This is a genomic window from Streptomyces mabaensis (assembly GCF_053763515.1).
In genome coordinates this window covers 1-55,807 of sequence record NZ_JBSOPZ010000004.1, presented here as the reverse complement: position 1 = coordinate 55,807, position 55,807 = coordinate 1, and the positions used below count along the sequence as shown (strand labels likewise).

Here is a 55,807-nt window from a genome sequence, read left to right as displayed (position 1 = left end):
AGAGTGGCGACATCGCGTCGATGAGTGTTCTCGGTGCCCTGCTCCTGCGCCGCGGTGACCTCGACGGCGCCGAGCCCCATCTGCGTGCCGCTACCGCGGAGGGCGACCGGGCCGCCGCCAACAACCTGGGCGTCCTCCTGCACCAGCGTGGTTACGCCGACGAGGCGGCCGGCTGGTGGCGCATCGCCGCAGTCGCCGGTTCCGCGGCCGCCGCGCACGCCCTGGGCCGTCACTACCGCGAGCGCGGCGACGAGCCCGCCGCCGAGTACTGGCTGCGCCAGTCCGCCGAGTCCGGCCACGCCCTGGGCGCGTACGCCCTCGCCGACCTGCTGGAGCACCGCGGTGACGTCGGCGCCGAGCGCTGGCTGCGCGCCGCCGCCGAGCAGGGCCACCGCGAAGCGGCGTACCGGCTCGCCCAGCACCTGCGCAGGGCCGGCGCGGAGCGGGCCGGCGAGGCCGAGCAGTGGTACCGCCAGGCCGCCGCGCGGGGGCACCGGCGTGCCGCGCTGCACCTCGGCGCGATCCTGGAGGGCCGCGGCGAGCTGAAGGAGGCGGGCCGCTGGTACCTGACCTCCGCCAAGGACGGCGAGACCCGCGCCGCCTGCGCCCTCGGCTTCCTGCTGCGCGACGCGGGGGACGAGGACAGCGCGGCCGTGTGGTGGCACCGGGCCGCCCAGGAGGGCGACGGAAACGCCGCCAACGCCCTGGGCGCGCTGCACGCCGCCCGCGGCGAGACGCAGACCGCCGAGCGCTGGTACCGGGCCGCGATGGACGCCGGCGACGACAACGGTGCGTACAACCTCGGGCTGCTCTGCGCCGCCCAGGACCGTACCGGGCCGGCCGAGCAGTGGTACCGCCGCGCCGCCTACGCGGGGCACCGGGAGGCCGCCAACGCGCTCGCCATCCTGCTGCTCCAGGGCGGGGACGCGGCCGGCGCCGAGCCGTGGTTCTCCAAGGCGGCGGAGGCGGGCAGCGTGGACGCCGCGTTCAACCTCGGCATCCTGTACGCGAGCCGCGACGACGACCGTTCGGCGCTGAAGTGGTACGAGCGGGCAGCCGCCGCCGGGCACACCGAGGCCGCCCTCCAGGTCGGCATCGCGCTGGTCAGAGACGGCGAGGAGCGGGCCGCCGAGCGGCATCTCCGGTGCGCGGCGGGCGGCGGCAGCGCCGAGGCCGCGTTCCGGCTCGGCTCGCTGCTGGACTCCCTCCAGCCGCCGGCCGAGCCGGTGGGGCTCGGGGAGCCGGTGACGGAGAAGTCCGAGTGCGAGGAGTGGTACGAGCGGGCCGCCGAGCAGGGCCACCGCCGCGCCCAGGTGCGGGTTGGCATGCTGGCCGCCGGCCGCGGCGACCTGGTCGAGGCCGCGCGCTGGTACCGCGAGGCCGCCGAGGCCGGCAGCCGCAACGGTGCGTTCAACCTTGGGCTGCTGCTCGCGCGCGAGGGCAGCGAGCCGGAGGCCGCATTGTGGTGGACCCGGGCGGCGCTGGCCGGGCACGGCCGGGCCGCGCTGCGGCTCGGGCTGCTCGCCGCGCGGCATGGCGATCTGGCGGAGGGGCAGCAGTGGTGTGCGCGGGCGGTCGAGCTCGGACCGCCGGAGGTCGCGGAGCGGGCCGCGCGGCTGCGTGAGGCGCTGCACCAGGAGCTGACGGCGTGAGCGCCTTATCGATTTGCGCTGGTCGGCGCCCCGGCGTAAGGTTGGGTTCACCGACGCGGGGTGGAGCAGCTCGGTAGCTCGCTGGGCTCATAACCCAGAGGTCGCAGGTTCAAATCCTGTCCCCGCTACTGAATGACGAAGGCCCGGATCCTCATGGATCCGGGCCTTCGTCGTACGCGTCGCCGCATACGGCGAAGGCCCCCGGCGCCTGTGCGTCGGGGGCCTTCGGAAGTTCGGGGTGTCTTCGGGAGCGGAGGGCCGCCGCCTCAGGCGGAGGCGCAGCCCGGGCAGATGCCGCGGTAGGTGACCTCGACGTCGGAGACCGTGAAGCCGAAGCGCTCCGAGTCGGGCAGGTCCGCCAGCGGGTTGCCCGCCGGGTGGACGTCGCGGATCGCGCCGCACTGGGCGCAGACCAGGTGCTGGTGCGGGCGGTGCGCGTTCGGGTCGTACCGCTTGGCGCGGCGGTCCGTGGACACCTCCAGGACCTCACCGAGGGTCACCAGCTCGCCCAGCGTGTTGTACACGGTCGCCCGGGAGATCTCGGGCAGCTTGGCCACGGCGCGCGCGTGCACCTCGTCGGCCGTCAGGTGGACATGGTCCCCGTCGAGGACCTCGGCCACGACACGCCGCTGTGCGGTCATGCGCCATCCGCGTCCGCGAAGTCGTTCCAGCAGGTCACTCATAGGGCCAGCCTAACAGCGGGGGGACCGGAGTCCCGAACGGGTGTGACTTTGGATGCTTACTTGACTTAGACAATGTCCATTGTAGGATCGGGACCGGCAAACGCCAAGGACAGGACTTTGCAGGTATGACGCAGGAGGCGCACGTGACGCAGGGACCGCTCACCACGGAGGCCGGGGCTCCGGTCGCCGACAACCAGAACAGCGAGACCGCTGGCGTCGGCGGTCCCGTGCTGGTCCAGGACCAGCTGCTGCTGGAGAAGCTCGCGCACTTCAACCGCGAGCGCATACCGGAGCGCATCGTGCACGCCCGCGGCGCCGGCGCGTACGGCACCTTCACGCTGACCCGCGACGTCTCGCAGTGGACGCGCGCCAAGTTCCTCTCCGAGGTCGGCAAGCAGACCGAGACGTTCCTGCGGTTCTCCACCGTCGCGGGCAACCTCGGCTCCGCCGACGCGGTGCGCGACCCCCGCGGCTTCGCGCTGAAGTTCTACACCGAAGAGGGCAACTACGACCTCGTCGGCAACAACACCCCGGTGTTCTTCATCAAGGACGCCATCAAGTTCCCCGACTTCATCCACACCCAGAAGCGCGACCCGTACACGGGCAGCCAGGAAGCCGACAACGTGTGGGACTTCTGGGGCCTCAGCCCCGAGTCCACCCACCAGGTCACCTGGCTCTTCGGTGACCGCGGCATCCCGGCGACGCTGCGCCACATGAACGGGTACGGCTCGCACACGTACCAGTGGAACAACGAGGCCGGCGAGGTCTTCTGGGTCAAGTACCACTTCAAGACCGACCAGGGCATCAAGAACCTCACCACCGACGAGGCGAACCGCCTCTCCGGCGTGGACCCCGACAGCCACCAGCGCGACCTGCGTGAGGCCATCGAGCGCGGCGACTTCCCGTCCTGGACCGTGCAGGTGCAGATCATGCCGGCGGCCGAGGCGGCCAACTACCGCTTCAACCCGTTCGACCTGACCAAGGTCTGGCCGCACGAGGACTACCCGCCGATCGAGATCGGCAAGCTGGAGCTCAACCGCAACCCGGAGAACATCTTCGCCGAGGTCGAGCAGTCCATCTTCTCGCCGGCGCACTTCGTGCCGGGCATCGGTCCCTCCCCGGACAAGATGCTGCAGGGCCGTCTCTTCGCGTACGGCGACGCCCACCGCTACCGCGTCGGCATCAACGCCGACCACCTGCCGGTGAACCGTCCGCACGCCACCGAGGCGCGCACCAACGCCCGCGACGGCTTCCTCTACGACGGCCGCCACAAGGGCGCGAAGAACTACGAGCCCAACAGCTTCGGCGGCCCGTTCCAGACGGACAAGCCGCTGTGGCAGCCGGTTCCGGTCACCGGCGGCACCGGTAACCACGAGGCCCCGAACCACTCCGAGGACAACGACTTCGTCCAGGCGGGCAACCTCTACCGCATGATGTCCGAGGACGAGAAGGGCCGTCTGGTCGACAACCTCGCCCAGTTCATCGCGAAGGTGTCGCGTGACGACATCGCCGAGCGCGCGGTCAACAACTTCCGTCAGGCCGACGGCGACTTCGGCAAGCGGCTGGAAGCCGCGGTCCAGGCCCTGCGCGGCTGACCGGATCGCTTGTCGTAGGTGACGGGCCGGATTCCCCTCGGGGGATCCGGCCCGCCCGCGTTCTCGCCCCGCGTCCGGCGGGGTCAGCCGGTCAGCGCGGCGCTGTGCCGCTTGCTGGGGGCCCAGCAGCGGATGATGTCGCGTACGGAGACGATGCCGACGGGCTCGTCCCGGTCGAGTACGACGAGATGCCGGAAGCCACCGTGCGCCATGGCGTCCGCTGCGTCCTCCAGAGTCCAGCCGGGTGCGGCGAAGACGACGTCGGTCGTGGTGTGAGAGCCCGCGGTCTCGCGGTCGGGGTCCTGGCCCAGGCCGACCGAGATGAGGATGTCGCGCTCGGTCAGAATGCCGAGCCCGCTGGTGTCGGTGTCGAGGACGACGGCTGCGCCGACCCGGCGGGCGGCCATCAGCCGGGCTGCCTGGCGGAGTGTATGGGCGGGTCCGATGGTGAGGACCACCGTACTCATGGCGTCACGGACGAGCATGAATGGAGCCACCTCCTTGGTGAATCCTTGCTTCCCCTTTGAGGTTTACCCTTTTAGAGAATGGATTCACAAGTTCACAAGTGGGGGGACTCTCAGAGTCGCACGGGTACGGAGGGTCAACAAGAGGCGCGCAGCCGGCCGCCGCGCGCCCCCGTCCGGAAAGTCTCCGTCAGTAACGCTGGTTCAGGTACCCCAGCAGATCGTCGTGCAGCAGACCGTTCGACGCCGCGGCGTTGCCGCCGCCCGGGCCCGGCTCCCCGTCGAGGCTGGTGAAGCGGCCCCCCGCCTCCTGCACGATGATCGCGTTCGCCGCCATGTCCCACAGTGACAGCTCGGGCTCCGCGCAGATGTCCACCGAGCCCTCGGCGACCATCATGTACGGCCAGAAATCGCCGTACCCCCGGGTCCGCCAGCAGTCCCGCGTCAGGTCGAGGAAGCCGTCCAGGCGCCCCTGGTCCTCCCAGCCGCTCAGCGAGGAGTACGCGAACGAGGCGTCCGCGATCCGGCCGACCTTGGAGACCTGCAGCCGGGTCGCCGAGGTGAGGCTGCGCCCGGTGTACGCGCCGCCGCCCTGCGCCGCCCACCAGCGCCGGCCCAGCGCCGGGGCGGACACCACGCCGACGACCGGCTGGTAGCCACCCTCTCCCTGCACCATCAACGAGATCAGCGTCGCCCACACGGGAACGCCCCGCACGTAGTTCTTCGTACCGTCGATCGGGTCGATGACCCAGCGCCTCGGGCCAGTGCCCTCGATGCCGTACTCCTCGCCGAGGATCGCGTCCCGGGGCCGCGCCCGCTGCAACTGGCCGCGGATCAGTTCCTCCGACGCCTTGTCCGCCTCGCTCACCGGTGTCATGTCCGGCTTGGTCTCGACCTTGAGATCCAGAGCCTTGAACCGGTCCATCGTCGCCGCGTCGGCAGCGTCGGCGAGTACATGGGCGAGGCGCAGGTCATCGTGAAAGTCGGGCATGTGAGAACTATTGACACGGCCCTGCCGTACGTCAACTCTGGCCGCAGGAGCAGCGGGAGGCGACCATGCCGACAGCGCGGGAATCCTTGCTCGACGCCGCCTTCGTGGCGCTCGCGGGCCGGCCCTGGCCAAGGGTGCGGATGGTCGACGTCGCGGCGGCGGCCGGAGTCTCGCGGCAGACGCTCTACAACGAGTTCGGCAGCAAGGACGGCCTGGCCCGGGCGCTGGTACGCCGGGAGACCGATGCCTATCTGCGCGGCGTCGACCAGGCCCTGAGCACCGGTGGCGCCGCCCCCTGGGACCGGCTCGCCGCGCTCGCCGAGTGGACCGTGCGGGCGGCCCGTGGCAACCCCCTCCTGCGGGCGCTGCTCACGGGCGGCTGGAGCGAGCGGCTGCCCGCCCCGCGGCCGGCCCCGCCGCATACGCAGGCCCTGGTCCCGGCGCAGCGCCGGGCGGACGCGGCGATGCTCTCGCCGGCCGAGCTGTCCGCGGCCGTGCGGGACCGGGCGGCAGCGGTGCTGGAGAAGCGGCTGGAGAAGCGGCGTACCGAGGAGGACGGCGACGAGCTGGCGCACCGGTGCGAACTGGCGGTGCGGCTCGCGCTCTCGTACGTGGTCGCGCCGGACGGCGAGGGCGTGGGCCGGCTGGTACGGGCGGCGCTGCGGGTCGACGGACCGGGCGTGGGTGGCGCGGCGGCCGGTGGGCCGGGCTTCGGTGGGACGGCCGTCAGTGGGCCGAGCCCGAGAGCTGGAGTCCGATGACGCCGACGATCACGAGCGTGATCGACACGAGCTTGAGGGTGGAGACCAGATCGCCGAGGAAGACCATCCCGTAGATGGCGGTGCCGGCCGCGCCGATGCCGGTCCACACCGCGTACGCCGGACCGACGTCGAGCTTCTTCAGAGCCAGGGTCAGCAGGCCGAAACTGCCCAGCGCGAAAGCGCAGAACGCGATGGTGGGCCACAGTCGCGTGAAACCGTGCGAGAGCTTGAGGCACACGGCGAAACCGGTCTCCAGCAAGCCGGCGACCACGACCAGCAGCCACGCCATGATGAGCCTCCCCGCATTCGGTGACCGCGTTGTCTGACTGCTTCGTCTCGCTTGGGTGCGATTATGCACTTACCAGCGGCGGAGCACGGCAAACGCCTCAAGGCGCCCTCTGGTCTCCTTCGCGTCTAGGGGCTGTCCGGTGGATCAGGGCCGGATAGGACGCGGCGTCTGGTGCGGTGCATCGCAAGGCGCCGGAGCGCCTTAATAGCGGAGCTATTGGGGCGTTTCGGCAACGCGGCGAGGTGCCGTGCCTGGGGGCACCTCCCAGCGGTAGCTGGGGGAGCGTCGTGGCCCCGGCCAAGATCCGCCGGACAGCCCCTAGTCCCCTTCGCGTCGCTCTCGGGTTGCCAGCAGCCGCCGCAGCGAGAAGAGCCGGGCCGGCTCCGCGTGGCCGTCGGCCACCCACGCGTCCAGCGCGCACTCCTCCTCGTCGTGACTGCATGCCCGCGGGCAGCCGTCCGTCCCCGGCACGAGATCGGGGAAGGCCAGGATGACCCGCGACGGGTCGACGTGGTGCAGGCCGAAGGAGCGGACGCCCGGGGTGTCGATCACCCACCCCAGCTCACCGGGCAGCGGCAGGGCCAGCGCCGAGGTCGTGGTGTGCCGGCCGCGGCCCGTGACCGCGTTGACGTGGCCCGTGGCCCGTCGCCGGTCCGCCGCCACCAGGGCGTTGACGAGGGTCGTCTTGCCGACGCCGGAGTGGCCGACGAAGGCGGTGATCCGGTCGGTGAGGCTCTCGCGGACCCGGTCCGCCGCCTCGCCGTTCTTCAGCTCGTCACGGTTGGTGACGACGTAGTTGACGCCGAGCGTCGCGTACGTCTCCAGCAGCTCGTCCGCCGGGGCGAGATCGGACTTGGTCAGCACCAGCAGGGGTTCGAGCCCGGCGTCGTACGCGGCGACCAGGCACCGGTCGATCAGGCGCGGGCGCGGCTCGGGGTCGGCCAGGGCCGTGACGATCGCCAGCTGGTCGGCGTTGGCGACGACCACCCGCTCGTACGGGTCGTCGTCGTCGGCGGTGCGCCGCAGGACGGACGAGCGCTCGTGGACCCGGACGATGCGCGCGAGCGTGTCCTTGTCGCCCGTCAGGTCGCCGACGATGCCGACCAGGTCGCCGACCACGACGCCCTTGCGGCCCAGCTCGCGGGCCTTCATCGCCATCACCGTACGGCCCTCGACGAGACAGGTCAGCCGGCCGCGGTCCACGGTCAGGACGAACCCTTCCAGGGCGTCCTCGTGCTTCGGGCGGATGCTGGTACGGGGCCGGTTGCCCTTGCGGTTCGGGCGGACCCGGATGTCGTCCTCGTCGGGGTTCTTGCCGTAGCGGCGCATCGCGTCAGGCTCCCGCGCCCGCGGCGGCGCCCGCATCCGCGCCGGTGCCCGCGAGCATGCCGGTCCACATCTCGGGGAAGTCGGGGAGCGTCTTGGCGGTCGTGGCGACGTTCTCGATCTCCACGCCCTTGACGGCCAGACCGATGATCGCACCCGCGGTGGCCATCCGGTGGTCGTCGTAGGTGTGGAAGACCCCGCCGTGCAGCGGGCGCGGACGGATGTGCAGTCCGTCCTCGGTCTCGGTGACATCCCCGCCGAGCTCGTTGATCTCCTTGGTGAGCGCGGCCAGCCGGTCGGTCTCGTGCAGGCGCAGATGGGCCACCCCGCGCAGTACGGACTCGGAGTCGGCCAGCGCCGCCACCGCCGCGATGCCCGGCGTCAGCTCGCCGACCTCGCTCAGGTCGACGTCGATTCCGTGGATCCGGCCGGTGCCGGTGAAGGTGAGCCCCTGGTCGGTCAGCTCGCAGCTGCCGCCCATGTCCGTGAAGATCTCGCGCAGCGCGTCACCGGGCTGGGTGGTCCGCCGGGGCCAGTCCGGGATGGTGACCCGGCCGCCGGTGATGAGCGCCGCCGCCAGGAACGGCTGGGCGTTGGAGAGGTCCGGTTCGACCACCAGGTCGCGGCCGAGCACGGCGCCGGCGGTGACGCGCCACACGTTCGGCTCGCCGCCCGACTCGGGGGTGTCCACCTGGGCGCCGACCACCCGCAGCATGTCCACGGTCATCCGGATGTGCGGCATGGAGGGCAGCGGGCCGCCCACGTGCCGTACCTCGACGCCCTGGTTGAAGCGCGGCGCGGACAGCAGCAGCGCGGAGACGAACTGGGAGGACGAGGAGGCGTCGATCTCCACCGTGCCGCCGTCCAGGGCGCCGCCACCGTGCACGGTCATCGGCAGCGCGCCGCGGCCGTCGTCGTCGATCCGGGCGCCGAGCACGCGCAGCGCGTCGATCACGCCGTGCAGCGGGCGTTCGTACGCGCGGGGGTCGCCGTCGAAGCGGACCGGGCCGTCGGCGAGCGCCGCGACCGGGGGGAGGAAGCGCATGACGGTACCGGCGTTGCCGACGTCGACCTGGGCCGGGCCGTGCAGTCCGGACGGGATGACCCGCCAGACCTCGCCGGTCTGGTCGGGGCCGGTGGCGGCGGAGGAGACGGAGGAACTGGAGGGCACGGTCTCCTCGATGCCGACACCCAGCGCGCGCAGCGCCTCTGCCATCAGCAGGGTGTCGCGCGAGCGCAGCGGGCGGCGCAGCCAGCCCGGCTCGGCGGCGAGCGCGGCGAGGACGAGACCGCGGTTGGTGACCGATTTCGATCCGGGCACGGTGACCGTGGCGTCGACGGCTCCGCTCGCGTGCGGAGCGGGCCAGAGGGCGGTGGGCGCGGGGGTCTCGGTCATGGCTCTCACTTTAGTGGCTCGGGGAGAGCGCCGATCTTGATCAAATACGGCGAAACCAGGGCGTAACCGAGAGGTGGTACGGGGCTGCGAGGTCACAGTCCGGGGTCGCCGTCCGGCCTCACAGTCCGAGCAGCCAGCGGCCGCCGCCCACCAGTGAGCAGAGCGAGACGGCGTGGAAGAGGAACAGCCACATCGCGGGCGCCACGTGGGTCAGCCGGGCCAGCTGGTCGGCGTCCGAGTCGGCGGCGCCTCCGTGGCGGCGCTTGGCCTGGAGCTCGAAGGCCGGCCGTACGCCGCCGAGCAGCAGGAACCACACCACTCCGTACGCGAACGCTGCCTGGACGGTGGCCGAGGTCAGCCAGGAGACCAGCAGGAACGCGCCGCCGGCCAGGACGACCGTCAGCACGCCGTACGCGTTGCGGATCATGACCAGCATGATCAGCAGCAGGGCCGTCGCCAGCCACAGGAGCAGGGTGATGTGGTTCGCGGCGAGCAGCCACGCGCCGCCGAGACCGAGCAGCGGAGGCGCCGTGTAGCCGGCCGCGGCCGTCAGGATCATGCCGAGCCCGGTCGGCTTGCCGCGGCTGACGGTGAGACCGCTGGTGTCCGAGTGCAGGCGTATGCCGTCCAGGCGGCGGCCGGTGAGCAGGGCGACGAGGCCGTGGCCGCCCTCGTGCGCGATGGTGACGGCGTTGCGGGAGAACCGCCAGACGCCGCGTGGCAGGACGGCGGCGAGGGCGGCCACTGCGGTGGCGACCACCAGCCACAGGTCGGGGTCGGACTGGACCCCGAAGACGCGGTCCCAGAGGTCACCCACTGCTGTGCTGTCCATCGGGCGGCCGGCTCCTTGTCGTCGAGTGGCGGGTTGGGCGGGGTGGTGGTCGGGTGACGGGCTGGAGTGGCAGTGTGGCACTCATGTGCGGACGGTATGCAGCGAGTCGTAGACCCGAGGACCTGGTTGGTGTCTTCGAGGTCGAGAAGTGGGAGCCGACGGAGACCCTCGCTCCCGACTGGAACGTGGCACCGACGAAGGACGTTTTCGCGATTCTCGAACGTCCTCTCAAGGACGCAGAGGACCGTCGTCCGGTTCGCCAGCTGCGGGCACTGAAGTGGGGTCTCGTCCCTTCTTGGTCCAAGTCGCCGGAGGGCGCGGCGCGGATGATCAACGCGCGTGCCGAGTCCCTGCACGAGAAGCCGTCCTTCCGGCGGCCTTTCGCCCAGCGGCGCTGCCTCATCCCGGCGGACGGGTATTTCGAGTGGGTCACCGGTGCGGACGAGCGGCAGCTGGAGGAGCAGGGCAGGAAGAAGCGGCCGCGCAAGCAGCCGTACTTCGTGACGCCCGCCGACGGATCCGTTCTGGCGATGGCCGGCCTGTACGAGTTCTGGCGCGACCGGACCCTGCCCGACGACCACCCCCGCGCCTGGTGGGTGACGTGCACCGTGGTCACGACCGAGGCGGAGAAGTCCCCGCTGGCGGTCGCTCCGGCGGACGGCCCCCGGGCGCTGGCGGACATCCACCCGAGGATGCCGCTGATGCTCACCCCGGAGCGCTGGGACGCCTGGCTGGACCCGGCCCGTACGGACGTGGACGGCCTGCGGGAGCTGCTGGCGCCGCCCCCGCCGGGGCTGATGCGCGCGTACCCGGTCTCGACGGACGTCAGCAACGTCCGTAACAACGGCCCGGAACTGGTCGAGGAACTGGCGGCGCCGGAGGTGGGCACGCTGTTCTGAGCGCGGCGTTCCGATCACTCAGGCGGCAGGATGGCTGTGTGAGCCGGATCGAGAGTGACGTAACTGTGGAGAGTGTGCAGACGCCCGCCGGCGAGGCCCGCATCACCTGGGTCCCCGCCGCCGCCCGCAAGGCGCGGCTGGTGCTCGCCGTCAGCCACGGGGCTGGCGGCGGCATCGCCGCCCGCGACCTCCAGGCGCTCGCCGCCGCGCTGCCCGCCCGCGGCGTGACCGTCGCGCTCGTCGAGCAGCCGTGGCGGGTGGCCGGCAAGAAGCTCGCTCCCGCACCGAAGACGCTGGACGTGGGATGGCGGGGGCTGTGGCCCGCGCTGGCGAAGCCCGGGCTGCCGGTCGTCGCGGGCGGCCGCAGCGCGGGGGCGCGCGTGGCCTGCCGTACGGCGCGCGAGCTGGGCGCCTGCGCCGTACTCGCGCTGAGCTTCCCGCTGCACCCGCCGGGCCGGCCGGAGAAGTCCCGGGCCGACGAGCTGACCGGCGCCGGGGTGCCGACGCTCGTCGTCCAGGGCGGGAACGACCCCTTCGGGCGGCCGGCCGAGTTCCCCGCGGGGCACGAGCCGCTGGAGGTCCCGTACGCGGATCACGGGTTCGCCGTACCCAAGCGGGCGGAGATCACCCAGCAGGAGGCCCTGGAGATCATCACCGACGGGGTGGGGAGCTGGCTGGACGGAATCCGGGAATGAGGAGCGCGTGACCCCTGTTGTGTGAGGCGTCGGTACGTATCAGGCACTTGCACGAGGAGAGGTAACGCATGGCATCGACCATCTGCCCCAGCCGTCCGCACGCCGCTGACCTGGAGTGGACGGTGTTGCCGGGGGCGAAGACCGCCCCTGTTCCGGCGGCGGGCGCACCGGATCGACAGGGACCCTCTCCGGAAGGTCGACTATTCTCCGATTCGAGTGGGTCCGCTCTCGGGTCCGCCACGGTGTTGGAGGAGGTGGGTCCTGTCACTGGGACCGACGACGGCCGCGCGGAGGAAACGACCGCGGAGCGCAACGCGCGCTTCGAGCGGGACGCCCTCGGCTACCTCGACCAGATGTACTCGGCCGCGCTGCGCATGACGCGCAATCCGGCCGATGCCGAGGATCTGGTGCAGGAGACGTATGCCAAGGCGTACGGGTCCTTCCACCAGTTCCGTGAGGGGACGAACCTCAAGGCGTGGCTGTACCGCATTCTGACCAACACCTTCATCAACTCGTACCGGAAGAAGCAGCGCGAACCGCAGCGCAGCGCCGCCGAGGAGATCGAGGACTGGCAGCTGGCGCGCGCCGAGTCGCACATGTCGACCGGACTGCGCTCCGCCGAGTCGCAGGCGCTGGACCATCTGCCGGATTCCGACGTGAAGGAAGCCCTGCAGGCGATCCCCGAGGAGTTCCGCATCGCGGTCTACCTCGCCGATGTCGAGGGCTTTGCGTACAAGGAGATCGCGGACATCATGGGTACACCCATCGGTACGGTGATGTCCCGCCTGCACCGGGGCCGCCGCCAACTGCGCGGCATGCTGGAGGACTACGCCCGTGACCGCGGGCTCGTCCCGGCCGGTGCGGGAGAGTCGAACGAAGCGAAAGGCTCGGGCTCATGAGCTGCGGAGAGCCGCACGAGACGGACTGCTCAGAGGTCCTGGACCATCTCTACGAGTTCCTCGACCACGAGATGCCCGACAGTGACTGCACCAAGTTCGAGGTGCACTTCGAGGAGTGCTCGCCGTGCCTGGAGAAGTACGGGCTCGAGCAGGCGGTGAAGAAGCTGGTGAAGCGCTGCTGCGGGCACGACGACGTGCCGAGCGACCTCCGGTCGAAGGTCATGGGCCGCATCGAACTGATCCGCTCGGGACAGGCCGTCCCCGATCACGATGTGACCGCCGTCCAGGAATGAACTTTCGCTGAACTCCTGCTCGCGGAAGGCGGCTTCGTTCACCCGAAGGTGCTAATCCGGGGGTTCCGGACGGCGCAATCCGAGAATGCGGCCCCGTGTGGTCCGCTGCGCGCATATTCTCCCGAACCTGTACGGGCTGAACCTGTACAGGTCCGTACGGGACCGGGCCGGTCCGTGAGGGCTTGCCGGGGCACTCGGGGAGGAGAGGCGCCATGCGGGCACTTCCGCCGGGGGCGCGCGCCTGCATCCTGTCCGCCGTGGTGGGCGGTCTCCTCTGCACCCTCCCCGCGCTGACGCCCGGTTACGGCACCCCGTGGGGTGCGGTCGCCCTGCTGGGCGCGCTGTACGCCCTCTGCGAGCTGGTACGGATCCGCCCCTTCATGGGGCGTCGCGTGCCGGCCGGCATCGGCTCGTTCTTCCCGGTGGTTCTGGCCGCCGTCTTCCTGCTGCCCCCGGCCGCCGCCGCGCTCGTCGCCGTACCCGGTGCGCTCGCCGGCCGGATCGAACAGCGCCACGCCGGGGTGCGCCGCGTCTGGCACGCCGCGCAGCACGCGCTCGCCGCGTGGGCCGCCGCGGGCGTGTACGGGGTGCTGCGCGGACCGGCCGCGCTGGGCGGCGTGCACCTGAACCTGACGCCCGACTTTCCGTACGTCCTCGCGCCCGCGGCCGCCGCCGTGCTGGTCTTCTGCGGGGTGACGGCCGCCCTCGACGGCGCCATCCTGGTCACCGCCGAGCGGCGGCCCGCCAGGACCGCGTGGCGCGGCCTGCTGCTGCGCTCGCTCGCCCCGCACTGTGTGCACGGGCCGGCCGGGCTGATGATGGCCGTGCTGTGGCGCAGCCCCTACGGGCCACCGGCGGCCCTGCTCGTCCTGCTGCCGATGTACATCTCCTGCTGGGTCTTCGCGCAGTACCACCGGGAGCGGGCCGCCCATCAGGCCACCATCCGGGCGCTGGTCCAGGCCGTCGACATCAAGGACCGCTACACGCGCGGCCACAGCGAGCGGGTGGGCCAGGCGTCCACGATGATCGCGCGCGAGCTGGGTATGGCGGAGGACCGCCTCGAAGTGCTGCGCTTCGCCGGGATCCTGCACGACGTGGGCAAGCTCGGCGTACCGACGCGGCTGCTGCGGAAGGACGGGCCGCTGACCCCGGAGGAGCGGCGGATCATCGAGCTCCACCCCGAGTACGGCCACGAGATGGTGCGCGGCATCGGCTTCCTGGGAGAGGCGCGGGCGGCGATCCTGCACCACCACGAACGGATCGACGGCAGCGGCTATCCGTACGGCCTGTCCGGTCGTCAGATCCCGGAGTTCGCGCGGGTGGTGGCGGTCGCCGACGCGTTCGACGCGATGACGTCGACCCGGTCGTACCGGCGGGGACGGCCGGTGGAGACGGCCGTGCGGGAGCTGGAGCGCTGCGCGGGCGCGCAGTTCGATCCCCGGATGGTACGAGCGCTGGTACGGGCGATCGACCGCCACGGCTGGAACCCCAAGGTAACGGCGGAGCCGCCGGACACGATTGCGCCATGGCCGCCCGGGCCGCCTGGGGCGGCCGGTGGGACGGCCCGAGGAAACGTCCCGGCATCGCGGCCGACGGAAGGCAGCCGAACGGGCGTGGCGAGCCCCGGCCCGCCCCCCGGCCCCGGCGGCCCGGGGTGAGCCTCGCCGCCGCGGGCGCCGGCGGCGGGCGGGCGTGCGTGGGCCAGGCGCCCGCAGGCGAGCGCACCCGGTGCTGTGCCGTTCCGGCCGCCCCGCGACGCACCGCCCGCCGGGCCGCGTGCGCCGGCGGCGAGCGGCCACCCACGGGGAACGTCCACGTTCTCGCTCCTGCCGATGGCCAGGTGCCCGCCGCAGGCAGGCGCACCGCCCGGCGGGCCGCGGGCGCCGGCGGCGAGTGGTCATCCACGGGAAACGTCCACGCTCTCGCTCCCGCCGAACGGGTGGGCGGGGTGGGGCAGGTGCCCGCCGCAGGCGGGCGCACCGCCCGCCGAGCCGCGTGCGAACCGCGACGCATCCTCCGCCCCGCCGGAGCCGTACCCCGTACCGCCCGCCGGCCCACGGGTGGCGCCGCGTGAGGTGGGGGGCCGGCGCCGTCGTGGGGGTGCACGGCGCCGCCGCAGCACTCACCGCCCTCGCGCTCGCCTGCACCCTCTGGCACGGCCTCGCCGAACCCGGCATCGCCCTCGCCTTCGGCGCGCTCATCACCGTCGGCGAGCTGGCCCGCCGCGGCCCACGGGACACCCGCGAGCCCGCACCGCTCGGCTCCGCGGGCGCCCTCGCGTACGCCCTGCTCGGCCAGAGCGCCGGCAGCGCGACCACCCACGGCGTGCTCCAGATCATCGCCGTCGTCGTCGCGGCCGCCCTGGTCGGTGTCGTCCCCCATGTCGCCCTCGGCCGCGGGCCCGCCCTCGACCACGTCGCCCGCCGGGTGCTCAGCGTGGGGTTCGCCGCGGTCTGCTTCCAGCCCCTGTACAACTCGGGCCACCTCGGCGAGTGGATCGGCCACGGCCCGTACTACGCCGGCCTCCTCGTGGTGATCCTCGCCCTCACCGCCCTGTGCGACGCCGTACTCGCCGCCGCCCTGGCCCATGCCCGTACCCGCTGGCCGTACGGCCCGCTGCTCCGCGACGAGTTGCGCGCGCTCCTCGGCATCGGCTCCGCGATCTGCGCCACCGGGGCCGTGATGGCGCTCGGGGTGGCCGTCGCCGGGCTGTGGGCGCTGCCCGTGTTCAGCGTGCCGCTGCTGCTCACCCAGCTGTCGTTCCGCCGCATCGCCGAGGTGCGGACGACGTACCGGCAGATGATCACCTCGCTCGCCCGGTCCACCGAGATCGCCGGCTACACCCCGCACGGCCACGCCCGCCGCGTCGCCACGCTCAGCTGCGCGGTCGGCCGCGAGCTGGGCCTGTCCGAGCCGGATCTGAGCGTGCTGGAGTACGCGGCCCTGATGCACGACATCGGCCAGCTGTCACTGGTGGATCCCATACCGGCCGGCGCCACCGCGCGCCTGCCCGCCGCCGAGCAGCGCCGCATCGCGCTGCTGGGCGGCGCGGTCGTCCGCCAGACCGGCGTACCCCCGGAGGTCGCGGTCGTGGTGGAGCGGCAGGCCGATCCGTACCGGGAGCAGCCCATCACCGCCCGGATCGTGCGTACCGTCAACGCGTACGACGATCTCGTCGGCGGGAGCGAGTCCGAAACAGCAACCGCAGCACCAGCACCCGCACCCCGCACCCGCACCGGACGGCTCGGCAGCTCCCTCGACGCCCTCGAACAGCTGCGCCTCGGCACCGGTCACGACTATCAGCCCGAAGTCGTGGAGGCCCTCGCACGCGTACTTTCCCGAGGCCTGACCCCGTCCCCGCCCGGGTAACCCATGGGTAATGAGCGGTCGTCCAACCGGGCATGGTTGGATGCGAAGAAGAGGGTGTCCGCAGGACTGCACCGTAGGGACCGGCAGGCGGGAATCGTGAAGATCTTCGGGAAGGTACGGCATCGGCCCTCCGCCTCGTGGCGGCAGGCCACCGACCGGGCGTTCACGCTGATCGGCGACGGCCGGTACGAGGACGCGGGCGCGCTGCTGACCCGCGCGGCGGACCTGGAACCGTGGCTGTCCGAGTCCTGGTTCAACCTGGCCCTGCTGCACAAGTTCCGGCACGACTGGGAGCAGGCGCGCGCGGCCGGCCTGCGCGCCGTCGCGCTCCTCGACCGGGAGACCGGCGCCCCCGACTGGTGGAACGTCGGCATCGCCGCCACCGCCCTCCAGGACTGGCCGCTCGCCCGCCGGGCCTGGCAGGCGTACGGGCTGAAGGTGCCCGGCGAGTCCGCCGGGAACGGCGAACCCGTCGGCATGGAGCTGGGCAGTGCCGCCGTCCGGCTGTCGCCCGAGGGCGAGGCCGAGGTCGTGTGGGGCCGCCGGCTCGACCCGGCCCGGATAGAGGTGCTGTCGATCCCGCTGCCCTCCTCCGGGCGGCGCTGGGGCGAGGTCGTGCTGCACGACGGCGTCCCGCACGGCGAGCGGGTCACGGCGGCGGGCCCCTCCTACCCCGTGTTCGACGAGATCGAGCTGTGGGCGCCGTCGCCCGTCCCCACCTGGGTGGTACTGCTGGAGGCCGCGACCGACGCCGACCGGGACGCCCTGGAGCAGCTCGCCTCGGACGCGGGCTTCGCCGCCGAGGACTGGTCCTCCTCCGTGCGGCTGCTGTGCCGGCTGTGCTCGGAGAGCCGGATGCCGAGCGACGAGGGCGAGGGCGAGCACCTGGACCCGCACGACCACAGCGAGCCGGGCCACCCGGGCCCGCTCGGCCACCGCACCGCCGGCGAGCTGTGGGTTCCCGAGCGCGAGTGCGGCATCGCGGCGCCGGCCGGGCTGGTGCGCGGGCTGCTGGACGGCTGGGTCGCGGACAGTCCGGACACCCGTGAGTGGCGGGATCTCGAGGAAGTCTGCTGAGCGCTGCCCTGAGGCTGGCTGCCCTTAGGCTGTACGGGCACACATCGTGACTTACGGAAGGCCTACGGCGGACATGGCGCAGCAGGAGACGGACCAGCAGCTGAACGACGGGTTCGTCGTGGACACCGAGGACTGCGAGGAGCGCGAGGCGGCCTACCGGGCGCGCGGCACGGCCCGCCCGATCACCGTCGTCGGCAACCCGGTGCTGCACAAGGAGTGCAAGGACGTCACCGAGTTCGACGACAAGCTCGCCGCGCTGATCGACGACATGTTCGCCAGCCAGCGGGCCGCCGAGGGTGTGGGCCTGGCCGCCAACCAGATCGGCGTGGACCTCAAGGTGTTCGTCTACGACTGCCCGGACGACGACGGCGTCCGGCACACCGGTGTCGTGGTCAACCCGGTCCTGGAGGACCTGCCGGCCGACCGGCGCATCCTCGACGACTCCAACGAGGGCTGCCTCTCGGTCCCGACCGCGTACGCCTCCCTGGCCCGCCCGGACTACGCGGTGGTACGCGGCCAGGATGCCGACGGCAACCCGATCAAGGTCCGGGGCACCGGCTACTTCGCGCGCTGCCTGCAGCACGAGACGGACCACCTGTACGGCTACCTGTACATCGACCGGCTGTCGAAGCGGGACCGCAAGGACGCCCTGCGCCAGATGGAAGAGGGCACGCCGCGCTACGAGACGGTCCCGAACGCCTGATCGTCACACCTGCACGCACGCACCGGCACGGCCCCGCACGGGCATTGGCACGGCGCCATTGGTCGGACAAATGACCGGTGGCGCCGCCCTGTTGACGCGCGTCGCACGGACCGTCAGTCTCGGCCCTGTTGCCCTTTCCCGGTGTGGAGGTGCCATGTTCGGACGCACGGTGAGATTTCTGCTCAGCTTTGTCATGGTCATGATTGCCGCCTTGGCCGGTACGGTCGCCACCGCCGGCACCGCGCATGCCGACGGTTGCTACACCTGGTCCCGGACCCTCTCCCAGGGCTCCTCCGGCGCCGACGTCAGCCAGCTGCAGATCCGGGTCGGCGGCTATCCGGGGTACGGCGCCGTGCTCGCCGTCGACGGTGCCTACGGTCCCGCCACCACCGCCGCGGTCAAGCGGTTCCAGTCCGCGTACGGGCTGCCGGCCGACGGGGTCGCCGGGTCCGCCACCTTCAGCAAGCTCTACGCCCTCCAGGACGACGACTGCACGCCCGTCCACTTCACGTACGCCGAGCTGAACGACTGCAACTCCACCTGGTCCGGCGGGGCCGTGAGCGCTGCCACCGCCAAGTCCAACGCCCTGCGCACCATGTGGAAGCTGGAGGCGCTGCGGCACGCACTGGGCGACCAGCCCATCACCGTGACCAGCGGCTTCCGTTCGTACGCCTGCAACAGCGCGGTCGGCGGGGCGTCGGACAGCCGCCATCTCTACGGCGACGCCGCCGACCTGGGCGCCGGACCGCACTCCCTGTGCACCCTCGCCAAGCAGGCGCGCAACCACGGCTTCAACGGCATCCTCGGCCCGGGCTACCCGGGCCACGGCGACCACACCCACCTCGACCACCGGGGCAGCCGGTTCTGGTCCGCGTCGAGCTGCGGCATCTGACCCGCGGCATCTGATCCGGGGCGCCTGATCCGCGGCCCGGCGGCGCGTCAGGCCGCTTCCGCCGGGCCCCGGAACGTACGGCGGAAGGCGTTCGGTGTCGTGCCGAGCGTACGCAGGAAGTGGTGGCGCAGCGCCGCCGCGTTGCCGAAGCCCGATCGCCCGGCGATCGCGTCCACCGTGTCGTCCGTCGCCTCCAGCAACTCCTGTGCCAGCAGCACCCGCTGGCGCAGGAGCCAGCGGTACGGCGTCGTACCCGTCTCCTGGAGGAACCGCCGGGCGAAGGTCCGGGGCGACATGTGCGCCCGGTCCGCCAGCTGCTCCACGGTGATCTCGGCGTCGAGGTGCCGCTCCATCCACGCCAGTACCTCACCCACCGTGTCGCACGCCGTGCGCGGCAGGGGCCGCTCGATGTACTGCGCCTGGCCGCCGTCCCGGTGCGGCGGCACCACCATCCGCCGGGCGATCGTGTTGGCCACCTCCGGCCCGTGCTCCTGCCGCACGATGTGCAGGCACGCGTCGATCCCCGCCGCCGTCCCGGCCGAGGTGATGACCGGGCCGTCGGCGACGTACAGCACGTCGGGATCGACCAGCGCCCGCGGATTCCGGCGGGCGAGCTCGGTCGCGTGCATCCAGTGGGTCGTACACCGCCGGCCGTCCAGCAGCCCGGCCGCGCCGAGCGCGAAGGCCCCGGTGCAGACGCTCAGCACCCGCGCCCCGCGGTCCACGGCCCGGCGCAGGGCGTCGAGCAGGGGCCCGGAGTACTCCCGCGGGTCGTCGCGAGGCCGGTCGGCCGGCACCGCGATGAGATCGGCCGACTCCAGCCGGTCGAGCCCGTACGGCACGGAGAGGCCGAAGGCGCCCGACCGTGCGTTCAACGGCCCCGGCTCCGCCGCGCAGAGCGCGAAGTCGTAGACGGGCAGTCCCTGATCACTCCGGTCGGAGCCGAAGACCTCGCAGATCACCCCGAGCTCGAATGGGGAGACTCCGTCGACCACGGCCACCGCCACGTTTTTCAGCATGGAGCCAGTGTGGCACGGATGTGGCAGTAATTCGATGTTCCATGACAGTCCTGCCACTGACGTGTTCGCGTCCGGACGACGACAGTGGAGCCATGAACACCTTCCTGAACCTCCTCCTCGTCGTCACCGTCCTCGCGCTGCTGGCGGCGCCCTCGCTCATCGGACACCTCCACGACCGCCGGATCGACAGGCAGCTGAAGGCAGCCGCCGCACCGCGGCCGCGTGCGCTCGCGGTGACGTACGCGCAGGATCGACGTAGGGGGCAGAGCGCGAGCCGCAGTGAGCACGGCGGACGGAGGCCGGACCGTGAGTACGTCACCCGAGAACGAGCCGCGTAACACCGTGCAGGTCTCCCGCCGCGCCCCGCTCCCGACCCGCGGCATCACCTGGGAGCCCAGCGAACGCTGGGTGCGCGGGATCAAGGGAGAGGTCACCGTCGTCGACAGCCGACGGCCTCTCCTCGTGTGGGAGCCGGGCAGGCCGGTGCCGCTCTACGCCTTCCCGGAGGACGACGTCCGGATGGACCTGCTGCGGCCGGCGGCGCAGCCCCCGGCCGGGCGGCACTCGGGACCGACGGTCTTCTACGACCTCGAACTCGGCGGTGAGGTCACCGGGAACGCGGCGTGGTCCCTTCCCGGTGAGCTCGCCGGACACATCGCGTTCGCGTGGTTCGGCCGGGACGTCCTCGACCACTGGTACGAGGAAGAGACGGAGATCTTCGTACACCCGCGCGACCCATACCAGCGGGTCGACGCGATGCCCAGCAGCCGGCATGTCCGGGTCGAGATCGAGGGCACGCTCGTCGCCGACACCCGGACACCGGTGCTCCTGTTCGAGACGCATCTGCCGGTGCGCTACTACCTCCCTCGCGAGGATGTCCGAATCGACCTGCTCACCCCCACCGACATGAGCACCCGCTGTCCGTACAAGGGCGTTGCCACGGAGTACTGGTCATGGGCGGGCAGCGGCCGGGTTCCGCCCAACGTGGCGTGGAGTTATCCGGATCCGCTGCCCGCCGTGCACGAGATCAGGTCCCGTGTCGCCTTCTACAACGAGGCCGTCGACCTCGTCGTCGACGGGGAGCGGCTGGAGCGTCCGGTCACGTACTTCAGCAGGCGGCTCTCCCGTCCGGACAGCGCCTAGAAGTCGTCGTCGAAGCCGACCGTGCCCTCGACCGCGACCTGGTACGCCGACGGCCGGCGCTCGAAGAAGTTCGTCAGCTCCTGCACTCCCTGAAGCTCCATGAAGGAGAACGGGTTCTCCGAGCCGTACACCGGTGCGAAGCCCAGCCGCGTCAGGCGCTGGTCGGCGACGCACTGCAGGTACTCGCGCATGGAGTCCGTGTTCATACCGGGCAGTCCGTCGCCGCACAGATCGCGGCCGAACTGGAGCTCCGCCTCGACGGCCTCCTTGAGCATGTCGGTGACCTGCTGCTGAAGGGCGTCGTCGAAGAGCTCCGGCTCCTCCTTGCGGACGGTGTCCACGACCTCGAACGCGAAGTTCATGTGCATGGTCTCGTCCCGGAAGACCCAGTTCGTCCCCGTCGCCAGCCCGTGCAGCAGCCCCCGGGACCGGAACCAGTACACATAGGCGAACGCGCCGTAGAAGAACAGGCCCTCGATGCACGCCGCGAAGCAGATCAGGTTCAGCAGGAAGCGGCGGCGGTCGGCCTTCGTCTCCAGGCGGTCGATCTTCTCTACGGAGTCCATCCACTTGAAGCAGAACTGGGCCTTCTCCCGGATCGACGGGATCTCCTCCACCGCGTCGAAGGCGGCCGCCCGGTCGTCCGGGTCCGGGAGGTAGGTGTCCAGCAGCGTCAGGTAGAACTGGACGTGCACGGCCTCCTCGAAGAGCTGGCGGGAGAGGTAGAGCCGCGCCTCGGGGGAGTTGATGTGCTTGTAGAGCGTCAGCACCAGGTTGTTGGAGACGATCGAGTCACCCGTCGCGAAGAACGCGACCAGCCGGCCGATCATGTGCTGCTCACCCGGGGAGAGCTTGGCGAGGTCGGCCACGTCGGAGTGGAGGTCGACCTCCTCCACCGTCCAGGTGTTCTTGATCGCGTCCCGGTAGCGCTCGTAGAAGTCCGGGTAGCGCATGGGGCGCAGGGTCAGTTCGAAGCCCGGGTCGAGCAGGTTCTTGTCACTCATGATTACTGGCATGCCTCGCAGGACTCGGGGTTCTCAAGGGAGCAGGCGATCGCGTCCGCCTCGGGGGCGGCCTGCTGGACGGGGATGGTGGCCGCGACGGTCGCGGCGGGTGCCCCGGCGGCGCGGGCGATGCGCGTCGCCGGGCGGGAGCGCAGGTAGTACGTCGTCTTCAGGCCCTTCTTCCAGGCGTACGCGTACATCGAGCTGAGCTTGCCGATGGTGGGCGAGGCCATGAAGAGGTTCAGCGACTGGCTCTGGTCGAGGTACGGCGTACGGGCCGCGGCCATGTCGATCAGCGCGCGCTGCGGCAGCTCCCACGCGGTGCGGTAGAGGCTGCGGATCTCCTGTGGGATCCAGCCCAGGCCCTCGACCGAGCCGTTGGAGTCGCGCAGCGCCTCGCGGGTCTGCGCGTCCCAGAGCCCGTGTTGCTTCAGGTCGTTGACCAGGTAGGCGTTGACCTGGAGGAACTCACCGCTGAGCGTCTCGCGCTTGAAGAGGTTGGAGACCTGCGGCTCGATGCACTCGTACACGCCGGCGATCGACGCGATGGTCGCGGTCGGGGCGATGGCGAGCAGGAGCGAGTTGCGCATGCCGGTCTTGGCGATCCGGGCGCGCAGCGCCGCCCAGCGCTCCGGCCAGGTGACCTCGACGCCGTAGTGGTCGGGGTGCAGTACGCCGCGGGCGGCCCGGGTCCGGGACCAGGCGGGCAGCGGGCCGTTGCGCTCGGCGAGGTCGCAGGACGCCTCGTACGCGGCGAGCATGATGCGCTCGGCGATCTTCGTGGAGAGTGCCTGCGCCTCCGCCGAGTCGAACGGCAGCCGCAGCTTGAAGAAGACGTCCTGCAGGCCCATCGCGCCCAGGCCCACCGGGCGCCACTTGGAGTTGGAGCGGCCGGCCTGCTCGGTCGGGTAGAAGTTGATGTCGACGACCCGGTCGAGGAAGGTCACGGCGGTACGGACGGTCTCGTCCAGCCGCTCCCAGTCGATCTCACCGGACGGCAGGACGAACGCGCCCAGGTTCACCGAGCCCAGGTTGCAGACCGCCGTCTCGCCGTCGTCCGTCACTTCGAGAATCTCGGTGCAGAGGTTCGAGGAGTGGACGACCTGGCCGGGCTCGGCGGTCTGGTTGGCCGTGCGGTTCGAGGCGTCCTTGAAGGTCATCCAGCCGTTGCCGGTCTGGGCGAGCGTACGCATCATCCGTCCGTACAGCTGGCGGGCCGGGACGGTGGTGCGGGCCAGGCCGTCCGCCTCGGCCCTGCGGTAGGCGCGGTCGAACTCCTCGCCCCACAGGTCGACCAGCTCGGGCACGTCGGCGGGAGAGAACAGCGACCAGTCGGCGTCGGCCTCGACGCGGCGCATGAACTCGTCCGGGATCCAGTGCGCGAGGTTGAGGTTGTGCGTACGGCGGGCTTCCTCGCCCGTGTTGTCGCGCAGCTCCAGGAACTCCTCGATGTCCGCGTGCCAGGTCTCCAGATAGACGCAGGCCGCGCCCTTGCGCCGGCCGCCCTGGTTGACCGCCGCGACCGAGGAGTCGAGGGTGCGCAGGAACGGGACGATGCCGTTGGAGTGGCCGTTGGTGCCGCGGATCAGCGAACCGCGGGAGCGGATACGGGAGTACGACAGGCCGATGCCACCCGCGTGCTTCGAGAGCCGCGCGATCTGGTGGTAGCGGTCGTAGATCGAGTCGAGCTCGTCCAGCGGCGAGTCCAGCAGATAGCAGGAGGACATCTGCGGGTGGCGGGTGCCGGAGTTGAAGAGCGTGGGCGAGGAGGGCAGGTAGTCCAGCCGGCTCATCAGCCGGTAGAGCGCGGCGACTTCGTCGGCCGAGCGCGCACTCTCGTCTTCTGCGAGTCCCGCCGCCACCCGCAGCATGAAGAACTGCGGCGTCTCGATGACCTGGCGGGTGATCGGGTGGCGCAGCAGGTAGCGGCTGTGCAGGGTGCGCAGGCCGAAGTAGCCGAAGCGGTCGTCCGCCCCGTCGGCGAGCGCCATGTCGACCAGCGTGTCCAGCCGGTCGGCGTGCGTCCGGACGAAGTCGGCCGTACGGTCGGCGATCAGGCCCTCGCGGTGTCCGACGGCGACCGAGGCGGAGAACGACACCGCGCCCTGCCCCGCTGCCTCGTCCGCGATGGCGAGGGTCAGCAGCCGGGCGGCGAGCTGCGAGTACGCCGGGTCCTCGGAGATGAGACCCGCGGCCGCCTCGGTGGCCAGGCCCCGCAGCTCGGCCTCGTCCGACCGCGCGTTGCGGCCGCGCAGCGCGGCCGCGGCGACCCGGCCCGGATCGGTGTCCGGCAGATCGGCGGTGAGGTCGGTCAGGGTCCGCAGAAGTGCGGTCCCCGGCCCGTCGGCAACCTGTTCGGCAACCTGTGCTGACGCAGGACCGGCTGGCGCGATGGTCACGGGGGTGCTCTCCCTCGCTCGGCTCGGGGCCGCGGGGGGAGCGGAGGCGCCCACGGGCGTATGCGGCCGGCACAGGGCAGCACACCACGCGGCGTCCACCGGCCCATCCGCGAGGCCCGGACGTATCGGCACCCGGAACGGTCGAACCGGATGCACCGTCGGCAGGTCTTCGGACTCCTGGACGCGCGAACGCGCACCAATGCACCGTTGCGGGACAGTTCCGGATTTCCACCGGATTCCCCTGCGGCGACAGCGAGCATGAGCATACATGTGGGGGCGGGTTGATGCGTCACCCCCCACATGTTGTGTCGTGGACCCCCTACAGCTCCAACTCGTAGGTGAGGAGCGGAAGGTCCGGTATCGGCTCCCAGTCCCGCTCCGGCGTGCGGACGAAGCCCAGCCGTTCGTAGATCCGGTGGGCTCCGCGCATGGCGGGCGTGGTGGACAGGACCAGCCGCGCCACCCCGTCGATCGCTCGCGCCCGCTCGATGCACGCCCGTACGAGCGCCTCGCCCGCACCGCGCCCCCGTCCCGCGCGGGCGACGGCCAGCATCCGGAACTCCGCCTCGCCCTCCCGCGCGATGTCGGCCCACGCGCTGCCGGGCGGCGCGAAGGTCACACTGCCCAGCAGCTGTCCCTCGCGCACCGCGACGAGGACCTCCGCGTTGCGCGCCCGCCGGGCCACGTCCCGCAGGACGTGGAGGTAGTCGTCGTCCTCCCCGAAGTCCAGCAGACCGTCCCCGAGATACGCCTGTGCGGTGATCTCACCCAGCTCCTCGTACTCCTCGGGCCGGGCCTCCCTGATCGTGATGTCCATGTTCCGAAGTGTGCCGCAGGGGTACGACAACGGGCCGCCGTGTTTCCCCAGGGGGGATCACGGCGGCCCGCTTCCGTTCGGGCGCTCAGCAGCAGCGGAAGCCGTCCCGGGGGTCGGCCTCCCGCGCGTCCGTACGGCTGCGCTCGAACTCGCGCCGGGTCATGACCTCGGCGGCCGGGTCGCAGGACCGGGCGTGGGCGACGTACCTGTCGTACACCGCCTCGCCGGACACCTCGCGCACGTACCAGCGGATCCAGTGCACGGCCCGCCCGAACCTGGTCAACGTAGTCGGGGCGCTCATGCCGGGCCGGATCCCGCGGGGACGGTGTCCTTGCGGAGACCGCCGTCCGGGCCGAGTCCGGCCGCCGCGAACTCGGCCTTCTCCTCCTGGGTGGCGAGCAGGCTCGCCGGTGCGAGGAGCTTGGACTCGGTGTACGGGACCTCGGCGAGCCTGACGCCCTCCGGGTTGCTGATGGCCCGGAAGCAGACGCGTGCCGCGTCCGCGATGACCACGACGATGAGGACGGCGAAGAGCACCGAAAGCACCCCGTCGACGGTGGCGTTGGTGACCACCGTGTGCATGTCGTCCATCGTCTTGGCGGGCGGCAGCACCTTGTCGGCGTCGATGCCCGCCTGGAACTTCTCGCGCTGGGCGAAGAAGCCCACCTTGACGTCGTCCGAGAAGATCTTCTGCCAGCTCGCGGTGAGCGTGACCGCGACGTCCCAGGCGAGCGGGACGGCGGTGACCCAGGCCCACTTGAGCCGGCCGGACTTGACCAGCAGCGTGGTGCACACGGCCAGGGCCACGGCGGCGAGCAGCTGGTTGGCGATGCCGAACAGCGGGAAGAGCTGGTTGATTCCGCCCAGCGGGTCGTGCACGCCGACCCACAGGAAGTAGCCCCAGCCGCCGACGACCACCGCGCTGGCGAACCAGACGCCCGGCTTCCAGCTGACCTGGCGGAACGGCTTGTAGACGTTGCCCAGCATGTCCTGGAGCATGAAGCGCCCGACCCGGGTGCCCGCGTCCACGGTGGTGAGGATGAAGAGCGCCTCGAACATGATCGCGAAGTGGTACCAGAAGGCCTTCATCGCGGTGCCGCCGACCACGGCCGAGAAGATCTCCGACATACCGAGCGCGAAGGTCGGCGCACCACCGGTCCGCGACAGCAGGCTGGCTTCCTCGACGTCCGCGGCGGCCTTCGCCAGCTGCTCGGGGGAGATGCTGAAGCCGAGGTTCGCCACCGCCGTGGAGGCGGACTCGACGGTCGTGCCGACGACGCCCGCGGGGGAGTTGATGGCGAAGTACAGGCCCGGGTCGATGATGCATGCCGTGATCATCGCCATGATGGCGACGAACGACTCGGTCAGCATGGCCCCGTAGCCGATCATCCGGACCTGGGTCTCCTTCTGGATCATCTTCGGGGTCGTGCCCGAGGAGACCAGGGCGTGGAAGCCGGAGAGCGCGCCGCACGCGATGGTGATGAAGACGAAGGGGAACATCGAGCCGGCGAAGACCGGTCCGTCCCCGCGGCTCGCGAACTCGGTGACCGCGTCCATCTTCAGGGTCGGCAGAGTGAGCGCGACGCCCAGTGCGAGCAGCACGATCGTGCCGATCTTCATGAAGGTGGAGAGGTAGTCGCGCGGTGCGAGCAGCATCCACACCGGCAGGACGGAGGCCAGGAAGCCGTACACGATCATCCAGATGACGAGCGTGCCCTTCTCCAGCGTGAAGATCCCGGCGAGCGAGGAATCGGCGACCCAGCCGCCCGCGACGATGGCGAGCAGCAGCAGCGCCACGCCCACGACGGAGACCTCGGTGACCTTGCCCGGCCGCAGGATGCGCAGGTACACGCCCATGAAGAGGGCGATCGGGATGGTCATGCCGATGGAGAAGACGCCCCACGGCGAGTCCGCCAGGGCGTTGACGATCACCAGGGCCAGTACGGCCAGCAGGATGATCATGATGGCGAAGACCGCGACCAGCGCGGCCGCGCCGCCGAAGGGCCCTATCTCGTCCCGCGCCATCTGGCCCAGCGAGCGGCCGTTGCGGCGGGTGGAGAAGAAGAGCGTCACCATGTCCTGGACGGCGCCGGCGAAGATGACACCCGCGACGATCCAGATCGTGCCGGGCAGGTAGCCCATCTGGGCAGCGAGGACGGGACCGACCAGCGGTCCCGCGCCGGCGACCGCCGCGAAGTGGTGCCCGAAGAGCACGCGGCGGTCGGTGGGGTGAAAGTCGACACCGTTGTCAAGGCGTTCGGCGGGGGTCGCCCGCGTCTTGTCGACCTTCAGTACGCGGTTGGCGATGAAGCGGGAGTAGAAGCGGTACGCGATGGCGTACGAGCCGAGGGCGGCCGCGAGCATCCAGGCGGCGGAGACTTCTTCGCCGCGGGAGAGCGCGAGCACGGCCCAGCCGATCGCGCCCGTGAGGGCGACGAGTGACCAGACCGCTATCGACTTCGGACTGAGGCTCCGCTGAGTGGTGGTGGGTGATGCCGGCTCTGGCATGGATACGTCCCCTCGCTGATCACCTGCTGAGTGCGCAGGAAATCTAGGCGACTGTCTCGGCAGGCGTCACCCCCCGTCCGCATATCGGTACGAGAACGATGTGGATCCGGGCCGGTCAGCCCGGCGGCCGCTCGGCCGTCGGCCGCTGGAGCCGCGCCACGAACTTGTAGCGGTCGCCGCGGTAGACGGACCGGACCCACTCCACCGGATGGCCGCCGGCGTCCAGCGAGTGGCGCGACAGCATCAGCATCGGCAGGCCGACGTCGGTGCCGAGCAGCCCCGCCTCGCGCGGAGTGGCCAGCGAGGTCTCGATCGTCTCCTCGGCCTCGGCGAGGTGGACGTCGTACACCTCTGCCAGCGCCGTGTAGAGGGACGTGTACTTGACCAGGGACCGGCGCAGCGCCGGGAAGCGCTTGGCCGACAGATGCGTGGTCTCGATGGCCATCGGCTCACCGCTGGCGAGCCGCAGCCGCTCGATCCGCAGCACGCGCCCGCCGGTGGTGATGTCGAGCAGCCCCGCCAGCGTGTCGTCGGCCGTGACATAGCCGATGTCCAGCAGCTGCGACGTGGGTTCGAGGCCCTGGGCCCGCATGTCCTCCGTGTAGGAGGTGAGTTGCAGCGCCTGCGAGACCTTGGGCTTGGCGACGAACGTGCCCTTGCCCTGGATCCGCTCCAGCCGGCCTTCGACGACCAGCTCCTGCAACGCCTGACGCACAGTGGTGCGCGAGGTGTCGAACTCCGCGGCGAGCGTCCGCTCCGGCGGTACGGGCGTGCCCGGCGGCAGCGTCTGCGTCATGTCGAGCAAGTGCCGCTTGAGCCGGTAGTACTTGGGCACGCGTGCGGTGCGGGTGGCTACCCCCGCCGTGCCGTTCTCGGGATCCGTGGTTCCCGCGTCGGTGGCCATGCCCCGCCTTCCCGACTCCTGTCCTGTTGCCGTCACCGGCTCCTCCGTACGTAGCGGCTCACATCGTGACACGGGCCGGTCCGAGGCCGTCGCCCTCCCTCAGGTGTCGGTCCGATAACGGACGCGACAGCCCTTCTTATACACCCTTGACACCCCTAAAGGTCTAGGCCAAGCTCCCGGGTACTGGTCTAAACCATTAAAGGCCAGGTCCCAGCCCCACGGCAGTACTTGGCGTATGTCATCGCGGCGGGCAGTGGATTTGCAGGCATCCTGAGGAGGGTGGCGTGAAGCGCAAGCTCATCGCGGCGGTAGGCGTCGCGGGCATGATGGTCGGCGTTGCGGCCTGTGGCGGCGACAGCGACGGCAAGGGCACCACGGAAGCGGCCGGCAACAAGACCCTGACCGTCTGGGTCATGGACGGTTCGGCTCCGGCCCCGTGGCTCGAGGCCGTGAACAAGGAGTTCGAGGCCAAGCACAAGGGCGTCAAGGTCAAGGTCGAGACCCAGCAGTGGAACGGCATCCAGGAGAGGGTCACCACCGCCCTCTCCGAGGACACCCCGCCGGACGTCCTCGAACTCGGTAACACCCAGACCGCGGGCTACGCGGCCACCGGCGGCCTCGCCGACCTCTCCGGCGACAAGGCCGAGCTCGGCGGCGACGGCTGGAACAAGGGCATGCTCGCGTCGGCCGAGTACGACGGCAAGCTCTACTCCGCCCCCTGGTACGCGGCCAACCGTGTCGTCGTCTACGACAAGGCGGCGTACGCGAAGGCGAAGGTCACCCCGCCGAAGACCCGCGACGAGTGGATCGCCGGCCTGGAGAAGCTGAAGGCCGCCGACAGCAAGACCCAGCCGATCTACCTGCCCGGCCAGAGCTGGTACGTGCTCGCCGGCTTCCTGTGGGACGAGGGCGGCGACTTCGCGGTCAAGGACGGCGACAAGTGGAAGGGCACCCTCGCCACCCCCGAGGCCGCGTCCGCGATGGAGTTCTACAAGAAGCTCCAGTCCTTCTCCACCGCTCCCAAGGACAAGGACGAGGCCACCCCGCAGCAGTCCACCGACATCGTGCCCAAGGGCGGCGTCGCCTCGTGGATCGGTCTCGGCTGGGAGGCCGGCGGCGCGATCGACGCGATGAAGAAGGCGGGCAAGACGGCCGACTTCGGTTACTTCCCGATCCCGGGCAAGACCGCGGACAAGCCGGGCAGCGTCTTCTTCGGCGGCTCGAACCTCGCCATCTCCGAGCGGTCCAAGAACAAGGACCTGGCCAAGGAGTGGCTGGCGCTCGCCTCCGGCAAGGAGCAGATGACCAAGTACAGCGCGGCCGTCACCGGCGCGCTGCTGCCGAACAACGACGCCGCGCAGTTCAAGCCGGCGGCCGGCTCCTTCGCCGAGGCCATGGCGCAGGCCGCGGCCTCGGGCAACATCACCCCGGTCACCCCGGGCTGGGCGAACGTGGAGACCGCGCCCAACCCGATCAAGGAGTACATGACCAAGGTGCTCAAGGGTGAGGACGCCACGAAGGCGGGCGAGGCGGCCGACAAGGTCATCACCGAGCGCATCAACCAGCAGTAGTCGTGTCCGGTGGTCGCGGCCGGCGCCCGGCGCCCCGGCCGCGGCCACCGGAGGTACTGCGAGGAACCAGAACCGCGAGGAAGAAGACCATGACCGTGCACTCCCAGGGAGTGGCGACCTCTGCTCCGGAGGATGCGCCCGGGAAAGCGGCAGCCGAGTCGAGCACTCCGCCGCCCCCTTCCGGTTCCCGTCCCGGTTCCGGGGAAGCCCTTCGGCGCCCTCGCGGCAGGCGCGCCCTGCCCGCCGGGCTGCTGCCGTATCTGCTGGTGGCCCCCGCGATCCTCTGCGGTGCGCTGCTTGTGCTGTATCCGCTCGTCCGGAACGTGATCCTGTCCTTCCAGCAGGTCAACCGGAAGGAGCTGATCACCCGCGAGACGGTGTGGACCGGCTTCGGCAACTACACCGAGCTGCTGGGCGACCCCGACTTCTGGACGGTCGTACTCCGCAGCTTCGCGTTCACCGCCGCGAACGTCGTCCTGATCATGGCGATCGGCACGCTCATCGGCATCCTCCTGAACCGCCTCGGCAAGAAGATGCGGCTGGTGCTCTCGGTGGCACTGGTGATGGCGTGGGCCATGCCGATCGTCGCCTCCGTCACCGTCTTCCGCTGGCTCTTCGACGAGCAGTTCGGCGTCGCCAACTGGCTGATGCGCACGCTCGGTTTCGCCGGATACGACCAGCACAACTGGTTCGAGACGGGAATGTCGACCCTCACCATCGTCACCGCGCTGGTGGTCTGGGGATCCATCCCGTTCGTCGCGCTCAACATGTACGCGGGCCTGACGACCATCGGCGGTGAGCTGTACGAGGCGGCCCGGATGGACGGCGCCGGCGGCTGGCGGATCTTCTGGTCCGTGGTCTTCCCGAACCTGAAGCCGTTCTTCCTGATCACCACGTTCCTGGAGATCATCTGGGTCTTCAAGGCCTTCACCCAGGTGTACGCGATGAACCAGGGCGGCCCGGACCGCGCCTCCGAGATCCTGCCGGTCTTCGCCTACATCGAGGGCCAGGGCCAGGGCCACTACGGCCTCGCCGCGGCGATCTCCGTCCTGACGATCCTCATTCTGGTCGTCCTCATGTCCTTCTACTTCCGCCTGATCCTGAAGCAGGAGGAGGAGCAGTGAGCAAAGTGTCCCCCGGCGTCCGGCGCGCCAAGCGGCCCGTCCGGTTCGGTGCGATCGGCAAGAACGCCGCCGCCCTCGTGCTCGCCGTCGTCTTCGTCTTCCCGGTCTACTGGATGTTCTCGTCCTCGCTCAAGCCGCAGAGCGAGATCCTCAGCAAGGACCCGGTCTTCTTCTTCGCGCCGACCTTCGGCAACTACACGACGGCCACGAACGTCGACCTGTTCTGGACCTACGTCCAGAACAGCTTCATCGTCACCGTCGGCGCGGTGCTCCTCGCCCTCGTCGTCGCGCTGGCCGCGAGCTTCGCCATCGCCCGGATGAGGTTCCGGGGCCGCAAGGGCCTCGTCCTCGCCGTGATGATGGCTCAGATGGCGCCCTGGGAAGTCATGGTCATCGTGATGTACCTGATCGCCCGCGACGGGGACATGCTCAACAGCATCCCGCTGCTCACCGCGATCTACTTCGTCATGGTCCTGCCCTTCACCATCTGGACGCTGCGCGGCTTCATCGCCGCCGTCCCGGTGGAGCTGGAGGAGGCCGCGCTGATCGACGGCTGCAACCGCGGCCAGGCGTTCCTGAAGGTGATCTTCCCGCTGCTGGCGCCCGGTCTGATGTCCACCTCGCTCTTCGGCTTCATCACGGCCTGGAACGAGTTCGCCATGGTCCTCATCCTGAACAAGGAGAAGGAGGCGCAGACCCTCACCCTCTGGCTGACCCAGTTCCAGACGGCCTTCGGCAGCGACTGGGGCGCCACGATGGCGGCCTCCTCGCTCTTCGCCGTCCCCGTGCTCATCGTCTTCGTCTTCCTCCAGCGACGGGCCGTCGGCGGGATGACCGCCGGCGCAGTGAAGGGATAACGCCTCCCCATGACGACCCTCGCCCACGGCGCGGACACGCTGACCCGCGACGCGCTCGCCGTACTCCAGCCCGGATTCATCGGCACCACCGCTCCCGACTGGCTGCTGCGCCGGGTCGGTGAAGGCCTGTCCTCCGTCGGACTGTTCGGCCGCAACATCGCCTCGCCCGGACAACTCGCCGCGCTCACCGCACGCTTGCGGGCCGAGCGGGACGACGTACTCGTGGCGATCGACGAGGAGGGCGGCGACGTCACCCGCCTGGAGGTCCGGAACGGCTCCTCCTTCCCCGGCAATCTGGCGCTGGGCGCGGTCGACGACCCGGCGCTGACCCGGGAGGTCGCCCGTGAGCTGGGCCGCCGGCTCGCCGAGTGCGGCGTCAACCTCAACTGGGCGCCTTCCGCGGACGTCAACTCCAACCCGGACAATCCGGTCATCGGTGTACGGTCCTTCGGTGCCGGCATCGAGCTCGTCGCCCGGCACACGGCGGCGTACATCGAGGGCCTGCAGTCCGCCGGGGTCGCGGCCTGCACCAAGCACTTCCCCGGCCACGGCGACACGGCCGTCGATTCACACCACGCACTGCCCCGCATCGATGTGGATCTGGACACACTGCACGCCCGTGACCTGGTACCTTTCCGCGCCGCCATCGCCGGGGGCTCGAAAGCGGTGATGAGTGCGCATATCCTGCTTCCCGCGCTCGACCCCGTCCGCCCGGCGACCCTCAGCCCGCAGATCCTCACCGGTCTGCTGCGTGAAGAGCTGGGCTACCAGGGGCTGATCGTCACGGACGGCATGGAGATGCAGGCCGTCTCCGCCACGTATGGCATCGAGCGCGGCAGCGTCCTCGCGATCGCCGCGGGCGCCGACGCCATCTGTGTGGGCGGCGGCCTCGCCGACGAGGAGACCGTACTGCGCCTGCGCGACGCGCTGGTCGGTGCGGTACGCGAGGGGCGGCTGCCCGAGGAACGGCTGGCCGACGCGGCAGCCCGGGTCCGCGCACTCGCCGAGTGGACGCGGCGGACCAGGGGGGCTTCGGGGCCGGGCGCGGCTTCACAGGAGGGGACCGCGCCCGGCACCGGCATCGGACTGACCGCCGCCCGCCGCGCCCTGTGCGTCACCCCCGCAGCGCAGGCGCTCCCGTGGGAGCCGCTCACGGCCGCCCCGTACGTCGCCGCCCTCACCCCGGTCGCGAACATCGCCGTCGGGGACGAGACCCCGTGGGGCGTGGCCGCCGAGCTGGCCCGCCTGCTCCCGGGGACGCGGACGGGTACGTATGCCGACCCGGTCACGCCGGAGACCGTGCTGAAGGACGCCGAGGACCGCCGGATCGTCGCCGTCGTACGGGACGTCCACCGCCACCCGTGGATGGCCGGGGCGCTCGATGCCCTGCTCGCCGCCCGCCCGGACACGGTCGTCGTGGAGATGGGCGTGCCGCAGGCGCCGCCGAGGGGAGCCCTGCACATCGCGACCCACGGCGCGGCCCGCGTCTGCGGACGGGCCGCGGCGGAGGTCATCGCCGGAGCGTGACGCGCATACCGAAGGCCGGGGGCCCCGACGGGGCACCCGGCCTTCGCGTACCGCTTACAGCCCCTGCCAGGCCGGCTTCGCGGCGTAGGTGGCGCGGAAGTAGTCCGCGAGCTTCAGCTTGAATGCCGCCGCCTCGTCCACCACGACCGTCGCGTGCGGGTGCAGCTGCAGTGCGGACGCGGGCACCAGCGCGGAGACGGGCCCCTCGACGGAGTGCGCGACGGCGTCGGCCTTGCCCTCGCCGGTCGCCAGCAGCACCAGGTGGCGGGCTTCCAGGATGGTGCCGATGCCCTGGGTGATGACGTGGTGCGGGACCTCGTCGAGGCTGTCGAAGAACCGGGCGTTGTCCTCCCGGGTCTGCCGGGTGAGGGTCTTGATCCGGGTGCGGGAGGCGAGCGAGGAGCACGGCTCGTTGAAGCCGATGTGCCCGTCGGTGCCGATGCCGAGCAGCTGGAGGTCCACTCCGCCGGCCTCGGCCAGCGCGTGGTCGTACGCCTCGCAGGCCGCCTGGACGTCCTCGGCGGTGCCGTCCGGGCCGATGAAGGAGTCCGCGGGCAGGCCGAGCGGTTGGACGACCTCGCGCAGCACGACCGAGCGGTAGGACTCGGGGTGCCCGGCGGGCAGGCCGACGTACTCGTCGAGCTGGCAGACGCGGGCGCGCGAGGCGTCCACGGCACCCGAGCGGACGCGGGCGGCCAGCGCCTGGTAGATGGGCAGCGGGGTCGAGCCGGTGGCCACGCCGAGCAGGGCGTCGGGCTTGCGGCTCAGCAGGGCGGCGATGGCCTCCGCGATGAGTTCGCCGCCTGCCGTGGCGTCCGGAACGATGACAACTTCCACGCTGAGCCTGCCAATCTGGAGAGTGGTCTCATGAGGTCCCGCATGTGGTGTAGACCAATTTAGCAGAGGAGGAGGGCGTGTCCGGAGATGGCCGAGCGGCCCGCGCTGCTACTGCCCTGGGGGGCGGAAGACCCCCGGAACCACCCGCGGGCCACGGCGCCGGGACGGGACCCTCAGCCCGTCCGGCACCGCAGCCCGGAGTCGACCGTCCGGCGGGTGTGCGGTCCCGGCGGGCGGTGTGGAGGTGCCTGCGCAGTCAGGGCAGAGAGCGCCGGTCACCTCGGTCCGTCCTCCTGTGCGGGGAGGGCGGAAGTTCTTACCTTCGCATTGTGGACTAGACCATTCTGTGCTGTCCATCCATACGACGGGCCAATCTACCGTCGTATCCGACAGACCTGGACCGGAGGTCTCCCCGGCTCGATCCGCGGGTACGCTCGCACACGTGCCCTCCATGAACGACCTCGTCCGCCAGCACACCGCTCTGAGTGACACCGACCTCGAGTGGCTGCATCTGCTGGTCTCGGAGTGGCAGCTGCTCTCCGACCTCTCCTTCGCCGACCTCGTCCTGTGGGTCCCCACGCTGGACGGCACCCGCTATGTCTCCGTGGCGCAGATGCGGCCCAACACCGGTCCGACCTCCTACCAGGACGACATGGTCGGCCATCTGGTTCCGCGCGGCCGCCGTCCGCTCCTCGACGCCGCCCTCGACGAGGGCCGGATCGTGCGCGAGGGCGACCCGGAGTGGCGCGAGGAGGTCCCGGTGCGGGTCGAGTCCATTCCCGTACGCCGGGAGGGCCGGGTCCTCGGCGTCATCGCGCGCAACACGAACCTGCTGACCGTACGCACCCCCAGCCGGCTCGAACTCACCTACCTCCAGAGCGCCTCCGACCTGGCCCAGATGATCGCCGCCGGGTCCTTCCCCTTCCCCGGCGACCAGGTCGACATGGACGCCTCCCCGCGCGTCGGCGACGGCCTGATCCGTCTCGACGCCGACGGGGTCGTCCAGTACGCCAGCCCCAACGCGCTGTCCGCCTACCACCGGCTCGGCCTCGCCTCCGACCTGGTCGGCCAGCACCTCGGCCAGGCCACCGCGGAACTCGCTCCGTCCCGCGGCCCGGTGGACGAAGCCCTGGTGAAGCTGGCCAGCGGCTGGGCGCCCCGGGAGACCGAGGTCGAGGGCAACGGCGGGGTGATCCAGCTGCGCGCGATCCCGCTCAAGCCCAAGGGCACCCGGATCGGTTCGCTCGTACTCTGCCGCGATGTCACCGAACTGCGCCGTCGCGAGCGCGAGTTGATCACCAAGGACGCCACCATCCGGGAGATTCACCACCGGGTGAAGAACAACCTCCAGACGGTGGCGGCCCTGTTGCGGCTGCAGGCCCGGCGGATGGACTCGGAGCAGGGCCGCGAGGCGCTCAACGAGGCGGTCCGCCGAGTCGGTTCCATCGCGATCGTCCACGAGACGCTCTCGCAGAACCTGGACGAGCGTGTCGAGTTCGACGAGATCGCCGACCGGGTGCTGGCGATGGTCTCCGAGATCTCGCCCGGAAAGGTCCACTGCCGCCGGACCGGCCGCTTCGGCATCCTGGACGCCGAGGTCGCGACACCGCTGTCCATGGTGCTCACCGAAGTGCTCCAGAACGCCCTCGAACACGCCTTCGCGCCCGGGGATCAGGGCACGGTCGAGGTGTCAGCCGTACGGGGCGGCCACCGCGAGGACGCGCGGCTGCTGATCACCGTTCAGGACGACGGCCGCGGACTGCCCGAGGCGTTCGACCCGCAGCGCACCGGAAATCTGGGGCTGCAGATCGTGCGGACCCTGGTGGAGGGCGAGCTGGGCGGTTCGTTCGACATGGTGCCGGCGCCGGGCGGCGGTACCAGGGTCGTCCTGGACGTCCCGGTCCGTTCCGGCAAGTGAGTGACGCACAGCGACGGCACGGCAATGAACCCCGGACCATGGTGCGGTCCGGGGCTCATTACCGACTTCTGAGCGCTTCGGGTACTGCGCGCTGCGGCTCGGGGCGGGTGGTGCGTACGCGCTGTACGCGCCGCCTGGCTCAGGCTGTAGCAGGGTGTCAGGCGCTGGCGTTGCGCGCCCGGTTGCGAGCGGCGCGGCGCTTCATTGCGCGGCGCTCGTCCTCGCTGAGGCCACCCCAGACGCCGGAGTCCTGGCCGGACTCGAGCGCCCACTGCAGGCACTGCTCCATGACGGGGCAGCGGCGGCAGACGGCCTTGGCTTCCTCGATCTGCAGCAGCGCAGGACCGGTGTTGCCGATGGGGAAGAACAGCTCGGGGTCTTCCTCACGACAAACGGCGTTGTGACGCCAGTCCATGGCTGCTACCTCTCTTATTACGTACGATTGCTTGTGAATGTGAACGCTTTCACGAATCCCCCCGCAAGTGAAGGGCCGACTGCCAGTTGCCTGGTGTGGTCCTGGGTTTTGAGGAAGGGGTTCCGGCTCTCTGTGGGGCCGATGTTGCGGGCCGTCCCGAGCGCCATGTAGAGATTCGCAAACCTCGGCGGCGGATACAACCCCTTCCGGAAAGTTTTTTTTGATTCCTCGGTGTCGACTAGGTCACAGCCGTACTTCTATGGGGTGGATGCCAGCCTAAACGTTCGAGTGGAAGGCTGTTTGGCCCTTCTACTCACACAATCACACGCAGTGCACGGCGAACGCCTGTGAACGCCACGCTCGTACGGACCCCTAGGTGGTCACCGTCCATCTGGAACGGGAGTGGCACCTTGGAATGCAAGGTGAAGTCCGTCAGATCATGCAGGGAGACGGCGTGCTTGCCGTGCGGCCCGCGCTCCGGGCTGGAAGTCAGCAGCTGGGTCGCGTAACGCGCCACCGCCGGGGTGGACAGTCTGCTCAGCGCGAGTACGTCCAGAGCGGTGTCGAAGGAGGCCTCCGGGGACGCGTACACCGGGCGATTGCCCAGGTAGGTCCAGGGGGAGGTGTTGCAGACTATCGACAGCACCAGGCCGCTCACCGGGTCCGAACCCGGCCGCTCCAGCGTGATCGTGCCGTGCCGGCGGTGCGGATCGTCGAGGAACTGGCGTACCACCTGGCGCATGTACAGGGCGTGCGTGGACCTCTTGCCGCGCTCCCGCTGTTGTTCGACGCGGCCGACCACGCCCGCGTCGAACCCGAAGCCGGCGCAGAACGTGAACCAGCGCGAGGGCACCGATTCGTCCTCCGTACCTGGCGCGCCGGCCGCCAGCCCCAGCCCGACCGTCTGCTCACGGCGCTCGCGCAGTGCGTCCAGCAGCGCGCCGGTCGCCTCCACCGCGTCGTTGGGCAGGCCCAGGGCGCGCGCGAAGACGTTGGTGGAGCCGCCGGGGACCACCGCGAGGCGGGGCAGCCGGTCCGGGTCCGGGCCGCTGTGCAGCAGACCGTTCACGACCTCGTTGACCGTGCCGTCGCCACCGAGCGCGACGACGAGCTCGATCTCCTGGTCCTCGGCCGCCCGGCGGCCCAGATCGCGGGCGTGCCCCCGGTACTCGGTGGTCACGACCTCCAGCTTCATCTCGCTGGCCAGGGCGTGGATGAGGACGTCACGCGTGCGCGCGCTGGTGGTGGTTGCCGCCGGGTTGACCACGAGGAGTGCACGCATGCGCGCCACACTACCTACCGTCCGGTACCTGGCCCAGCCCCGGTCCAGGGACCGGAACCGGCTCCCGTCACCGGGCCGTTTCCCTGCCGCGGCTACTCTGCTGGGGTGAGTACAGAGCAGACCTCCGCCCCCGATTCCGGTCCGGTTCCGACCCGGCTGACCGCCGCCGCCGCGCTGACCGCGCTGGAGGGCGTCGCGCTCGCCGCCGTCGGCGTCTACCTGCTGATGATGGGGCTGCTCGGCGACCCCGACTCCCTCCAGCAGGCCGCGACGGGCGGCCTGACGGTGATCGCCCTCGCGGTGATTCCGCTGGCCGCCGCCCGGGGGCTGCGACTGCGCCGGCGCTGGAGCCGCGGGCCGGCGCTGATCATGCAGCTGATCTCGGTGCCGGTCGTCTGGACGCTGGTCCAGACCGGCGGCGCGATGATCGCGGCGGGCATCGCCCTCGGGGCGGCCGCGACCGCCGTCCTGGTGCTGCTGCTCAACCCGGCGACGACGCAGGCACTGGGCATCGGCCCCCGGGACGCGTAACCGGCGCCCGTCGGCTGCTTCTCTGCTCCTCGACTTCCCTACTCCTCGACCAGCAGCTTGTCGCGCAGCTGTGCGAGCGTGCGGGCGAGGAGCCGGGAGACATGCATCTGGGAGATGCCGACCTCCTGTGCGATCTGCGACTGGGTCATGTTGCCGAAGAAGCGGAGCAGCAGAATTCGCTTCTCTCGTGGCGGCAGGCCCTCCAGGAGCGGCTTCAGCGACTCGCGGTACTCGACGCCTTCCAGCGCCTCGTCCTCCGCGCCCAGCGTGTCCGCCACCGCCGGGGACTCGTCGTCCGTGTCCGGTACGTCCAGCGAGAGCGTGCTGTACGCGTTCGCGGACTCCAGGCCCTCCAGGACCTCTTCCTCCGAGATGCCCAGGCGCTCGGCCAGCTCGTGGACCGTGGGGGACCGGCCGTGCTGCTGCGACAGCTCGGCGGTGGCCGTCGTCAGGGACAGCCGCAGCTCCTGGAGCCGGCGCGGCACCCGCACCGCCCAGCCCTTGTCGCGGAAGTGCCGCTTGATCTCACCGACGACGGTCGGGGTCGCGTACGTCGAGAACTCGACACCCCGCTCCGGATCGAAGCGGTCCACCGACTTGATCAGACCGATCGTGGCGACCTGGGTGAGGTCGTCCAGCGGCTCGCCGCGGTTGCGGAACCGGCGGGCGAGGTGCTCGACGAGCGGGAGATGCATGCGCACCAGCTGGTTGCGCAGGTCGGCACGCTCGGGGGAGCCGTCGGGCAGCTTGCGCAGCTCGATGAACATCGCCCGCGCGCCACTGCGGTCCCGCGGATCGTGCTGCTGCTCGTTGTGGTGCTGGTGCTCGCTCATGGGGCCCGCCCGCTCTGCCTGCTCCGCCGAGTCCGAAAAGCCGTCTACCGGGTGCGGCCGGGCCTGCTGCTCCGGGATGCCCTCCGGGGCGTGGCGCACCCGAGGAATGCGTTCGTCGTTCCGCACCGGACCTTCCCCGTCCTTCACGCCGGCCCGGGTCCCGCGCCGCGCTGTTTGTAGAGGCTGATGCTGACCGTACGGTCGTCGGCGACCGTCGAGTCGACCTTGCCCGCGAGGGCGGAGAGCACCGTCCATGCGAAGGTGTCACGCTCCGGTGCGCGGCCGTCCGTCGTCGGGGCCGAGACCGTCACCTCGAGCGAGTCGTCGATGAGACGGAAGACGCAGCTGAGGACGGAACCGGGGACGGCCTGCTGGAGCAGGATCGCGCACGCCTCGTCGACGGCGATCCGCAGATCCTCGATCTCGTCGAGGGTGAAGTCCAAACGCGCCGCGAGGCCGGCCGTGGCCGTACGCAGCACCGACAGGTAGGCGCCCGCAGCGGGCAGCCGGACTTCCACGAAGTCCTGAGTCCCGGGCTCGCCTGCGATCTGGGACACCCTCACCTCCAAGGTGGTACAAGCTCATTTCCGGGGCCGGGAGTCGCCCCCCGGGCCGGTACAGCACGATGTTCGCCGGTGACGCTATCGCGATCCGAGTTGTCCTGTCGCGGGCCCCATCTCCGCCGGAACGGGTGCTGTCACTCATGGTAAGCCTACGGGTACGGACAGTGGCTAGGGGTCTGCGGGACCAATTACGAGGAACCGGCGGAGGGTTGACGTACCCACGCCTCAGACGATCGAACCGTCCACAAAGCACCAGCGCCAGTCCTCACCCGCCTCGAAACTCCGTATGACCGGATGTCCCGTCTCCCTGAAGTGCGCGGACGCGTGCCGCAGCGGTGAGGAGTCGCAGCACCCCACATGCCCGCACACCAGGCAGAGCCGCAGGTGGACGGGGTGGGACCCGGCCGCCACGCACTCGGGACAGGTGTCGTCGAGCGCGGCGGGCTCGGGGCGCGGCAGTGCGGGAACATGCGGACACTCGCTCATGATGGCCAGGTTACGACGGACCTGTGAGACGGGACGGGGGCTCGGCCATGGAGGTACTCCCGCTGGTGGCGCTGGTGGCGGGCAGCGCCGCGATCGCCGGGGCAGCCCGCAGGACGCCGGTGCCGGCGCCGCTGCTGCTGGTCGCCGCCGGGCTGCTCGCCTCGTACGTACCGGGCGTCCCGCAGTACACGCTCGACCCGCACATCGTGCTGCCGCTGCTGCTGCCGCCCCTGCTCTACACCGCCGCGGTGGACAGCTCGTACCTCGATCTGCGGGCGAATCTGCGGCCCGTCGCGCTGCTGTCGGTCGGGTACGTGCTCTTCGCGACGCTCGTCGTCGGTTACGCCGCGCATCTGCTCATCCCCGGGCTGCCGCTCACGGCGGCGCTGGTGCTGGGCGCGGTGATCGCGCCGCCCGACGCGGTGGCCGCGACGGCCATCGCGCGCAGGCTCGGGCTGCCGTCGCGGGTCACCACGATCCTGCAGGGCGAGTCGCTGGTGAACGACGCGACCGCGATCACCGCGTTCAAGGTCGCGCTGGCCGCCGTGGTCGGGGAGGGTGCGGGATGGGCCGGCGGGATCACCGAGTTCCTGATCGCCTCGGTCGGCGGGGTCGGCGTCGGCCTGCTGCTGATGGTGCCGCTGCACTGGCTGCGCACGCGGCTGAGGGAACCGCTGCTCCAGAACACCCTCTCGCTGCTGATCCCGTTCGTCGCGTACGCGGTCGCCGAGCGGGTGCACGCCTCCGGAGTGCTCGCCGTGGTCGTCGTCGCCCTGTACCTGGGACACCGGGCCTGGCAGGTGGACTTCGCGACCCGGCTCCAGGAGGCGGCGGTCTGGAGGATGGTCGCCTTCGTCCTGGAGTCGGTGGTGTTCGCGCTGATCGGACTCCAGTTGCCGGTGGTACTGGAGGGGCTCGGGGCGTACGAGGGGCTGGACGCGGCCCGGTACGCGGTCCTGCTCTTCGTGGCCGTCGTGGTGGTGCGGTTCGTCTGGGTGTTCCCGGCGACCTACCTGCCCCGGGCCCTGTCGTCACGGATCAGGGAACGGGAGCCGGGCCTCACCTTCAGCAGCCCGCTCATCGTCGGCTGGGCGGGCATGCGCGGGGTGGTGTCCCTGGCGATCGCCTTCTCGATCCCGCTGACGGTGGACGGTGGCGAGGACTTTCCGGAGCGCAATCTGATCCTCTTCCTGACCTTCACGACCGTCATCGCGACCCTGGTCGTACAGGGGCTGACGCTGCCGCCGCTGATCCGGCTGCTGAAGCTGCCGGGGCGCGACGAGCGGGCCGAGACGCTCGCCGAGGCGCAGGCGCAGAGCGAGGCCTCCCGGGCGGCGGAGCAGCGGCTGGACGAACTGCTCGCCGATGAGCGCAACGTGTTGCCGCAGCCGCTCGCGGACCGGCTGCGCACGGTGCTGGAGCGGCGGCGCAACGCCGTGTGGGAGCGGCTCGGCCCGGTCAACCGGGTCACGGGGGAGTCGGTGGACGAGACGTACCGGCGGCTGTCGGCGGAGATGATCGGCGCCGAGCGCGCGGTCTTCGTGGAGTTGCGCGACCGGCGCCGGATCGACGACGAGATGCTGCGTACGCTGCTGCGCCGGCTGGATCTGGAGGAGGCGGCGGCCTACCGGGAGGGCTCCGGCTAGGGCCTGTCCGGCGGATCAGGGCCTAACCCGTCACCACGGCGGCGAGGGTGGTGCCGCGGGGGAAGGCGCCCTCTTCGGTGAGGGCGGTGAGGGCGTACAGCATCTTGGCGACGTAGAGGCGTTCGACGCGCAGGCCGTGCCGGGCCTCGAAGTCCGCGGCGAAGGCGTCGAGTTCGGGTGTGGTGCGGGCGTAGCCGCCGCAGTGGAAGCGGTCGTCGAGGGACCAGTCGCCGGTGCGGGAGCCGAAGGCGGCGTCCTGGAGCGTACGTATCTCGCCGGCGAGGAAGCCGCCCCTGAGGACGGGTATGCCGAGCGCCCGCTGCCCGGGACCCAGGCCCGCGGCGAGGCCGGCCAGTGTGCCGCCGGTGCCGCACGCGACGGCGACGACGTCCGCGGCCCCGCGCAGCTCCTGGCCGAGCGCGGTGCAGCCCCGCACGGCAAGGGTGTTGCTGCCCCCTTCCGGTATGACGTGGACCCCGGCGGCGGCTGCGGTCATCGCGCCGTCGGCGGCGGGCCGCGTCGTACGCAGGGGCCGCGTCGCGCGCACGATCTCTGCCAGGACCTCCGGATCCGTCTTGTGGCGGTAGGCCGTGCGGTTCACGAAGTGCAGGCGCATGCCGTCCGCCGCGCACTGCGCCAGCGACGGGTTCAGCGGGCGGCCGGCCAGTTCGTCGCCCCGTACGACGCCGATCGTCGCGAAGCCGAGCATCCTGCCGGCGGCGGCGGTGGCCCGGAGGTGGTTGGAGTAGGCACCGCCGAAAGTCAGCAGGGTGCCGCAGCCGGCGTCGGCGGCGGCCCGCAGATTCGGTGCCAGCTTGCGCCACTTGTTCCCGGGCAGGTCGGGGTGGATCAGGTCGTCGCGCTTGAGCAGCAGCCGTACTCCGTGGCGGGTGAAGCGCTCGTCCTCGGCCGGCCGCAGCGGCGAGGGCAGTCGCGGCCGCAGGGCGTCGAGGCCGAGCGCTTCGGGGGTCGTCACCCCCTCATTGTCACTTCAGCCGCTCGGTGATGCGCCCGCGCATCGACCTCATGGTGAAGCCGCGCGGGTCGACCTTGCCGGGCTGCCATTCGAGATGGCCGATGACCGACCGCGCGGTCCAGCCGTGATGCCGGCAGATCGCCGCCGCGGCCTTCTCGATCGCTTCGAGCTGCACCCCCGGCCACGGGTCCTTGCCGTCACCGAGGTTCTCGCACTCGAAGCCGTAGAAGTGGCGGTTTCCGTCGGTGTTGGCCTCGTTGTCCGGGGGGAGGGCCTTCTCGGCGATGACGGCGCGCAGGACGTCGTCGTCACCCAGGCCCGCGTGGTTGGCGCGGCCGTACCCGACGAGGTGGACCCTGCCGTCCTTGGCGATGACCCCGTGGCACAGCGGCCCCGGCAGCGAGGCGTAACCGTCGCGGCAGATACGGACCGTGCTCGCCGTGCCCTTGGTGACGGTGTGGTGGATCATCACGCCGTGCACCGGGCCCCACGGCCCCTTGTGGTTGCGGTTGTGGGTACGCCATTCACCGACCTGGACGACGGTCAGTCCTTCGTCCTGGAGGATGTCGAGGAACCTGCCGGCGGACATGGGTGGGGCCATGGCCGTCTCCTTTGCGGGGCGCGACGGCCGCCGTACGCGGACGCCTCGTATTCGTGCTTGTACCGGAATACGGGCGTCCGGGCCATCCCGTTCGGGCCCTGTGCGAGCCGATCCGGTCAGCGGCGCTCACCCCACCCGCTCACCGGTGCCCCGCGGCCGCCTCAGCTGCGCAGGAACGCGTCCCCGTGCGTGGCGATGTGACCTTCGACGGCCTGCAACGCCTGCAGGGTGGCGCGCGGGTCACCGCTGCCGCGCTGCTCGGCGAAGTAGGCCGCGCCCAGTCTCTTGAGGAGGTCGTGCCCGGCGCGCTGCGCCTGCACTTCGTCCAGCTTCTGCTTGCCCTGGGTCAGGCCCCGCTGGGCCTGTTCCTTGGCGCGGTCGAGAAAACCAGCCATGGCTGCGCTCCTGACGATCGGTACGGACGGTTCGTGCGGGCCCTGTGGGGATCAACGCCCGGGAGGATCAAGCGGTTCCCGACGATGGAATCTCCGCTCGGTCCGGTCAAGGTGCCCCGCCGGAGCCTGATCCAGTCCCACTCATTTGTGTAATGGCGCACTGACTCTCCGTCCTGGAAAGCTTTCTTCTCGCAGGTCAGAGCGTGATCGAAAGGGAGATACATGTCGGTCGAGGCAGGTTCCGAAGTCCGCGAGGGGCAGGCGCAGCCGCAGCGCAGTCTGGGCACCGCAGCCGCGCGGAACTTGGCAACCACCACCAAGTCCGCGCCGCAGATGCAGGAGATCACCTCTCGGTGGCTGCTGCGGATGCTCCCGTGGGTCCAGGTGCAGGGCGGCACGTACCGGGTGAACCGCCGGCTGAGTTACTCGGTCGGTGACGGGCGCGTCACGTTCATCAAGACCGGGGACCAGGTGCAGGTGATCCCCGCGGAGCTCGGCGAGCTGCCGGTGCTCCGCGACTACGAGGACCAGGAGGTGCTCGCCGAGCTCGCCCAGCGCTGCCGGCAGCGGGAGTTCGCGCCCGGGGAGACGCTCACATCCTTCGGGAGCCAGTCCGACGAGGTGTTCCTGCTCGCGCACGGCCGCGTGGAGAAGGTCGGCCCCGGTCCGTACGGGGACGACGCGGTGCTGGGTGTGCTCGCGGACGGCTCGTACTTCGGCGATCAGTGCCTGACCGACCCCGACTCCATCTGGGAGTACACGGCCCGGGCCGCGACAGCGGGCACCGCGCTCGTCCTGTCCCGGCAGGACGTGCTGACCCTCGCGGACCGCGTGGAGTCGCTGGCCCGGCACCTGGAGCACATCCGGTCCATCCCCGCCCAGCGGACCAACAAGTACGGCGAGGCCGCGATCGATCTCTCGGCCGGCCATATCGGCGAAGCCGTGCTGCCGGGCACGTTCGTGGACTACGAATCGGCGCCCCGGGAGTACGAACTGAGTGTCGCCCAGACCGTGCTGCGCATCCACAGCCGGGTGGCGGACCTCTACAACCAGCCGATGAACCAGACCGAGCAGCAGTTGCGGCTCACGGTCGAGGCGTTGCGCGAGCGCCAGGAGCACGAGCTCATCAACCACCGGGAGTTCGGTCTCCTCAACAACTGCGAGTACGACCAGCGGTTCCAGCCGCACGACGGAGTCCCCAGCCCCGACGACATGGACGAACTGCTCAGCAGGCGGCGCGGTTCGAAGATGTTCCTCGCCCACCCGCGGGCCATCGCCGCGTTCGGCCGTGAGTGCAGCAAGCGGGGGCTGTACCCGGACACCGTGGAGATCGCGGGGAACCACGTACCGGCGTGGCGCGGGGTACCGATCTTCCCGTGCAACAAGATCCCGATCAGTGACGCCCGTACGACCTCGATCCTCTGCCTGCGTACCGGAGAGGCGGAGCAAGGGGTCATCGGACTGCACCAGACCGGCATCCCGGACGAGATCGAGCCCAGTCTCTCGGTGCGCTTCATGGGCATCAGCGAGCAGGCGATCATCTCCTACCTGGTCACGGCCTACTACTCGGCCGCGATTCTGGTGCCGGACGCCCTGGGAGTCCTGGAGAACGTGGAAATCGGCCGCTGGCGCTAGATCTGTCCGGCGGACACGGCGCGCGGGGTGGGCCGGGGCTGACGAGTGCTGTCCCGGCCCGCTCCCGCCCGGCGGGTTCGCACCACATCGCATGTGTACGCAGATTCGCAAGGGGAGGACCGCACGTTGGCCATGACGGAAGCCACCACCGAAGGGCACGAGGCCGCAGTGCTGCTGGAGCGCACCAGGACCACCGTCAACCCCGAGCTGCGGAGCAGCATCGAGACCTTGCCCGGATCGATACGCCGTGTCGCCATGTACCACTTCGGCTGGGAGCACGCCGACGGAACACCGGCCGCGGGGCAGGCCGGCAAGGCGATCCGGCCGGCGCTCGTGCTCGCCGCGACGCAGGCGCTCGGCGGGCAGTCCCGGCCGACCGTACGGGCCGCGGCCGCCGTGGAGCTCGCGCACAACTTCACCCTGCTCCACGACGACGTCATCGACGAGGACTCGATGCGCCGGAACCGTCCGACCGCATGGACGGTCTTCGGCACCCCGGACGCGATCATCGCCGGGGACGCGATGCTCGCTCTCGCGCTCCGGCTCCTCGCCGACGATCCGCACCCCGCGGCGCCGGAGGCATCGGCTCGGCTGGCGGCCTGTGTGATCGAGTTGTGCGCGGGTCAGCAGGCGGACTGCGCCTTCGAGGAGCGGGCCGAGGTCACCCTCGACGAGTGCCTCACCATGGCCATGGCCAAGACCGGTGCCCTGCTCGGCTGTGCCTGCGCGCTCGGCGCGCTCTACGCGGGTGCCGGCCGGGAGGAGGTCGAGGCGATGGACGCCTTCGGCCGGGAGGCCGGTCTCGCCTTCCAGCTCATCGACGACCTGATCGGTATCTGGGGCGACCCCGACCACACCGGAAAACCCGCCGGCGCCGACCTGGCCGCCCGCAAGAAGTCCCTGCCCGTGGTGGCCGCGCTGACCTCGGGCACCCCGGCCGGGGCGGAGCTGGCCGCACTGTACGCCGGCCCGATGACCGCTGCGGACATCTCCCGCGCCGCGGAGGCGGTGGACCGGGCAGGTGGCCGGGACTGGGCCCAGATCCATGCCGCCGACCGGATGGCGCGCGCGGTCGACCAGCTCTCCCGGGCGGTACCGGACCTCGGCGCGGCGGGCGGGCTCCTGGCCCTGGCGGAGTATGTGACGCGCCGCACCCGCTGAACCGGCCCCAGGGCGGGGCACCGGCCGGGCCCTGGTCAACTCTAGGATCACGTACGCCAATTGTGACGGACGTGTGAGGAGAGGACTGACCATGGGGCTGGAGATACGCCAGGCGGGGGAGAGTGACCGGGCGGCACTGACCCGGCTGCTCGACGAGGCGTTCATGGACGACCCCGTCAGCGGCTGGGTCTTCCCCGACGAGGCGCACCGCCGCCGGGTGCACGGGCTCTTCCTCGGGGTGTTCGTCGATGTGGCACTGAGCGAGGGCCGGGTGGACATGGCGGCGGACGGGTCCGCGGCCGCGCTCTGGCTGCAGATTCCGGCGGGCGAGCCGGAGGGGGAGGACGACACTCCGGCCCGTATGCGCGAGACGGCCGATCCGGACAACGAGCGGGCCGAGCTGGTCGGCCGGCTGACCGGTGCGGTGCACCCGACGGCCGAGGCGCACGAGTACCTGCTGATGATCGCCGTCACCCCGGACCGCCAGGGCGAGGGGCTGGGGACGGCGCTGATCGCGCCGGTACTCGAGCGGTGCGACCGGGACGGAGTGCCCGCGTATCTGGAGGCGAGCAGCGCGCGCAGCCGCAGGCTGTACGAGCGGCTGGGCTTCGAGTTCACGGGCACGACCGTGGAACTCCCGGACGGGCCGCCCATGTGGCCGATGTGGCGCAAGCCGCAGGGCTGACCACTCCGGCCCCGGCCCTCAAAGGCCTTGCGGAACCACTGCACTCGGAGCACTATGAGTGCAGTGGTTAACCGACGCGGAGGATTCGGCTTGCGAAAGCTCACGTACTACATCGCCATCTCCATAGACGGCTTCATCGCCGGCCCCGAGGGCGAGGTCGACGGCTTCCCCCAGAGTGAGGAGTACACGCAGTACACCCGGACGGAGTACCCGGAGACGCTGCCGACGCACGTCCGCAGGATGCTCGGCTGGGACGACGCGGAGAACGTGCAGTTCGACACCCTGGTGATGGGGCGTGGCACCTACGACCCCGCCCTGGAGATCGGTATCACCGATCCGTACGCACACATCCGCACCTACGTCGCCTCCCGCAGCATCGAGAAGTCCCCCGACCCCGCGGTGGAGATCATCTCCGGCGATCCGGTCGCCAAGGTCCGCGAGCTCAAGCAGGAGGAGGGGCTCGGGATCTACCTCGCCGGCGGCGCCGACCTCGCGGGACAGCTCATCGACGAGATCGACGAGCTGCACGTCAAGACGTACCCGATCGTCCTCGGCTCCGGCATCCCGCTGTTCCGCACCGGCTTCGCTGTCACCGGATTCGAGGTCCGCTCCAGCCGCGTCTTCGACAACGGCCTGATCTTCACGCAGTACACCAGGAAGCCGTAACCCCACACCTCGCGGGCGTCTTACCCGTACGCCGAGAAAATGCGGCCCGCCCTGTCGAGAATGGACCGACGGCTCCGACGTCCCATGCGAGAGCCCCCACCGGGCAACGAGCAGAAGGAGTGACAGGCCATGAAGTACATGCTGATGGTTCTCGGGAAGCAGGCCGACTACGACGCCATGGGCGGCGCACCGAGCGAGGGCAGCCCCGCATGGACCGAGCAGGACCTCAAGGCGATGTTCGACCACATGGGAGCGCTGAACAACGACCTCGCCGAAGCCGGGGAGCTGGTCGACGCGCAGGGCCTGGCCGAGCCCAAGCAGGCCCGCCTCGTCACCGCCGCCGGCGACGGCACGCCGGTCGTGACCGACGGGCCGTACGGGGAGACCAAGGAAGTCCTCGCCGGCTACTGGATCATCGACGTCCCGGACTTCGCACGGGCCGCCGAGATCGCCGCACGCGCCTACCAGTGCCCGCTGCCGGAGGGCGCCCCGAACTACCCGGTCGTCGTACACCCCGTGGGGGAACCCGGCGGGACCGAGATGTGAGGAGCGATCCCTCCACGCCGACCGAGGACCTGCTGCGCCGGCTGGCGCCGCAGGTCCTCGGCGCGCTGGTACGCCGGTACGGACACTTCGACACCGCCGAGGACGCCGTACAGGAGGCACTGCTCGCCGCCGCGCAGCAGTGGCCCGAGCGGGGCAGGCCGGAGAACCCGCGCGGCTGGCTGATCAAGGTCGCCTCCCGCCGGCTCGTCGACCAGCTGCGCAGCGACGAGGCACGCAGGCGGCGCGAGGAGACGGCCGCGGCGATGACCCCGCGCGACGAGTTCGAGACCCCGCCGCCCGGCGAGAGCCGCGCCCCGTCCGAGGACGACACGCTCGCGCTGCTGTTCCTGTGCTGCCACGCCGAACTGCCGCCGCCCGCCCGGATCGCGCTCACCCTGCGGGCCGTCGGCGGCCTGACCACCGCCGAGATCGCTCGCGCCCACCTGGTGCCCGAGGCGACGATGGCCCAGAGGATCAGCCGGGCGAAGAAGCGCGTCAAGTCCTCGGCAGTGCCGTTCGGCATGCCGCCGCCGGAGGAGCGCGCGGAGCGGCTGGCGGCCGTACTCCAGGTGCTGTACCTGATATTCAACGAGGGCTACACCGCCACCTCGGGCCCGGAACTGCTCCGCGGCGACCTCGCCGCCGAGGCGATCCGGCTCACCCGCGCCGTCCACCAACTCCTCCCCGCCGACGGCGAAGTGGCCGGCCTGCTCGCCCTGATGCTGCTCACCGACGCACGCCGCCCGGCCCGGACCGGCCCCGACGGCTCGCTCGTCCCGCTGGCCGAGCAGGACCGCGAGCGGTGGAACCGGGCCGCCATCGACGAGGGAGTCGCCCTGGTCACCGACGCGCTCACCCGCACCCGGCTCGGCCCGTACCAGCTGCGGGCCGCGATCGCCGCCGTGCACGACGAGTCGGAGCGGGCCGAGGACACCGACTGGGCGGAGATCCTCGCCCTGTACGAAGTACTCCTGCGGCTCGCGCCCGGTCCGATGGAGAGCCTGAACCACGCGGTCGCGGTCGCGATGGTGCACGGGCCGGAGGCGGGACTCGCCCTGCTCGCCACCCTGGACCAGGACGAACGGCTGGCCGGGCACCACCGGCTCGACGCCGTGCGCGGCCACCTGCTGGAGATGGCGGGCGAGCCGGCCGCGGCCCGCGCTGCCTACGCGCGAGCCGCGGGGCGGACGCTGAGCCTGCCGGAGCGCCGCTATCTGCTGGGGCGGGCGGCACGGCTGGCCTGAGCCGTCCGTACAGTGGCGGCAGCCGTGCACGAACCTCCCGACACCTTCACGAAGGCAGGCACCGATGAACGTGGGCGCTGTGGCAGCGGACTTCGAGCTTCCGGACGAGACGGGCACGCCCCGGAGGCTGAGTGAACTGCTCGCCGACGGACCGGTCGTGCTCTTCTTCTACCCCGCCGCGATGACACCGGGATGCACAGCCGAGGCCTGTCACTTCCGCGACGTCGCGGGCGAGTTGAAGGCGCAGGGCGCCCAGCCGGTCGGTATCAGCGGTGACTCGGTGCAGACGCAGGCCGAGTTCGCGGACAAGCACTCCCTCGGCTACCCGCTGCTGGCGGACCCGGAGGGAGCAGTGCGCGAACAGTTCGGCGTCAAGCGCGGTTTCAGCCTGGCCCCCACCAAGCGCGTCACCTTCGTGATCGACACCGACCGGCGGGTGCTGGAGGTCGTCAAGAGCGAGCTGCGGATGAGCGTCCACGCGGACCGCGCACTGGAGGCACTGCGCCGCCGCGCCAAGGCCTGACGGTCCGCCGCGCCAAGGCCTGACAGTAAGGAACACGCCACAGGGGCGGATTGCGCCCCTGTGCCTCCTGCATCGACCAGTACCCCCTTGCGTCCTCCTACCAGGGCGCGGCCCGCCACAAGTACGAAGGCGACGCGTACAAGGACGACTACTCGGTCCGCTACATCGACCGGGACGAGAACCAGGAAGCCGGACGCCGGCTCGGCGCCTGGTACGAGAACGACCGCATCCTCGACTGGGACGCCTACGTCATCAGCATCGGTGACTGACTCTCCGTCGCCGACAGACGCCTGAGCCGGCGGGGCCGGCCGTGCTGCGGCCGGCCCCGCCCGTCAGTTCGCTCAACTCGCCCCGGCGGACAGCCGCCACACCTGCGCCAGACAGAACTGGTCGACGCCCGCCAGCTCCTGTTCGTGCCCGGCCGGCGTCTCCACCTCACCGCCGCCCGGGAACGGCGAATGGAAGGTCCCCGGCGAGGTCCCAGCCGCCGTCCACCGTGTGGATGCCGAGTTCCCCGCTGGGCAGCTCCACCTCCGCCTCCGCACTGCCCGACCATCGGGCCGGATCGGGGGGCGGCGCGGTGGTCCAGCTCTCCAGCCGGACCCGCACATCGACCACCGCCGACGGGCACTGCAGATACGCCATCCCCCGAGCGACCTGGATCCAGCTGCCGCTGGGCGCATCGGGGGTGTGGGTGTCCGCGAGACAGGCCTCGTCCACCAGACCCCAGGTCCCGTAGTCGATGGCCGTCTCGACCTCGGCCGATCCGATCAGTCTCGCCATGCCCGCCCCTCCCCGGCGCTCGGCGGTCACTCCGTACTCATCAGGACACGGTCACCGCCACGCTACACAGGGAGAACAAGACCGCACCCGGTCCGTCATGGACGCCGTAGGCGGCGCCCTGCGGGCCGGGTGCGGGATGAGCAGGGTGACCTGCGGGGATCTTCCTCGTGGGCTGCTGACCTGGCCTTTTGCTGATGGCTGGCGATGGGGTACGACGGTCGTGATTGCGTGTCCTGCGGACTGTGTGCGGACTGGGAGGAGGCGCCGGGCGGGGCACACCCACAGGCGCCACAACATCCCCTGATGCGTGTGCAATTCTTATCGCCTTACGAGTATCCGGGGGTGAGGGTGTTACACCATCGTGGGCTCATGGCCAGTGCGTCCGTCGTCGCGGGTGTGGTGGTAAGCGTCTGTGTGAATCTGATGACTGATCAGTGGAGCCTCTCGTTGATCGGTGCCACCGTGGCGTGCGCTCTCGTCTGGGCCACCCTTGAGTTCGTGCGCTCACGCGACGAGGGTGCTGCCCAGCAGATCGCGGTGCGCGTGCGCGCCACGAATGGAGGGCGGATCGCCGACTCTCCAACCCATGTCGCGGCGGCCGCTTCCCGCTCCACTGTCGACAGGTCCGCAGAGGGAGGCACCATCGAGGCAAGCGCCGTAAGGGTGAGCCGCGACGCCCAGGTCACCCAGCATGCCTCCGGCGGAGGGACAGTCAGCGGCAGCGACATCACCGTTCACTGAGGGGGAGCACAGCGATGAACCACATGGGCATGTCGCTGTTGGGGCGCGAAGACGAGACGGCGGAATTCGAAGCGTTCCTCCAGGGTGACGATCGAGTGCTTCTCTATTGGGGTGTGGCGGGCCAGGGGAAGTCCACTCTGGTCAAACACCTCGCCGCGTGCTGTCCGAAGGACGGATACGTCGTGGACCTCGAGTACACGGCCGGTCGGCGGAACCCATCCTCTGACTCCGCGGACGCCGCTCGGGAGCTTCTGGACGAACTCGCCGAGGTTTTAGGTGGGTGGTGCGGGACCGGCACCCCCGCCTACCGCCGTGCGGCGGACCGGGCCGACGCCGACGAACAAGCGCTGCTCACCCGCAACATCACGCTGAAGGCGACGATGACCGCCCGGGGCAACTCGTCGATCGTCGACTCGCCGGTCTCCCTGAGCGCTGGCAGCATCACGGAGCCGCTGGCGAACCTCCGGGCGCTAAACAGGTCAAAGCTGGTGCGGGCGTTGTGTGACGACCTGCGGAAGGCGGACCTGTCGGGTCGGGTCCTGTTCGTGGACACCACCGAGCGTCTCTACTACCTCGACGAGGTCGCCTATTTCGAGGCCAGCGGAGGAGCCCGGGGCGCAGACGAGATCGGTCATTGGTTCGCCAATCGCTTTGTCCCCCACCTCCTGAGCGGCGCGAAGGGGCTGAAACTGGTGCTCGCCGGCCGTGAGGAGGTGCCGATGAAGTCCGGAATCCGTTGCCGGCGTAGGGAGCTGCGGAACTGGTCCTCGACCGATAGCGACGCCTATCTGGCCTCGCGCGGTCAAGAAGTTGACGGGTTCCAGCAGGCCGTGTACCGCCTGTGCAAGGGCCACCCCGGTTGGACCAGCATGCTTAGCGACACCGCGGCGATCCTCGACTGGGGCGAGATCGACCTCTTCGAGCTTGAACGAATAGCTCGTGACCGCCCCGCCGAGGAGTGGCTTCCCCGCGTGTTCCTGAGCCGCATCCCTGAACCCAGGAGAGCCGTCGTCGTCGCTGCGGCGACCCTGAGGTCGGTGGTCAAGGAGGCCATCACTGCGGTGCTGGCGAAGGCCCCGCAGGACGAGCAGTGGTTCGAGAGCCTCACCGCGTACTCGTTCGTCCAGTTGCGCAGGGCTCACCGGCAGAGGCCGTCGTGGCACATCCACCCACTGGTCCGAGGCGCCATCCTCAGCCACCTCGGGGGTCAGGAGCCGCTGCGGCTCATGGAATGGCATGGGCGTGCGGCCGCCTACTTCTCCCGCTCGGGTGATCTGGAGAACGAGCTGTACCACCGGTTCTGCTCCGGCGACACGAGCAAGGAAGGGGAGTGGCACCGCCTCTTCCAGTCGGCGAACCTGGCATGTGACTACGACTCCGGCCTTAGAGTAATTGAGCTCGTCACCGCCCACGAGGTCCGCGAGGGCCTCCTCCGCACGAGGCCAGGCTTGTTGAGCCACGCCCTGACGCTCAGGTCCGACATCTCCCTCCACCAAGGTCGGTTGGACGACGCCGTCATCGAGGCCGAACAGGCACTCCGGATCGCCCGCGAGGAAGACCTCGCGCGAGAGGAGGCCAAGGCTCTGTTCCTCCTTGGGTGCGTGTCGCAGCGGCGGAGCGAGCTCACGAGAGCGAAGGAGCTCTTGAGCCAAGCCTTCGATATCTGCCTGGCCACCGGTGATACCCAGAACGGGGCGAACTGCCAGTTGCACCTGGGATCCGTCGCGGCCCGACAGGCCGACTACGTCACGGCCTCCAAGTGCTTCAGCGTTGCCGCGAAACTCTACGAGGAACTCGGGGACGTACTGGGGGAGGGCAACGTCCATTGGGAGCACGGCACCGCGCTGCGCAGGGTTGGCCGGTACGGCGAGAGCAGGAAGGCACTGCGCCTAGCCGTCCGAAAGTACCGCGGCCTCGGCTTCAGACTCGGCGTAGCCAATGCCCTGCGGGAGGAAGGAGGGATCTACCTACGCGAGGGACGCGCGCAGGAGAGCCGGAACGCGCTCCACGAGGCACTCAGTCTCTACCGGGAGATCGGCGACCGGCTCGGCGAGGCCGCGTGTCGGGCGGAACTGTCCTTCCTGGAGCTAACTGATGGCGATGCGGATGCGGCCCACGGATCGCTGCGCGATGCCGCATCCTTGTACGCCTCCATCGGCAACGAGCTCGGCGTGGCCGACACGAACTTGCTGAGCGCCCAAGTGCTCGCCCACCAAGGGGCTCTCGACGAGGCGCTGGTACATGTGAGCCGCGCCTCGACTGCGTATGGGCACCTTGAGAGCCGTTTGGGCAAGGCCAACTGTCTTCTGCTCTCCGGTGTGGTCATGATGATGAAGGGCGCGCTGTCCGAGGCGAACGTCAGCCTGGCCAGAGCGGTCCGGGCTTTCCGGGAGATCGGAAACGCCCAAGGGGAGCGGTTGGCACTGGGTGAGCGTTCACGTGTGGCGGTTCTGGAACAGGACGGAGATCTGGCTGTCCGTCTGGCCAGACGTGCCTTGCACGTCTCGTCGTTCATGGGCAGCAAGGTAGCCATGGCCGAGAGCATGATGGCTCTGAGCGCCGCAGAACTCGCCAAGGGCAGGACGACGGAGGCGGTGCGCGTCTTCGGGGCCAGTTGTGCCCTCTTTGAGGAACTCGGGATCGAGAACCAGGCTCAGAAGGTCAGCGGCATGATCCTCCTTTCCGCCGCGGCGCAGTAGAGCCTCTTCCAAAAGTCTGCGGGTGGGCTACCGCTCCTCAGTAGACGTGCAGTCGTCATCGAGGCCGGCATCGTCCTGGTGATCGCCACCAAACGCCCGGCGGCGTGCGACACCGCCGACGCCTCAGCCTGGCGCAGAACCGGCCAGGTCGAGCCGTGCGGCGCCGTCTCGGGGTCGCACGGATGGAGAACTACAAGATCCTCCGGGATTGTCGGCAGTGTGACGACGGCCTCCACCACGCCGTCCAGGCCGTCGCCTGGATGTGCAACCCTGCCCTCACTCTATGATCGACGAACCCGCGAACGGTCGCTCCGCTGCCCGCCCACAGACTTCTGGAACAGCTTCAGCCACGGTTCGGGCGATACGCGGGGCCAGCGATTGGGAGCCTTGTAGCTCTGCAACCATCTCGGGCCTGCGGCAGGCGCGGTGCCCCAGGCCGTCAGGTGGGTTACTGAGGCTGAACTCGTGGAGTCGTATGGGCTGACGGCTCGTCGCCCGTGCGGTATCACCGGGGCATGCGGTATCCACAAGGGGGCGGGCTGACCGCCGAACGGCAGCAGTTCCGCGAGGAGTTACGGCTCAAGGCGGCTGAGAGGTTCGCCCAGGGCGAGGCGAGCTCGGTGATCGCCAAGGACCTGCGGGTTAGCGTCCGCTCGGTGCAGCGATGGCGGCGGGTGTGGGACGACGGCGGTCCGCGGGCTCTGCGGTCACAGGGGCCGGCGTCGCTGCCGCGGCTGAGCGAGAAGCAGTTCGCCCAACTGGAGGCGGAACTGACCAAGGGGCCGGCCGCGCACGGCTGGGAAGACCAACGCTGGACCCTGAGCCGTGTGAAGACGGTGATTGGTCGGCGCTTCCACCTGACCTACACGATCCAGTGTCGGCGTACGGCCTTAGCTCCCCAGTTGTGTACAGACGAACGTCCCCAGACGTCAGGCCACTTCGGTCTCTCGCT

At 70.7% G+C, this 55,807-nt stretch carries 56 protein-coding genes, 1 tRNA gene and 1 riboswitch (1 of these 58 cut by a window edge); of the genes, 33 read left to right on the top strand and 24 right to left on the bottom strand.

Annotated features, from left to right (window positions below; all coding sequences use genetic code 11):
- On the top strand, positions 1-1,652 hold the 3' portion of the coding sequence (locus tag ACWV17_RS04720) for a sel1 repeat family protein (protein WP_455358587.1). It extends 130 nt beyond the left edge of the window; only the last 1,652 of its 1,782 coding nucleotides appear in the window; its start codon lies beyond the left edge, outside the window; it ends in the stop codon at positions 1,650-1,652.
- A gap of 54 nt (positions 1,653-1,706) precedes the next feature.
- Positions 1,707-1,780 (top strand) — tRNA-Met (locus tag ACWV17_RS04715).
- A 138-nt stretch (positions 1,781-1,918) separates the two neighbouring features.
- On the opposite strand, the gene ACWV17_RS04710 is transcribed toward ACWV17_RS04715, so the two are convergent.
- Positions 1,919-2,335: a Fur family transcriptional regulator gene (locus tag ACWV17_RS04710; protein ID WP_455356029.1), complete on the bottom strand. Its 417-nt coding sequence runs from the start codon at positions 2,333-2,335 to the stop codon at positions 1,919-1,921.
- Between the two features lie 125 nt (positions 2,336-2,460).
- Here ACWV17_RS04710 and ACWV17_RS04705 point away from each other — a divergent pair, with 125 nt between their 5' ends.
- On the top strand, positions 2,461-3,930 hold the full coding sequence (locus tag ACWV17_RS04705) for a catalase (protein WP_455356028.1): 1,470 nt from the start codon (positions 2,461-2,463) through the stop codon (positions 3,928-3,930).
- 83 nt (positions 3,931-4,013) lie between these two features.
- On the opposite strand, the gene ACWV17_RS04700 is transcribed toward ACWV17_RS04705, so the two are convergent.
- Positions 4,014-4,415 (bottom strand): CBS domain-containing protein, encoded by a 402-nt coding sequence (locus tag ACWV17_RS04700; protein ID WP_455356027.1) that lies wholly within the window; start codon positions 4,413-4,415, stop codon positions 4,014-4,016.
- A 169-nt stretch (positions 4,416-4,584) separates the two neighbouring features.
- Positions 4,585-5,385 carry a histidinol-phosphatase gene (gene hisN / locus ACWV17_RS04695; RefSeq protein ID WP_455358586.1) on the bottom strand — a complete coding sequence of 267 codons (801 nt, stop codon included), beginning with the start codon at positions 5,383-5,385 and terminating at the stop codon, positions 4,585-4,587.
- 65 nt (positions 5,386-5,450) lie between these two features.
- Here hisN and ACWV17_RS04690 point away from each other — a divergent pair, with 65 nt between their 5' ends.
- Entirely contained in the window at positions 5,451-6,146 is a 696-nt protein-coding gene (locus tag ACWV17_RS04690) for a TetR/AcrR family transcriptional regulator (protein WP_455356025.1), read from the top strand.
- Here the strand turns inward: ACWV17_RS04690 and ACWV17_RS04685 are convergent.
- From ACWV17_RS04685 to ACWV17_RS04670, 4 genes are all read right to left on the bottom strand, one after another.
- Positions 6,112-6,435, bottom strand: a complete 324-nt coding sequence (locus tag ACWV17_RS04685; protein ID WP_455358585.1) for a DMT family transporter — start codon at positions 6,433-6,435, stop codon at positions 6,112-6,114. The two genes, ACWV17_RS04690 and ACWV17_RS04685, sit on opposite strands and share 35 nt — an antisense overlap.
- A 318-nt stretch (positions 6,436-6,753) precedes the next feature.
- Positions 6,754-7,764 (bottom strand): ribosome small subunit-dependent GTPase A, encoded by a 1,011-nt coding sequence (gene rsgA / locus ACWV17_RS04680; RefSeq protein WP_455356023.1) that lies wholly within the window; start codon positions 7,762-7,764, stop codon positions 6,754-6,756.
- A 4-nt stretch (positions 7,765-7,768) separates the two neighbouring features.
- Entirely contained in the window at positions 7,769-9,157 is a 1,389-nt protein-coding gene (gene aroA / locus ACWV17_RS04675) for a 3-phosphoshikimate 1-carboxyvinyltransferase (RefSeq protein ID WP_455358584.1), read from the bottom strand.
- Between the two features lie 118 nt (positions 9,158-9,275).
- Positions 9,276-9,989, bottom strand: coding sequence for a M50 family metallopeptidase (locus ACWV17_RS04670; protein ID WP_455356021.1), 714 nt, complete (start codon positions 9,987-9,989; stop codon positions 9,276-9,278).
- Positions 9,990-10,072: 83 nt separating this feature from the next.
- Here ACWV17_RS04670 and ACWV17_RS04665 point away from each other — a divergent pair, with 83 nt between their 5' ends.
- The 9 genes from ACWV17_RS04665 (at position 10,073) to ACWV17_RS04625 (ending at position 18,816) form a co-directional block, all read left to right on the top strand.
- Positions 10,073-10,888 carry an SOS response-associated peptidase gene (locus ACWV17_RS04665; protein WP_455358583.1) on the top strand — a complete coding sequence of 272 codons (816 nt, stop codon included), beginning with the start codon at positions 10,073-10,075 and terminating at the stop codon, positions 10,886-10,888.
- Positions 10,889-10,926: 38 nt separating this feature from the next.
- Complete coding sequence (locus ACWV17_RS04660) at positions 10,927-11,583, top strand: alpha/beta hydrolase family protein (RefSeq protein ID WP_455358582.1); 657 nt, start codon at positions 10,927-10,929, stop codon at positions 11,581-11,583.
- Positions 11,584-11,837: 254 nt separating this feature from the next.
- Positions 11,838-12,482: a sigma-70 family RNA polymerase sigma factor gene (locus ACWV17_RS04655; RefSeq protein ID WP_455356019.1), complete on the top strand. Its 645-nt coding sequence runs from the start codon at positions 11,838-11,840 to the stop codon at positions 12,480-12,482.
- Entirely contained in the window at positions 12,479-12,775 is a 297-nt protein-coding gene (gene rsrA / locus ACWV17_RS04650; protein ID WP_455356018.1) for a mycothiol system anti-sigma-R factor, read from the top strand. Before ACWV17_RS04655 ends, rsrA begins: the two co-directional genes overlap by 4 nt.
- Positions 12,776-12,987: 212 nt before the next feature.
- Positions 12,988-14,433: an HD-GYP domain-containing protein gene (locus ACWV17_RS04645; protein ID WP_455358581.1), complete on the top strand. Its 1,446-nt coding sequence runs from the start codon at positions 12,988-12,990 to the stop codon at positions 14,431-14,433.
- A gap of 412 nt (positions 14,434-14,845) precedes the next feature.
- Positions 14,846-16,144 (top strand): HD-GYP domain-containing protein, encoded by a 1,299-nt coding sequence (locus ACWV17_RS04640; protein WP_455358580.1) that lies wholly within the window; start codon positions 14,846-14,848, stop codon positions 16,142-16,144.
- 96 nt (positions 16,145-16,240) lie between these two features.
- Positions 16,241-17,221 (top strand): tetratricopeptide repeat protein, encoded by a 981-nt coding sequence (locus ACWV17_RS04635; protein ID WP_455356015.1) that lies wholly within the window; start codon positions 16,241-16,243, stop codon positions 17,219-17,221.
- 73 nt (positions 17,222-17,294) lie between these two features.
- Positions 17,295-17,924, top strand: coding sequence for a peptide deformylase (gene def, locus ACWV17_RS04630; protein WP_455356014.1), 630 nt, complete (start codon positions 17,295-17,297; stop codon positions 17,922-17,924).
- Between the two features lie 154 nt (positions 17,925-18,078).
- Positions 18,079-18,816, top strand: coding sequence for a D-Ala-D-Ala carboxypeptidase family metallohydrolase (locus ACWV17_RS04625; protein ID WP_455358579.1), 738 nt, complete (start codon positions 18,079-18,081; stop codon positions 18,814-18,816).
- Between the two features lie 47 nt (positions 18,817-18,863).
- On the opposite strand, the gene ACWV17_RS04620 is transcribed toward ACWV17_RS04625, so the two are convergent.
- On the bottom strand, positions 18,864-19,835 hold the full coding sequence (locus tag ACWV17_RS04620) for a helix-turn-helix domain-containing protein (RefSeq protein WP_455358578.1): 972 nt from the start codon (positions 19,833-19,835) through the stop codon (positions 18,864-18,866).
- Between the two features lie 92 nt (positions 19,836-19,927).
- Here ACWV17_RS04620 and ACWV17_RS04615 point away from each other — a divergent pair, with 92 nt between their 5' ends.
- The gene (locus ACWV17_RS04615) at positions 19,928-20,173 is read left to right on the top strand and encodes a hypothetical protein (protein WP_455356011.1); all 246 of its coding nucleotides are present in this window, start codon (positions 19,928-19,930) and stop codon (positions 20,171-20,173) included.
- A gap of 4 nt (positions 20,174-20,177) precedes the next feature.
- Positions 20,178-20,978 carry a DUF427 domain-containing protein gene (locus ACWV17_RS04610; protein ID WP_455358740.1) on the top strand — a complete coding sequence of 267 codons (801 nt, stop codon included), beginning with the start codon at positions 20,178-20,180 and terminating at the stop codon, positions 20,976-20,978.
- On the opposite strand, the gene ACWV17_RS04605 is transcribed toward ACWV17_RS04610, so the two are convergent.
- From ACWV17_RS04605 to ACWV17_RS04580, 6 genes are all read right to left on the bottom strand, one after another.
- A complete protein-coding gene (locus ACWV17_RS04605) occupies positions 20,975-21,994 on the bottom strand; it encodes a ribonucleotide-diphosphate reductase subunit beta (protein ID WP_455358577.1) in 1,020 nt (339 codons plus the stop codon). The two genes, ACWV17_RS04610 and ACWV17_RS04605, sit on opposite strands and share 4 nt — an antisense overlap.
- Positions 21,985-24,381: a ribonucleoside-diphosphate reductase subunit alpha gene (locus ACWV17_RS04600; RefSeq protein ID WP_455358576.1), complete on the bottom strand. Its 2,397-nt coding sequence runs from the start codon at positions 24,379-24,381 to the stop codon at positions 21,985-21,987. Before ACWV17_RS04600 ends, ACWV17_RS04605 begins: the two co-directional genes overlap by 10 nt.
- Before the next feature lie 143 nt (positions 24,382-24,524).
- Positions 24,525-24,647: riboswitch (cobalamin riboswitch) on the bottom strand.
- 53 nt (positions 24,648-24,700) lie between these two features.
- A complete protein-coding gene (locus ACWV17_RS04595; RefSeq protein ID WP_455358575.1) occupies positions 24,701-25,198 on the bottom strand; it encodes a GNAT family N-acetyltransferase in 498 nt (165 codons plus the stop codon).
- An 85-nt stretch (positions 25,199-25,283) separates the two neighbouring features.
- Complete coding sequence (locus ACWV17_RS04590) at positions 25,284-25,499, bottom strand: YbdD/YjiX family protein (RefSeq protein ID WP_455356007.1); 216 nt, start codon at positions 25,497-25,499, stop codon at positions 25,284-25,286.
- Positions 25,496-27,706 (bottom strand): carbon starvation CstA family protein, encoded by a 2,211-nt coding sequence (locus ACWV17_RS04585; protein ID WP_455356006.1) that lies wholly within the window; start codon positions 27,704-27,706, stop codon positions 25,496-25,498. The genes ACWV17_RS04590 and ACWV17_RS04585 overlap by 4 nt, the downstream gene beginning before the upstream one ends.
- Before the next feature lie 115 nt (positions 27,707-27,821).
- The gene (locus ACWV17_RS04580; RefSeq protein ID WP_455356005.1) at positions 27,822-28,610 is read right to left on the bottom strand and encodes a GntR family transcriptional regulator; all 789 of its coding nucleotides are present in this window, start codon (positions 28,608-28,610) and stop codon (positions 27,822-27,824) included.
- A 284-nt stretch (positions 28,611-28,894) separates the two neighbouring features.
- On the opposite strand from ACWV17_RS04580, the gene ACWV17_RS04575 reads away from it, so the two are divergent.
- From ACWV17_RS04575 to ACWV17_RS04560, 4 genes are all read left to right on the top strand, one after another.
- Positions 28,895-30,181 carry an extracellular solute-binding protein gene (locus ACWV17_RS04575; protein ID WP_455358574.1) on the top strand — a complete coding sequence of 429 codons (1,287 nt, stop codon included), beginning with the start codon at positions 28,895-28,897 and terminating at the stop codon, positions 30,179-30,181.
- A gap of 89 nt (positions 30,182-30,270) precedes the next feature.
- Complete coding sequence (locus tag ACWV17_RS04570; protein WP_455358573.1) at positions 30,271-31,305, top strand: carbohydrate ABC transporter permease; 1,035 nt, start codon at positions 30,271-30,273, stop codon at positions 31,303-31,305.
- A gap of 5 nt (positions 31,306-31,310) precedes the next feature.
- Positions 31,311-32,162 (top strand): carbohydrate ABC transporter permease, encoded by an 852-nt coding sequence (locus ACWV17_RS04565; RefSeq protein ID WP_455358739.1) that lies wholly within the window; start codon positions 31,311-31,313, stop codon positions 32,160-32,162.
- Positions 32,163-32,171: 9 nt separating this feature from the next.
- Positions 32,172-33,689, top strand: a complete 1,518-nt coding sequence (locus ACWV17_RS04560) for a glycoside hydrolase family 3 protein (protein WP_455358572.1) — start codon at positions 32,172-32,174, stop codon at positions 33,687-33,689.
- Positions 33,690-33,743: 54 nt separating this feature from the next.
- On the opposite strand, the gene nagB is transcribed toward ACWV17_RS04560, so the two are convergent.
- Positions 33,744-34,526, bottom strand: coding sequence for a glucosamine-6-phosphate deaminase (gene nagB, locus ACWV17_RS04555; RefSeq protein ID WP_455358571.1), 783 nt, complete (start codon positions 34,524-34,526; stop codon positions 33,744-33,746).
- 451 nt (positions 34,527-34,977) lie between these two features.
- Here nagB and ACWV17_RS04550 point away from each other — a divergent pair, with 451 nt between their 5' ends.
- Positions 34,978-36,444 carry a sensor histidine kinase gene (locus ACWV17_RS04550; RefSeq protein WP_455356061.1) on the top strand — a complete coding sequence of 489 codons (1,467 nt, stop codon included), beginning with the start codon at positions 34,978-34,980 and terminating at the stop codon, positions 36,442-36,444.
- 157 nt (positions 36,445-36,601) lie between these two features.
- On the opposite strand, the gene ACWV17_RS04545 is transcribed toward ACWV17_RS04550, so the two are convergent.
- Together ACWV17_RS04545 and ACWV17_RS04540 are read right to left on the bottom strand one after the other, a co-directional pair.
- Positions 36,602-36,859: a WhiB family transcriptional regulator gene (locus ACWV17_RS04545; RefSeq protein WP_003953983.1), complete on the bottom strand. Its 258-nt coding sequence runs from the start codon at positions 36,857-36,859 to the stop codon at positions 36,602-36,604.
- Positions 36,860-37,172: 313 nt separating this feature from the next.
- Positions 37,173-38,141, bottom strand: a complete 969-nt coding sequence (locus ACWV17_RS04540) for a diacylglycerol/lipid kinase family protein (protein WP_455356000.1) — start codon at positions 38,139-38,141, stop codon at positions 37,173-37,175.
- A 105-nt stretch (positions 38,142-38,246) separates the two neighbouring features.
- On the opposite strand from ACWV17_RS04540, the gene ACWV17_RS04535 reads away from it, so the two are divergent.
- On the top strand, positions 38,247-38,672 hold the full coding sequence (locus ACWV17_RS04535) for a hypothetical protein (protein WP_455358570.1): 426 nt from the start codon (positions 38,247-38,249) through the stop codon (positions 38,670-38,672).
- A gap of 38 nt (positions 38,673-38,710) precedes the next feature.
- Here ACWV17_RS04535 and ACWV17_RS04530 read toward each other — a convergent pair whose 3' ends face one another.
- The 3 genes from ACWV17_RS04530 to ACWV17_RS04520 form a co-directional block, all read right to left on the bottom strand.
- On the bottom strand, positions 38,711-39,760 hold the full coding sequence (locus ACWV17_RS04530) for an RNA polymerase sigma factor SigF (protein ID WP_455358569.1): 1,050 nt from the start codon (positions 39,758-39,760) through the stop codon (positions 38,711-38,713).
- Positions 39,649-40,062 (bottom strand): ATP-binding protein, encoded by a 414-nt coding sequence (locus ACWV17_RS04525; protein ID WP_250918386.1) that lies wholly within the window; start codon positions 40,060-40,062, stop codon positions 39,649-39,651. The genes ACWV17_RS04530 and ACWV17_RS04525 overlap by 112 nt, the downstream gene beginning before the upstream one ends.
- A 231-nt stretch (positions 40,063-40,293) precedes the next feature.
- Positions 40,294-40,554 (bottom strand): UBP-type zinc finger domain-containing protein, encoded by a 261-nt coding sequence (locus ACWV17_RS04520; RefSeq protein WP_455355997.1) that lies wholly within the window; start codon positions 40,552-40,554, stop codon positions 40,294-40,296.
- Positions 40,555-40,601: 47 nt separating this feature from the next.
- On the opposite strand from ACWV17_RS04520, the gene ACWV17_RS04515 reads away from it, so the two are divergent.
- A complete protein-coding gene (locus ACWV17_RS04515; RefSeq protein ID WP_455358568.1) occupies positions 40,602-42,200 on the top strand; it encodes a Na+/H+ antiporter in 1,599 nt (532 codons plus the stop codon).
- Between the two features lie 22 nt (positions 42,201-42,222).
- Here ACWV17_RS04515 and ACWV17_RS04510 read toward each other — a convergent pair whose 3' ends face one another.
- The 3 genes from ACWV17_RS04510 to ACWV17_RS04500 form a co-directional block, all read right to left on the bottom strand.
- A complete protein-coding gene (locus ACWV17_RS04510) occupies positions 42,223-43,176 on the bottom strand; it encodes a 1-aminocyclopropane-1-carboxylate deaminase/D-cysteine desulfhydrase (RefSeq protein ID WP_455358567.1) in 954 nt (317 codons plus the stop codon).
- Between the two features lie 10 nt (positions 43,177-43,186).
- Positions 43,187-43,777, bottom strand: a complete 591-nt coding sequence (locus tag ACWV17_RS04505; protein WP_455358566.1) for an N-acetylmuramoyl-L-alanine amidase — start codon at positions 43,775-43,777, stop codon at positions 43,187-43,189.
- A gap of 161 nt (positions 43,778-43,938) precedes the next feature.
- Positions 43,939-44,172 (bottom strand): hypothetical protein, encoded by a 234-nt coding sequence (locus ACWV17_RS04500; protein WP_455355994.1) that lies wholly within the window; start codon positions 44,170-44,172, stop codon positions 43,939-43,941.
- A gap of 222 nt (positions 44,173-44,394) precedes the next feature.
- Here ACWV17_RS04500 and ACWV17_RS04495 point away from each other — a divergent pair, with 222 nt between their 5' ends.
- From ACWV17_RS04495 to ACWV17_RS04460, 8 genes are all read left to right on the top strand, one after another.
- A complete protein-coding gene (locus ACWV17_RS04495; protein WP_455355993.1) occupies positions 44,395-45,807 on the top strand; it encodes a family 2B encapsulin nanocompartment shell protein in 1,413 nt (470 codons plus the stop codon).
- Between the two features lie 132 nt (positions 45,808-45,939).
- Positions 45,940-46,968, top strand: coding sequence for a family 2 encapsulin nanocompartment cargo protein polyprenyl transferase (locus tag ACWV17_RS04490; RefSeq protein WP_455355992.1), 1,029 nt, complete (start codon positions 45,940-45,942; stop codon positions 46,966-46,968).
- 91 nt (positions 46,969-47,059) lie between these two features.
- Entirely contained in the window at positions 47,060-47,653 is a 594-nt protein-coding gene (locus ACWV17_RS04485; RefSeq protein WP_455358565.1) for a GNAT family N-acetyltransferase, read from the top strand.
- A gap of 90 nt (positions 47,654-47,743) precedes the next feature.
- Positions 47,744-48,319, top strand: coding sequence for a dihydrofolate reductase family protein (locus ACWV17_RS04480; RefSeq protein WP_455358564.1), 576 nt, complete (start codon positions 47,744-47,746; stop codon positions 48,317-48,319).
- A 129-nt stretch (positions 48,320-48,448) separates the two neighbouring features.
- Positions 48,449-48,865: a YciI family protein gene (locus ACWV17_RS04475; RefSeq protein WP_455358563.1), complete on the top strand. Its 417-nt coding sequence runs from the start codon at positions 48,449-48,451 to the stop codon at positions 48,863-48,865.
- A complete protein-coding gene (locus ACWV17_RS04470) occupies positions 48,862-50,109 on the top strand; it encodes an RNA polymerase sigma factor (protein WP_455358562.1) in 1,248 nt (415 codons plus the stop codon). The genes ACWV17_RS04475 and ACWV17_RS04470 overlap by 4 nt, the downstream gene beginning before the upstream one ends.
- A 64-nt stretch (positions 50,110-50,173) precedes the next feature.
- Complete coding sequence (locus ACWV17_RS04465) at positions 50,174-50,632, top strand: peroxiredoxin (protein ID WP_455355987.1); 459 nt, start codon at positions 50,174-50,176, stop codon at positions 50,630-50,632.
- 50 nt (positions 50,633-50,682) lie between these two features.
- Positions 50,683-50,901, top strand: coding sequence for a hypothetical protein (locus ACWV17_RS04460; RefSeq protein ID WP_455358561.1), 219 nt, complete (start codon positions 50,683-50,685; stop codon positions 50,899-50,901).
- 166 nt (positions 50,902-51,067) lie between these two features.
- Here the strand turns inward: ACWV17_RS04460 and ACWV17_RS04455 are convergent, their stop codons facing one another.
- Positions 51,068-51,415: a hypothetical protein gene (locus ACWV17_RS04455; RefSeq protein WP_455358560.1), complete on the bottom strand. Its 348-nt coding sequence runs from the start codon at positions 51,413-51,415 to the stop codon at positions 51,068-51,070.
- 369 nt (positions 51,416-51,784) lie between these two features.
- On the opposite strand from ACWV17_RS04455, the gene ACWV17_RS04450 reads away from it, so the two are divergent.
- The 3 genes from ACWV17_RS04450 to ACWV17_RS04440 form a co-directional block, all read left to right on the top strand.
- Positions 51,785-52,156, top strand: coding sequence for a hypothetical protein (locus ACWV17_RS04450; protein WP_455358559.1), 372 nt, complete (start codon positions 51,785-51,787; stop codon positions 52,154-52,156).
- A gap of 14 nt (positions 52,157-52,170) precedes the next feature.
- Positions 52,171-54,855 (top strand): hypothetical protein, encoded by a 2,685-nt coding sequence (locus tag ACWV17_RS04445; RefSeq protein ID WP_455358558.1) that lies wholly within the window; start codon positions 52,171-52,173, stop codon positions 54,853-54,855.
- Positions 54,856-55,370: 515 nt separating this feature from the next.
- The coding region (locus ACWV17_RS04440) for a helix-turn-helix domain-containing protein (protein ID WP_455358557.1) at positions 55,371-55,807 on the top strand (437 nt) is incomplete at its 3' end.

Bases quoted from the DNA above. Each gene is read 5' to 3' on its own strand.
- ACWV17_RS04545 (WP_003953983.1), bottom strand. From the start codon at position 36,859: ATGGACTGGCGTCACAACGCCGTTTGTCGTGAGGAAGACCCCGAGCTG.
- ACWV17_RS04465 (WP_455355987.1), top strand. From the start codon at position 50,174: ATGAACGTGGGCGCTGTGGCAGCGGACTTCGAGCTTCCGGACGAGACG.
- ACWV17_RS04520 (WP_455355997.1), bottom strand. From the start codon at position 40,554: ATGAGCGAGTGTCCGCATGTTCCCGCACTGCCGCGCCCCGAGCCCGCC.
- ACWV17_RS04540 (WP_455356000.1), bottom strand. From the start codon at position 38,141: ATGCGTGCACTCCTCGTGGTCAACCCGGCGGCAACCACCACCAGCGCG.
- ACWV17_RS04485 (WP_455358565.1), top strand. From the start codon at position 47,060: ATGGGGCTGGAGATACGCCAGGCGGGGGAGAGTGACCGGGCGGCACTG.
- ACWV17_RS04450 (WP_455358559.1), top strand. From the start codon at position 51,785: ATGGCCAGTGCGTCCGTCGTCGCGGGTGTGGTGGTAAGCGTCTGTGTG.
- ACWV17_RS04620 (WP_455358578.1), bottom strand. From the start codon at position 19,835: ATGCTGAAAAACGTGGCGGTGGCCGTGGTCGACGGAGTCTCCCCATTC.
- ACWV17_RS04605 (WP_455358577.1), bottom strand. From the start codon at position 21,994: ATGCCAGTAATCATGAGTGACAAGAACCTGCTCGACCCGGGCTTCGAA.
- ACWV17_RS04705 (WP_455356028.1), top strand. From the start codon at position 2,461: ATGACGCAGGAGGCGCACGTGACGCAGGGACCGCTCACCACGGAGGCC.
- ACWV17_RS04455 (WP_455358560.1), bottom strand. From the start codon at position 51,415: ATGGCGAGACTGATCGGATCGGCCGAGGTCGAGACGGCCATCGACTAC.
- ACWV17_RS04580 (WP_455356005.1), bottom strand. From the start codon at position 28,610: ATGGCCACCGACGCGGGAACCACGGATCCCGAGAACGGCACGGCGGGG.
- ACWV17_RS04570 (WP_455358573.1), top strand. From the start codon at position 30,271: ATGACCGTGCACTCCCAGGGAGTGGCGACCTCTGCTCCGGAGGATGCG.
- ACWV17_RS04515 (WP_455358568.1), top strand. From the start codon at position 40,602: ATGGAGGTACTCCCGCTGGTGGCGCTGGTGGCGGGCAGCGCCGCGATC.
- ACWV17_RS04445 (WP_455358558.1), top strand. From the start codon at position 52,171: ATGAACCACATGGGCATGTCGCTGTTGGGGCGCGAAGACGAGACGGCG.
- ACWV17_RS04625 (WP_455358579.1), top strand. From the start codon at position 18,079: ATGTTCGGACGCACGGTGAGATTTCTGCTCAGCTTTGTCATGGTCATG.
- ACWV17_RS04495 (WP_455355993.1), top strand. From the start codon at position 44,395: ATGTCGGTCGAGGCAGGTTCCGAAGTCCGCGAGGGGCAGGCGCAGCCG.
- aroA (WP_455358584.1), bottom strand. From the start codon at position 9,157: ATGACCGAGACCCCCGCGCCCACCGCCCTCTGGCCCGCTCCGCACGCG.
- ACWV17_RS04595 (WP_455358575.1), bottom strand. From the start codon at position 25,198: ATGGACATCACGATCAGGGAGGCCCGGCCCGAGGAGTACGAGGAGCTG.
- ACWV17_RS04585 (WP_455356006.1), bottom strand. From the start codon at position 27,706: ATGCCAGAGCCGGCATCACCCACCACCACTCAGCGGAGCCTCAGTCCG.
- rsgA (WP_455356023.1), bottom strand. From the start codon at position 7,764: ATGCGCCGCTACGGCAAGAACCCCGACGAGGACGACATCCGGGTCCGC.
- def (WP_455356014.1), top strand. From the start codon at position 17,295: ATGGCGCAGCAGGAGACGGACCAGCAGCTGAACGACGGGTTCGTCGTG.
- rsrA (WP_455356018.1), top strand. From the start codon at position 12,479: ATGAGCTGCGGAGAGCCGCACGAGACGGACTGCTCAGAGGTCCTGGAC.
- ACWV17_RS04560 (WP_455358572.1), top strand. From the start codon at position 32,172: ATGACGACCCTCGCCCACGGCGCGGACACGCTGACCCGCGACGCGCTC.
- ACWV17_RS04685 (WP_455358585.1), bottom strand. From the start codon at position 6,435: ATGGCGTGGCTGCTGGTCGTGGTCGCCGGCTTGCTGGAGACCGGTTTC.
- ACWV17_RS04590 (WP_455356007.1), bottom strand. From the start codon at position 25,499: ATGAGCGCCCCGACTACGTTGACCAGGTTCGGGCGGGCCGTGCACTGG.
- ACWV17_RS04700 (WP_455356027.1), bottom strand. From the start codon at position 4,415: ATGCTCGTCCGTGACGCCATGAGTACGGTGGTCCTCACCATCGGACCC.
- ACWV17_RS04500 (WP_455355994.1), bottom strand. From the start codon at position 44,172: ATGGCTGGTTTTCTCGACCGCGCCAAGGAACAGGCCCAGCGGGGCCTG.
- ACWV17_RS04615 (WP_455356011.1), top strand. From the start codon at position 19,928: ATGAACACCTTCCTGAACCTCCTCCTCGTCGTCACCGTCCTCGCGCTG.
- ACWV17_RS04550 (WP_455356061.1), top strand. From the start codon at position 34,978: ATGAACGACCTCGTCCGCCAGCACACCGCTCTGAGTGACACCGACCTC.
- ACWV17_RS04690 (WP_455356025.1), top strand. From the start codon at position 5,451: ATGCCGACAGCGCGGGAATCCTTGCTCGACGCCGCCTTCGTGGCGCTC.
- ACWV17_RS04645 (WP_455358581.1), top strand. From the start codon at position 12,988: ATGCGGGCACTTCCGCCGGGGGCGCGCGCCTGCATCCTGTCCGCCGTG.
- hisN (WP_455358586.1), bottom strand. From the start codon at position 5,385: ATGCCCGACTTTCACGATGACCTGCGCCTCGCCCATGTACTCGCCGAC.
- ACWV17_RS04710 (WP_455356029.1), bottom strand. From the start codon at position 2,335: ATGAGTGACCTGCTGGAACGACTTCGCGGACGCGGATGGCGCATGACC.
- ACWV17_RS04665 (WP_455358583.1), top strand. From the start codon at position 10,073: ATGTGCGGACGGTATGCAGCGAGTCGTAGACCCGAGGACCTGGTTGGT.
- ACWV17_RS04670 (WP_455356021.1), bottom strand. From the start codon at position 9,989: ATGGACAGCACAGCAGTGGGTGACCTCTGGGACCGCGTCTTCGGGGTC.
- ACWV17_RS04490 (WP_455355992.1), top strand. From the start codon at position 45,940: ATGACGGAAGCCACCACCGAAGGGCACGAGGCCGCAGTGCTGCTGGAG.
- ACWV17_RS04475 (WP_455358563.1), top strand. From the start codon at position 48,449: ATGAAGTACATGCTGATGGTTCTCGGGAAGCAGGCCGACTACGACGCC.
- ACWV17_RS04505 (WP_455358566.1), bottom strand. From the start codon at position 43,777: ATGGCCCCACCCATGTCCGCCGGCAGGTTCCTCGACATCCTCCAGGAC.
- ACWV17_RS04530 (WP_455358569.1), bottom strand. From the start codon at position 39,760: ATGGACGGTGCTCTCCGCCCTCGCGGGCAAGGTCGACTCGACGGTCGC.